Genomic DNA, 57,225 nt, shown 5'->3' with positions numbered 1-57,225 from the left:
CTCGCTGTCGGTGTACGAGCACTCGAGCATCGACCTGCGCGCGTTCGAGGCGGCCCGGCTTCGGATCGCCCAGATCAACGGCTGCATCTTCTGCCAGGACTGGCGCACCGACCGCGACGGCGTCAAGGTCGAGATCGGCTTCGACGAGGATGTCGAGAACTGGCGCACCACCGAGGCCTTCGACGACCGCACCCGCCTCGCCGCCGAGTACGCCGAGCGGTACGCCCTCGACCACCACGGACTCGACGACGAGTTCTGGGACCGGATGACTGCGCACTACACGCAGGCCGAGATCGTCGAACTGTCGATGAGCATCGGGTCGTGGCTGGCGTTCGGCCGGCTCAACCACGTCCTCGGCCTGGACACCACCTGCGTGCTGCCCGGGCACTGATCGGGAGCCGGTGCACGGAACGGCCCGTGCGCCGGCATCAGTGGTCGGCCCAGCGGCCCGACCGGTCCGCTAGGCAACCGGGGAAGGCGGCGCGGGCAGCGCGTCGAAGAAGTCGGCGCTCGGGGTGAAGAACGCGGAGCCCGTCACCGGCGTCGAAAAGTCCAGCAGCCGGTCGTAGTTGCCGCGCGGGTTGCCGAGGAACATGTTCTCCAGCATCCGCTCGGTGATGTCCGGGGTACGGCAGTAGCCGATGAAGAAGGTGCCCATCTCACCGTCGCCGACGCGGCCGTACGGCATGTTCGCGCGCAGGATCTCCATCGAGTTGCCCTCCTCGTCCTTGATCGCGTTGAGCGCGACGTGCGAGTTGGCCGGTTTGACGTCGTCGCTCATCTCGATGTCGTCGAGCTTGGTGCGGCCGATCACGTTCTCCTGCTCCGGAACCGGCAGCGCCTCCCACGCGTCCATGTCGTGCACGTACCGCTGCACGTGCACGTAGGAGCCGCCGCTGAAGGCGTGATCCTCGTCGCCGACGGTGACGGCGGCCACCGCCTCCTTCCCGCTCGGGTTCTCGGTGCCGTCCACGAACCCGATCAGGTCACGGTTCTCGAAGTACTGGAAGCCGTGCACCTCGTCGACGACGGTCGCCGCGCCCGACAGTCGCTTGATGAGGTGGTGGGCGAGCTCGAAGCAGGCGTCCATGCTCATCGCGCGGAGGTGGAACAGCAGGTCACCCGGCGTGGACGGGGCCTGATGCCTGGCGCCGCGCAGCACCGGGAACGGGTGCAACTGCGCAGGCCGGGGCCCGGTGAACAGTCGGTCCCACGCCGCGGACCCGATGCTCACGATCAGCTCCAGCCCCGCACCGGGCAGTCGCAGCCCCACCGACCGCCGCAGGCCGGCCGCGTCCGCGAGCACCTGCCGCGTCACCGACTCGCCGCCCTCGTCGATCGTCGCGACCAGGAAGATCGCCGCCGGAGTCAACGGGCTCGCCACCGTCTGGGACTCGGAAGCGGCTGCAGCGGGCAAGATTTCGGGCATTCGTTTCACTCCGTGGTCGGTCTGTGCAGGCAGTGGCTGTCCTGGGCGACAACCGTAGCGGAGCGAACCGGCGCCGGCGCACATGTCGGTGCCCGGCAGTACCGTGCCGCCATGACGATGACACTGGCGATGATCACGTTCGACAGCGCTGAGCCCGGTCCGCTGGCGACCTGGTGGGCGGAGCAGACCGGCGGCCGGGTCGAGGCGGACAACGACGGCTGGTTCTACCTGGTCGGGATCCCGGGGGCACCCTACAAGCTGGCGTTCCAGAAGGTGCCGGACCCGACGCCCGGCAAGAACCGGGTGCACCTGGACCTGTCGTCGACCGACCTCGACGCGGAGGTGGCGCGGCTGGTCGACGCCGGCGCGAGCGAGTACGAGCGGCACGACATGGACGGTTTCCGCTGGGTGACGCTGACCGACCCGGACGGCAATCGCTTCTGCGTGTCGGGGCAGCCGCACTGACGACCTGGGGCAGCACTGACGATCTGGGGCAGCACTGACGACCGGGGACAGGGCGCCTCGCACACCGACCATCAGCGGGTCCGCTCGTGGATCCTGCTGAGCTGATCCTTCAGCTCCTGAGGCCCGTGCACGACGAAGCGGCAGTCCAGAATGAGCAGCCGTAACGCCAGCCACTCCACGGTGTCCGACGCGCTGCGCCATCTGGTCGTATCGCCTTCAGCCGTGAGCTCACCGTCACCGAGGTGATCACGCAAACGCATGCGGGCGAGCGCGAGCGGGAGGTGCAGTGTCACATCCGCCCGGTGTGTCGGCGCCATCGCGAGCTCGGCGCGCTCGAGGTGCGCGAGCACTTCCTCGTCGGGCATGAGTTCCCGCGCCCGGGCTCCTGTGCCTCGCGGAACCGAGATCCGATCCGCCCGGAACCGGCGCCAATCGTCGCGATCGAGGTCGAACGCGACGAGGTACCAACGCTGATTCATGTTGACCAGCCGCTGTGGTTCGAGGTGTCGGGCGCTGAGATGGCCGCTGCGATCCTCGTACTCCAGGCGGACTCGTTCCCGATTCGCGATCGAGGCGGAGAGCACGGTGAGGACGTCCGCGTCGACGGTGTTCCCCGACGCCCGCGCCCGGGGAATGGCAGCAATGCCCAAGGTGCGCACACGCTCTCGCAGCCGGGCGGGGAGCGACTGGCTCAGCTTGGTGAGCGCGCGGACGCCGGCGTCCGCGAGCTCGGGCAGGCCGTGGACGGCGACCGTGCGCAGCCCGAGTGCGACGGCGACGGCCTCGTCGTCTTCGAGAAGCAGTGGCGGCATCGACGTGCCCGCCGCCAGGCGATAGCCGCCGTGGGCGCCGAGGTCGGCGTCGATGGGATAGCCCATCTCACGCAGCCGGTCGACATCTCGCCGCACCGTTCGTTGCGTGACCGCCAACCGTTCGGCGAGTTCGCTGCCGGACCACGTGCGCGAAGTCTGGAGCAGCGACAGCATCGTGAGCAGGCGTGAGGTGGGTCCGGCCATTCCTCGATCTTCCTCGCATCCAGGACAGAAACAGTCCTATTTCGCGTCTAGCTTGGGCAGCGACAGTGGAACGTCCTCGAAAGGAACCGAGAATGTCCGATCTGCACAACGCCAACCCGACCGGCTACACGAGCGTCGCCCCCTGGGTCGTCACCGACGACACCGGCGCGTTCCTCGACTTCGTCTCACACGTGTTCGACGGCACGGAGCTCGCGCGCGTGGCGACCGAAGACGGATCGATCGGCCACGGCGAGATCCGGGTCGGCGATACCGTCGTACTCGCCTTCGATCGACGCCCGGAGTGGCCGATCATGCCGAGCCTGCTGCGCGTATTCGTCGCGAACGCGGACGAGACCTTCGCGAAGTCGGCCGCCGCCGGTGCCGAGGTGGTCACCGAGTTGGGCGACAGCGCGTTCGGACAGCGTGGAGGGCGCATCAGGGACCCGTTCGGCAACATCTGGTGGGTGACGAGCCAGGTCGAGGACGTGCCCGAGGATGTGATGTGGCGGCGGCTTCAGGACCCCGTGTACGCCGAGCAGATGCGCGTGGCGCAGGCGACACTCGACGCCGAGCTGAGCGGGCGGGCGCAGGGACGCAGCAGCGCACCGGTGCGCTGACCTGTCCGGCTCCTGTTCGGTGAACGGCCGGCAGCACCGGGTCGGGCGGGCCTGGGAGAAATGTCGGCGCCGATGGGTCGAACCGTGGACCCTGTCGCCGCAGACGCCCTTCCGTGGTCTTCACCGTGAAAACGATCTGGAGCGTGCCGAGAATGCCCTGGAGTCGGGAAAAACCATCGTCCGCGACCGGGCGACGCGAATTGCTCCGGACGATGATCGTCTCGCCAGGTGCATCCGAGGGGGAGCGGGAGACACGCCCTAGGATTCGGTCATGGCCCCACTGACCGACGCCACCGCCCCCGGACTCTGCTCGTTCGTCGACGCCTCACCGTCACCCTTCCACGTGTGCGCGACGGTGGCCGGCGACCTGATCGCCGCCGGGTTCGTCGAACTGCGTGAGACCGACGGCTGGCCGACGGCGCCGGGGCGCTACTTCCTGGTGCGCGCCGGGTCGCTGGTCGCGTGGAGCACCGAAGGAGCGGGCCACGAGGCCGTGCCGTTCCGGATCGTCGGTGGCCACACCGACAGCCCGAACCTGCGGGTCAAGCAGCATCCCGACGTCGAGTCCGCGGGCTGGCAGATGGTCGGGCTCGAGCCCTACGGCGGTGCGTGGCTGAACTCGTGGCTCGACCGCGACCTCGGCATCTCCGGTCGGCTCAGTGTCCGGGAGGGAAACCGCCTGCGGGAGCACCTGATTCGGGTGGACCGGCCGATCCTGCGGGTGCCGCAGCTGGCGATTCACCTGTCCGACGACCGCAAGGGTGTCGCCCTCGACCCGCAGCGGCACGTGAACGCGATCTGGGGCGTGGGGACGTCGCCGCGCAGCTTCCTCGGGTTCCTCGCCGCCGAGGCCGGTGTCGACGCGGACGCGGTCCTCGGCTGGGAGCTGATGACCCACGACCTCGCGCCGAGCACCGTGGTGGGACTGCACGACGAACTGGTCTCCGCGCCGCGGCTGGACAACCAGGGCACCTGCTACGCCGGCAGCCAGGCGCTGCTCGCCGCGACCGAGAACCCGGGGGAGGCGATCCCGGTACTCGCCCTGTTCGACCACGAGGAGGTCGGGTCGATGTCCGACCGGGGCGCCTTCTCGGACCTGCTGAACTCGGTCCTGGAACGGATCGTGCTCGGCCGCGGCGGCGGTCGCGAGGACTTCCTGCGCGCGATGGCGGGATCGGTGTGCGCATCGGGCGACATGGCGCACGCCACCCACCCGAACTACCCGGACCGGCACGAGCCCGCCCACCGGATCGAGGTGAACGGGGGTCCGGTGCTCAAGGTGAACCAGAACCTGCGCTACGCCACCGACGCCGCCGGGGCGGGCGCGTTCGCGCTGGCCTGCGACCAGGCCGGGGTGCCGCTGCAGCGGTACGTGCACCGGGCCGACCTGCCGTGCGGGTCGACGATCGGGCCGATCACCGCGTCCCGGACCGGGCTGTCGACCGTCGACGTCGGGGCACCGCAGCTGGCGATGCACTCGGCGCGGGAGCTGATGGGCGCCGCGGACGTGACCTCGTACGCGGAGGCTCTCGCCGCGTTCCTGACGCCGCAGGAGTGAGGCCTGGTCGCGTCCGGGCCCTGGGTTGCCGTCGTTCGAACATCGGATGGCGGCCCCGCTCCGTCCTCGGCGAGGATGCCCGAGAACCGATTTGCTCCGAGGTAACAATTTCCTCACCAGACTCGGCAGTCACACCGTTCTCGTGGTTGTCTGGGTCGCGCCGGGCCGTCAGGGTTCGCGCCGGGGCGGGTCGTCGGGGCTCGAACCGTCAAGGGGAGGACATGCTCGTGCACGCTCGCAAGTACCCGTCCACAACCGGCCGCGCGCGGTCCGCGTTCGTCGCGGCCGGCGCGGCCGCGCTTCTGGTGGCAGCCGCCGCGGTGCCGGCCACCGCCCAGTCCTTCGGATCGTCCGGCGACGCACCCGGCGGTCCGTGCGGTCAGGCTTCCGGCAGCTCGACCGGGTCGATCGGCAAGGCGCTGCCGTGGATCACCGGATCCCCGGACGGCGGCCTGCCGCAGCTGACGGGCCGGACGAAGGCGATCGAGATGGTCACCGGTCCCGGCAGCCCGAACGACACCGTCGACCGGTTCAACGTCTCGGGCACCGACCTGGGCATCATGTGGGACAACGGCATCGCGGGCAGCGGGCACAACGTGCTGATGGCCTTCGGCGACACGGTCGGCAAGTGCGGCTCCGACGGCGACGATTGGCGCTCGAATGTGCTGTTCCGTAGCTCGGACACCGCCCTCGCCGACGGCATGCGCATCGACAGCTCACCACTGGACGCGCCGAACCACTCGAAGGAGATCGTCCCCGGCTTCGGCATCCCCGGGGAGTACACCGTCATCCCCACCGCCGGTGTCTCGGTCGGCGGCGTCCAGTACATGCGCGTCATGGGCGTCAGGTCGTGGGACTCGCCGGGCAACTGGACGACGCTGTACTCCGCGCTCGCGTCGTCGACGGACGACGGCGAGAACTGGACCCTGGACCCGCTGACGGTCCGCGCGAACGTGGCCGCGCTCGACATCCCCGGCATCCCGCAGTTCGACTCGAACAACGCGAATTTCCAGCAGAGCGCGTTCGTCGAGCGCGACGGCTATGTCTACGAGTTCGGCACCCCATCGGGGCGCAGCGGTGGTGCGCTGCTCGCGCGCGTGCCCGACGCGCAGATCGGCAACCTCGCCGCCTACGAGTACTGGAACGGGTCCGCCTGGGTGACCGATCTGTCGGCGGCCGTGCCGGTGATCGAGTCGCCGGTCAGCGAGCTGTCGGTGCAGTGGAACAGCTTCCTGAACAAGTACGTCGCGATGTACACCGACGCGACGAACTCGTTGGTGATCCGGCAGGCCGATCGGCTCGAGGGCCCGTGGAGTGGCACGCAGACCATCCTGTCGGGAGTGCTGGTGCCGTCGCTGTACGGCGGGTTCATGCACCCGTGGGCCGGCGGCCGGTACCTCGAGTTCGTGGCGACCACCTGGGATCGTTACAACGTCATCTACTTCCGCACCGATCTGGACGGGCTGCAGATGGCCGCACAGGACCAGGCGGACCGTCCGGACCCGGCGACCACCGGTGAGGCGCAGCGCATCGGTACCGAGTTCCCCGAGGGGCAGGAGCCCGCGGCAGGGGAGTGACGCCGCGGCCCGGATCGGCAGGCCGAACACCCGCGTACCGCAGGCGCGGTACGCGGGTTCACCCGGGCGGGGGACGCGGGGCATGACGCGACGGGCGAAGCTGGACGCGTGACGCGCGTCGGGTTACCTGCCATGCCGTTTCACATGGCGATGCCCTGGATCGGCCACGTCGTCGTGACGGCCGTGGTGGTGACGGGTGGCGCTCTGTCCGACGATCCCGGCGCCGGTTTCGTGTGGTCCACCGACACCGTGCTCGTCGACGCGGCGGCGGCCGCGATCCTGCTCGCCCGGCATCGGGCGCCCTTCGTGGTGTTGCCCGCGGTCGTTGCTCTTGTCGCAGTCGGAGTCTCCATCGGGGTGTTCAACCCGGGGCTCCCCGTGGCAGTGGCTGTCGCCGTGTACACGGCGGTGTTGAACACGAGCAGGCGGAAGGGCATGGCGATCGCCGCGGTTGCCGCGGCGCTCATGCTCGTCGCGGTCGCCGTCGACGGCTACAACGGGTTCCAGAGCGTACTGACCGTCCTGCTCGGCGGCACGGTCGGCGAGGCCGTCCGAACTCAGCGCGGCTATGTCGCGGCCGTTACCGAACGGGCCGAACGGGCCGAACGCACCCGCGAGGCGCTGGCCCGCCAGCGGGTCGCCGAAACGCGGCTGGCGATCGCCCGCGATCTGCACGACGTTGTCGCCCACCAGATCTCGGTGATCAACCTGCACGCCGGTGTCGCGGCGTCGGCGCTGCGCGATCGGCCGGCCGCCGCCGAGAAGTCACTGGCGATCGTCCGCCGAGCCTCGCGCACCGTGTTGGCCGAGATCGGCGATCTGATGGCGACACTGCGCGACCCCGACGCCGGCACCGGTCCGCCCGGCCTCGCCCAACTCGACGACGTCGTGCGGGCGTTCGCGAGCCATGGCATGGCAGTCACCGTCCGCATGGACGGCGACTGCCACGACCTGCCCGGGACCACGGACATCACTGCGCTGCGGATCATCCAGGAGGCGCTGACCAACGCGCACAAGCACGGAACGGGCCGCGAGGCGCACGTTCTCGTCGAGTGCAGGCCCCGTTCCCTGCGTGTCACCGTCACGAACCCGACAGCGCCCGGCGTCGGCGAGCATCTCGGCACGCGCCAGGGCCTGATCGGCATGGGCGAGCGTGTCGAGTCGGTTCGCGGCATGCTCACCTACGGGCACGACGGGACGGGAAGGTGGATACTTGTCGCCGACCTGCCGACCGAACCCGTCGACAACTCGACGACTGCGGAGGAACGTTCGTGATCAGCGTGCTCATCGTCGACGACCAGGCACTCATCCGATCGGCGATCACGGACCTCGTGACCCACTCCGACGGCCTCGAGGTCGTCGGAGAGGCCAATGACGGACAACGCGCGATCGAACTCGCCCGCAGCCTGCGACCGGACGTGGTGCTCATGGACATCCGCATGCCCGGAACCGACGGAATTGCCGCGACCCGGGCCATCTGCTCCGACCCGGATCTCGCCGGGGTGAAGATTCTGATCCTGACCACGTTCGAAGAGGACCAATACATAGTCGGCGCATTGCGTGCCGGCGCGAGCGGGTTCATCGGCAAGGGATTCGAACCCGACCAGATCATCTCGGCGATTCGGGCAGTCCACCGCGGCGACGCCCTGCTCTCGCCCACCGCGACCCGCAGCCTCATCAACCGCTACGTCCAGCCTGCGGCAGCCACCGACCGGGTGCCACCGGCACTCGAGCACCTGACGGAGCGGGAGGTCGAGGTGCTCACCCTGGTCGGCGCGGGCCGATCCAACGATGAGATCGCAACCGACCTGGTGATCTCGCCTCACACCGCCAAGACCCATGTCAATCGCATCATGACCAAGCTCCAGGCCCACGATCGGGCGCAGCTGGTCATCGCCGCCTACGAGAACGGACTGATCCGACCGCAGGTCAACTGAACTCGCCGCACCGTTCGCCACTTTCGGTTTCGGGCGCATACCGCGCCTGCGGTACGTGAAGATGCCGCCACGGCGGGACGCTCCCGGCGACGGAAAGCGCGATGCTGGATGCGTGTCACGAGTCTGACCGTCGCGCAGAACTGCCGACACAGCGCAGCCGCCGGACCCGCACGATCATGCCGAATCGGTGCGGGTTCGAGAGCTGCGCGTCGCGCTGCACTGGGACGGTTGCACAGCGCAAGAGCCGGCGATGGATTCCCAGTTGATTGCCAGGTTCATTGCTGATTCTTGTGAAGTTCATGAGCTGTACTTGAACTATTCACTGCCCGTGCAGGGGTCCCCTGCAGACAACGACGTAGCCGGGAGATCGCAGAGCAATGAGATTCTTGGACCGATTCCGGAACCAATCCACGCCTGATGATGGCTCTGGACCGGCCGTCGCCGAGTCGGCCGAAGATGTCCCGACGGATCCGGTGGGCTATCAGCAGACCGCGAGCAAACTGCACGCGTTCAACCGGTACGAGATCAAGTACCTCGTCGACGAGTTGAAGGTGCCCGAATTGCGACGGGAACTGGCCGCCCGGATGGACACCGACCCGTATTCGCCGCACGGCGGGTACCCGGTCACTTCGCTCTACTACGACACCCCCGACCTGCGGTTCTACTGGGAGAAGATCGAAGGCCTCAAGTTCCGGCGCAAGCTCCGGTTGCGCCTGTACGGACAGCCGGCCGAGTGCACCGACGACACCCCGGTGCAGATCGAGATCAAACAGCGCGTCAACCGCGTCACCCAGAAGCGGCGCACCGCCATGCCCTACGGGGTGGCTCAGCGGTGGCTCAACGGCCGCGAGGAGATCGAATGCGATCCCTCGCAGCGCCCGTTCGTGAACGAGGTGACCACCCTGATCGGGAACCTGGACCTGCGACCGATGGTCACCACCGGCTATCTGCGGGAGGCGTTCGTCGGCCGGGAGGCCGACCTCGGGTTGCGGGTGACGATCGACCACAAGGTGCACGGCCGGGACCGCGACTTCCACTTCGCGTCCGGTGCCGAGAACCGGTTCATCATCCCGCCGAAGCTCGCGATCGTCGAGCTCAAGGCGAACGAGCGGGTGCCGTACTGGGCCACGGATCTGACTGCCCGGCTGAACATGTCGGTGATCCGGGTGTCGAAGTACTGCCAGTCCGTCGAGGCGTTCGGGATGGCGCCGCGGTCCCGGCACGGTGCGCCCGAACTGGTTCTTCCCGAGGGCTACGACGACCGGGTGCCCACCGACGTGCTCGACACCTCGACCCGCGCCGCGAGCTGACGCAGGTCACCCGCCGCCTCTTTCCCCGCATTTCACGACAACCGAGACAGGACAACCATGAATTTCGACCTCCAGGACCTGAGCGGAACGTTCAGCACCTTCGACATCATCGTGTCGCTGGCACTGTCGTTCGTGCTGTCCGCGATCATCGGCTGGGTCTACCGCTACACCCACAAGAACGTCTCCTACAGCCAGTCCTACGTGCAGACCCTGGTGATGGTCGGCATGATCATCTCGCTGATCATGCTCGTCGTCGGCTCCAACATCGCCCGCGCGTTCGCGCTCGTCGGTGCCCTGTCCGTCGTCCGATTCCGCAACGCCATCAAGGAAACTCGTGACGTCGGGTTCATCTTCCTGGTGATGGCGATCGGCATGACCACCGGCACCCGGTTCTACCTGCTCGCCATCGCCGCGACCGTCGCGATCTGCCTGGTCCTGCTGATCATGAGCAAGTTCAACTGGTTCAAGCTCGACGTGCAGCGTCAGGTCGTCAAGGTGCAGGTGCCGCCGGAGCAGGAGTACGCCGCCCTCGTCGAGGACGTCCTCATCAAGCACTGCACCGAATTCGAGCTGGTGTCGACCGAAGCGGTCCGCTCCGGCGCGCTCAACGAGATGTACTACACCGCCCAGTTGAAGAAGGGCACCAAGCCCGCCGAACTCATAGCCGCGCTCAGCGCGGTCAATTCCGGACAACGCGTCACCGTCCTGACCGGATACGACCAGACGGACATCTGATGCCCGCGACGAACACCGCCGGCGCGCCGGCTCCGAAACTCAAGCTCCGGCACCGGATTCCGACATCGCTGCGTCAGCACTGGAAGTTGCTGGTGGTGTTCGTCGCCTTCGTGGCGATCATGGCGACCGTGTTCGGCAACGCCCGCATCCGCCCGTACATCACCGGTGACGCCACGGTGATCGCGTCGGAGATCACCGACAACATCACCGGCACAGTGGATCTGTTCGACGACTCGGTCTCGCACGAGGTGTCGCTGGAGATCACCGACGCCGAGTACCAGGACATGATCACCACCTTCCAGTCCACCGGTGACAAGAAGTGGATCACCGCGGACATCACCATCGACGGCACCTTCGTCAACGACGTCTCGGTCCGGTTGAAGGGCAACTCCACCCTGATGGGCGTCCGCGGCGAGAACGCCATGCCCGGCGGTGAGGGATTCGCTCCGCCCGAGGGCATGGAGTTGCCGGAGAACTTCCAGCTTCCCGAGGGCTTCGATCCGATGGCGGGGATGGCGTCGGAGGACGATCCGACGTCCTTGCCGCTGCTCATCAGCTTCGACGAAAACGAAGATGGCCGGGCATACCAGGGCATGACGGAGTTGTCGGTCCGCCCGGGCTCCCCGGTGCTGAACGAGGCGATGGCGCTGTCGCTGACCGCGGCGACCGGTCAGGCGACCCAGCGCTACGCGTACACGGTGTACTCGATCAACGACGGCGCCACCACCACCCGGTTGCTGCTCGAGCACCCCGACGACACGTACGCCAACTCGCTGTTCGACACCGACGGCTACCTGTACAAGGCGGACGCCAACTCGCGCTTCGAGTACGCCGGTGACGACCAGTCCGCCTACGCCGACCAGTTCAAGCAGATCAACGCGGTCGACAGCGGCAACCTCCAGCCGCTCATCAACTTCCTGAAGTGGATGGACAGCGCCGACGACGCGGAATTCGATGCGCACCTGGCCGACTGGGTCGACGTCGATTCGTTCGCCCGCTACCTGGCCACACAGAACTTGCTCGTCAACGGCGACGACATGAGCGGGCCGGGACAGAACTACTACCTCTGGTACGACCTCGAATCCAAGAAGATCACCGTCATCTCCTGGGATCTCAATCTGGCGATGCAGGGCGACACGACCACCGGCCCGCACGACAGCGTCGGATTGTCCATGCCGGGCGGGGGCGGGCCCGGAGCGATGGGCAACGGCGGCGAGGCCGGCGCAGGCATGACGCCGCCGGAGGGGATGACGCCGCCGGAGGGCATGACGCCGCCCGAGGGGATGACGCCGCCCGAGGGGATGACGCCACCGACGGGCGGCACCACCGGCACGGACGGGGCACAGATGCAGGGACCCGGCGGCATGGGCGGCCCACCCGGCATGGGAGGCGGCCCCGGCGGAAAGTCCAATGCCCTGAAGACCCGGTTCCTCGACTCCGAGGCGTTCACCGCCGTATACGAGGAGGCCTACTGGGACCTCTTCGACCAGATGTACCCCAGCGGACTCGCCTCCGAAACCCTCGACCGGATCGCGCAGTCCATTCCGGTCAGCGACGGACTCAGCGCAGATGATCTGCAGGCGAAGGTCGACGACATGCATACCTGGATCGACCAGCGCACCGCCGCACTGACCGAGCAGCGCAACACCTGAACAGCGCACCGACTCACCGACGGCGGCGGCATGGGGCACCCGCTCCGAGCCGCTGCCGTCGACCGTTCGGTGCCCCGGTCCCGCACCCAATCGTATTGAGAGAGCAGATGTTCGCACGCTTCAAGCCCAAGTCCGATGTCTTCTACATGCTGTTCACCTCGTCGTCCCAGTGCATCCAGTCCGGCGCCAAGACTCTGACCGAGCTCGGCCGCCCCGGTGCGGACCACGCCGCCGTCTCCGCGCGGATGGTCGAGCTCGAACACGAATGCGACCGCATCACCCACGAGATCTTCCAGACCCTGAACTCGAGCTTCGTGACCCCCTTCGACCGCTCCGACATCTACGTCCTCGGTGCCGCGCTCGACGACGTGCTCGATCACATGGAGGCAGCCACGCAGCTGATGTCCCTGTACGGGATCGTCGAGCTGCCAAGCAAACTCGCCGACGTGATCGACACACTCGAGACCTGCGCGCAGGTCACCGCGGAGGCCATGCCCCGACTGTCCTCGATGAAAGGACTGGAAAAGTACTGGATCACGATCAACGAACTCGAGAACACCGCCGACAACCTCTACCGGACGTTCCTGGCCGACCTGTTCAACGGGACCCGGGACGCGCTGACGGTGATGAAACTCAAGGACGTGGCTGACGAGCTCGAAGACGCCGCGGACGCCTTCGAGAAGGTCTCGCACGTCGTCGAGTCGATCGTTCTCAAGGAGTCGTGACCGACGGTGTTCGCGCTGGTCCTCGTCATCGCACTGGCAATGGCGTTCACGTTCACCAACGGTTTCCATGACTCGGCCAACGCGATCGCGACCTCGGTGTCGACCCGCGCGCTGACGCTGCGCGCCGCGCTCGCGATGGCCGCCGTCGGCAACCTCGTCGGATCCTTCTTCGGCGCCAAGGTCGCAACCACGGTCGGGGCCGGGATCATCGAACTCGACGTCAGTACCCACGCCCTGCTCATCGTCGGTTGCGCGCTGGTGGGGGCGATCTGCTGGAACCTGATCACCTGGTGGTTCGGGTTGCCGTCCTCCTCGTCGCACGCGCTGATCGGCGGCATGGTCGGCGCTGCACTCGCAGGCGGCATGACCGTCCTCTGGGACGGGGTGGTGGACAAGGTTCTGCTGCCGATGATCCTCTCGCCGGTCGTGGGCTTCGGTCTCGGCTATCTGGTGATGATCGCAATCATGTGGTTGTTCCGGAATTCGTCACCGTCGGTGACGGGTCGGCGATTCCGTCGAGCGCAGACCTGCTCGGCAGCAGCGATGGCCTTCGGTCACGGCATGCAGGATGCCGCCAAGACGATGGGCATCGTGGTGCTCGCGCTGGTGGTCTCCGGGCATCAAGACGACTACTCGATCCCGTGGTGGTGTTTCCTGCTGACCGCCGCTGTTCTCGCGCTCGGCACCGCGACCGGTGGGATGCGCATCATGCGTACTCTCGGACGCAAGATCATCGAGTTGGACCCACCCCACGGATTCGCGGCGGAATCCACCGCCGCCTCCGTCCTCTACGTCGCCTCGATGGGCTTCGGTGCGCCGGTATCGACGACTCACGTCATCTCCTCCGCGATCATGGGAGTCGGCACCACCAAACGGCTGACCGCGGTGCGCTGGGGAGTCGCGGGCAACATGGTCGTGGCCTGGGTCACCACCTTCCCAGCCGCCGCGGTCATGGCTGCGGTCGCGCTCCTTGGCGCAGGTCTGTTCACGTGATCCGCACTCGGGACTGCCTCCCGGCAGCGGGCAGGTCGGCGTCACCCGTCGTGCGCCTCGTCCCGACTCGGAGCGATCTCCCCGGTGCGTCAGGCGACAACCATGAGACGCGGCCGCCCGGGAACCGGGTAACCGTCGACGGTCACCTGATCGGTCGGGCGGACGAGCTGACCCGGGTGCCGAGCGGGCCTGCCGTTCACCAGGACGAGTCCCTCCATGGCCAGCGCCACCGCCTGTGCGCGAGTGAGATGCGGGTTCTGTTCGACGAGCGTGTCGCAGACCGGCCTGCAGTCGAATTCGTCGTTCATGGTCGCAGCGTGCGTGGCCTGGATGAACGGCCCGGCAACCGCGCCGGGCACGCTGCGTACACCTACGTGAACAGAGTGTGTGACGGGTCCAGCCGTCGCGTGATGCGACCTCTGTCGGGTCGCACCTGCCCGTGCGGGGCGGCGACTGCCAGTCTATTGCCAGGCCTACCCGGGCTTGTTGACAGAATTCGTTGCGACACTGATGAAGTCGGCCGGAGCCGAGGGTTGTGGCCCCGACCTGGAGCGGGTGGAACCCGCTCGCTTCGTCGCGGGCCCGGTGTGAGCAGCCGGCCGACGTCCGCCGCCCGGGCAGTCGCGTCGCCCGGGCGGCGCGAGCGCGTACGGTGCCGTCCCCGACGAAAGGGATCCCGGTGACGCTCGGTAGATGCGTGCTTGTTGCCGCCGCGATCTGCGTCGCGACGGCGGGGTCCGCTGCCGCCGCGACGGCAGCCGACCTCCGCGGGGAGTCGCTGGCCCTGTCCGTCCACTGCACACCGACCGACACGGCTCTCGAGGAGTTGTCCGGCCTGGCCTGGTCCGGTGACGGCGGCTATGCGATCGCCGACAGTGGCAGTGACGATCGACTGGCGGTGCTCGACTCCCGATGCCGAGTCGTCCGCTGGATCGAAATCGATTTTCCCACCACCGATGTGGAGGATCTGGCCCTCGCGGGGGATGGCACCGTCTGGCTGGCGGACACCGGCGACAACGACGTCGACCGGGAGTCGATCGCGCTGATCGGTGTGGACCCGTCGACCGGACGGCAGGAACGGATACCGCTGACGTTCGCTGACGGCGCCCACGACGTCGAAGCCCTGCTGATCGCCGGGACCGGGACGCCCGTCCTCGTCACCAAGGTCAAAGGTGAGGCGGCGACCGTCTACACCACGTCCGGCGGGGAGAGCGTCCACACCATGTCCGCCGACACCCCTACCGTTCTCGTCGCCGCCGGAACGGTGCCGGCGCGGGGCCACGACGGCGAGGTGAGGCCGATCACCGGTGCGGCACTGTCGGCCGACGGCTCGACCGCCGCACTGCGCACCAAGAAGGACGTCTTCCTCTACCGGGTCCGGGACGCGGACATCGTCGCCGCGCTCACCGCGGCGCCGGCGGTCGTGCTCGAATCGCCGGACCAGCCGCAGGGCGAGGCCGCCGCCTTCACCGACACCGGCGATCTGCTGCTCGCCTCCGAGGCGAGCGGCGAGCCGATGCCGCCCATTCACGAAGTCGCGAGAGCGGTCGAGCTCGCCCGGACGGCAGACGATCCTTCGTCGAGCTTCCACGTGCCCATGCCCCTCCTCGTCGCGGGTTTCGTCGTGAGCGGAGTTGCTGCGGCGTTGTGGATTCGCCGACACAACCGGTCGGGTTCTGCGGCCGGACCCCCTCGCTGATCGCGCCCACCCGAATCGACGGTGACCCGCTGCGTTGGCGTGACAATTCGGAAGCCGTGCGTGACCGAGCGCACCCGCCGCCGACCAGTGCGGCCCCGGCGCAGCCGCCCGGTTAGACTTTGCGCTGGCAGTACCCCACGGGGCTGCCCATTCGATTCCTCCAGGGAAGGGACCCGACTCCTCGTGTCATCGCAGGTCGATACCGTCACCCACGCCACCGCGACCCCCGATGTTGCCCAGCCCTACCGGGAGCTGGGACTCAAGGACGACGAGTACGCCCGCATCCGGGAGATCCTCGGCCGCCGTCCCACGGATGCCGAGCTGGCGATGTACTCGGTGATGTGGTCCGAGCACTGCTCCTACAAGTCCTCCAAGGTGCACCTGAAGTACTTCGGCGAGACCACCACCGACGAGATGCGGTCGTCGATGCTCGCCGGTATCGGCGAGAACGCCGGAGTCGTGGACATCGGCGACGGCTGGGCGGTCACCTTCAAGGTCGAGTCCCACAACCACCCGTCGTACATCGAGCCGTACCAGGGCGCCGCGACCGGCGTCGGCGGCATCGTCCGCGACATCATGGCGATGGGCGCCCGCCCGATCGCGGTGATGGACCAGCTGCGGTTCGGCGCGGCCGACCACCCCGACACCCGTCGCGTCGTCGACGGCGTGGTCCGCGGCGTCGGTGGCTACGGCAACTCCCTCGGCCTGCCCAACGTCGGCGGCGAGACCGTCTTCGACGCCTCGTACCAGGGCAACCCGCTGGTCAACGCGCTGTGCGCGGGTGCGATGCGGGTCGAGGACCTGCACCTGGCGTTCGCGTCCGGTGCCGGCAACAACATCATCCTGTTCGGTGCGCGCACCGGCCTCGACGGCATCGGCGGCGTGTCCGTCCTCGCCTCCGAGACCTTCGACGAGAGCGCAGGCGGCCGGCCGAAGAAGCTGCCCAGCGTCCAGGTCGGCGACCCGTTCACCGAGAAGGTGCTCATCGAGTGCTGTCTCGACCTGTACCGCGACCGACTGGTCGTCGGCATCCAGGACCTCGGCGGCGCCGGGCTGTCCTGCGCGACGTCGGAGCTTGCCGCGGCCGGTGACGGCGGCATGCACATCAACCTCGACCGCGTCCCGACCCGCGCCAAGGGCATGACCGCCGCGGAGGTGCTCTCCAGCGAGTCCCAGGAGCGCATGTGCGCCGTGGTGACCCCGGAGAACGTCGACGCGTTCATGGCCGTCTGCAAGAAGTGGGACGTCCTGGCCACCGTCATCGGTGAGGTCACCGACGGCGAGCACCTCGTCATCGACTGGCACGGCGAGACCGTCGTCGACGCCCCGGCTCGCACCATCGCCCACGAGGGCCCGGTCTACGAGCGTCCCGTCCAGCGTCCGGACAGCCAGGACGCGCTGGTCGCGAACACCACCGCCGGCCTGAAGCGCCCGGAGTCCGACGCCGAACTCGAGGCCACCCTGCTCAAGATGGTCGGCTCCCCGCAGCTGGCCAGCCGCAAGTGGATCACCGAGCAGTACGACCGCTACGTGCGCGGCAACACCGTGCTCGCCGAGAACGCCGACGGCGGCGTGATCCGCGTCGACGAGAAGACCGGCCGCGGCATCGCCCTGGCCACCGACGCGTCCGGCCGCTACACCGCCCTCGACCCGTACGCGGGCGCGCAGCTGGCCCTCGCCGAGGCGTACCGCAACGTCGCCGTCACCGGCTCCACCCCGAAGGCCGTCTCCAACTGCCTGAACTTCGGTTCCCCCGAGGACCCGGGCGTGATGTGGCAGTTCCAGCAGGCCGTGCGCGGCCTCGCGGACGGCTGCGCGCAGCTGGGCATCCCGGTCACCGGCGGCAACGTCAGCTTCTACAACCAGACGGGCGCCACCGCGATCCTGCCGACCCCGGTCGTCGCCGTGCTCGGTGTGATCGACGACGTGCACCGCCGGATCCCGACCGGGCTGGGCCTCGAGCCCGGCGAGACCCTGATCCTGCTCGGCGACACCCGCGACGAGTTCGACGGCTCGATCTGGGCGCAGGTCGAGCACGACCACCTCGGCGGCGTCCCGCCGAAGGTCGACCTCGAGCGTGAACGCCTGCTCGCCGACATCCTGCTCGCCGGCTCCCGGGACGGGCTGATCTCCGCCGCGCACGACCTGTCCGAGGGTGGCCTCGCGCAGGCCGTCGTCGAGGCCGCGCTGGCAGGGGAGACCGGCTGCCGGATCCTGCTGCCGGAGGGCGCCGACCCGTTCGTGACGCTGTTCTCCGAGTCCGCGGGGCGCGTGCTGGTCGCGGTGCCGCGCACCGAGGAGACCCGCTTCACCGGCATGTGCACCGCCCGCAACCTGCCGTGGGTGCGGATCGGCGTCGTCGACGAGGGCTCCGACTCCGTCGAGGTCCAGGGCCACTTCTCCGTCACCCTCGACACGCTGCGCGAGACGTCCGAAGGAACGCTGCCCGCGCTGTTTGGATAGCCATGTGACCGACACGGCAGCGACCCCGGAACCCGGGACGGATCAGGCACCCGCCGGACCGTCCCGGGTTTCCGCGCGTCCGGGGGTCGGCGCGTCCGGCCGCTGGGTCGACCGACTGCGGGAGTGGAGCGCCCCCTGGTCCACCGAACGACTCGCCGACAAGCACCCGTTCGTGGCGTGGGCGTGGGGTCTGCTCAAACTCGACTTCACCGGCATCGCGTTCGGTGCGTTGTTCTTCTGCTGGTCGCTGACACCGTCGCTGCTGCCGCGCGACTGGCTCTTTCAAGGGCTGATCGGGGGTATCACCGCCGCGTTCGGCTACGCGGTCGGCTGCGCCCTCGGCTGGGCCGCGCACCGGTACTGGCTGTCGAAGCTGTCCTGGTGGCCGCCGCCGGCGCGCGTGACCACCCCGATCAAGGTGGCGGTGCCGGTCCTGTCGGTCGTCGCGGCGCTGGTGATGCTGGTGTACTCGGCGGGCTGGCAGCGCGAGCTGGCGGCGCTGATGGGCGCCGAGGGCACCACCACGACCGGCTACCTGCGCACCCTGCTGCTGAGCATGGCCGTCGCGGCGCTGCTCATCTCGATCTGGCGGGTGCTGCGGGATCTGGTGCGGCTGATCGCCCGGTACCTGATCAAGTGGCTGCGGGTGCCGCGGTCCGCGGCCGCGCCGATCGGGTTCGTGGTGGTCGCGTTCCTGAGCTACACCCTCGTCACCGACGTGCTCTTCAACGGCGTGTACTCGTTCGTGAACTCGGCCTTCAGCCTGCAGAACGACGAGACCCGGGCCGGTGTCGTGCGGCCGATCCGACCGGAACGCTCGGGCAGTCCGGAGTCGTACGCGCCGTGGGAGACCCTCGGGTACGAGGGCCGCGAGTTCGTCTACCGCGGCCTGCACGCCGACCAGCTCGCCGGGTACAACGGCGCGACCGCTCGGGAACCGATCCGCGTGTACGCCGGGCTGGGGACCGCCGAGGACACCAACGCCCGCCTCGACGTGGTGATCCGGGAGCTCGAACGCACCGGCGCGTTCCAGCGCAAGGCGCTCGTCGTGATCCCGACGACCGGCACCGGCTGGGTCAACCCGACCGCGGCCGACGCCGTCGAGTTGATGTTCAACGGTGACACCGCACTGGTCGCCAGCCAGTACTCGTACCTGCCGAGCTGGCTCTCCTTCCTCGCCGACCGTGAGAAGGCGGCCGAGGCGGGCCGGGCCCTGGTGCACCGGGTGCACGAGCGATGGTTGCAGGAGCCGGCGGAGACCCGGCCCAAGCTGCTGGTCTACGGCGAATCGCTGGGCACCCAGGCGGGGGAGGCCGCGTTCGACGGGCTCTCCGACATCCGCGAGATGGTCGACGGGGTGCTGTGGGTGGGCCCGCCCAACGCGAACCCGTTGTGGAGCACCCTCGTCGCGCGCCGTGATCCCGGCAGCCCCGAGGTCCAGCCCGAATACTCGGACGGCCTGGTTGTCCGATTCGCGGACACCGCCGCCGCGATCGACGCGCAGCCGGGCCCCTGGCTGTACCCGCGGGTGCTCTACATCCAGCACCCGTCCGACCCGGTGGTGTGGTGGAACCCGGACCTGATCTTCAACCGCCCCGACTGGCTGTCCGAGCCGCCCGGCTACGACCGGCTGCCGTCGATGCGCTGGTTCCCCTTCGTCACGTTCTGGCAGGTGGCCGCCGACCTGGCGAACGCGGCGGGGGTGCCGGACGGCCACGGACACAACTACGGCACCAGCGTGCTGGACGGCTGGGTCGCGGTCGCCGCCCCCGACGGCTGGACGACCGCCGACACCGAACGGGTGCGGGGTGTGCTGGACGCGATCGCAGGCACCCAGGGTCCCGAGAAGTGACCTCGCCGGTCCGTTCGGTCGATGCGCGGCGGGTGGTGGACGGCGCCGTCGCGGTGGGGTGCGCGGCGGCACTCGTCGGCTGGAACAACCTGGTGCTGCCGCGGCTCGGGCTCGGCGCCCGGGGACGGGCGGCGGCGAACGCGGCGGCGGCGACGGGGCTGGCGGCGGCGGTCCGTGCCGCCGGTGTCCCGGCCACCGAACTGGGCTGGCGGGCGCCGGGGGCCGGGCTGCGGTGGGGGCTGGCGGCGTCCGCGCTGCCTGCGGTCGCGTATCCGACGATGCTCGCGATCCCGTGGGTGCGGGCGCGGATGGCGTCCGGTGCCCGGCGCGCCGACCACACGGAGTGGGTGTTCGTGCACATCCCGTTCGGGACGGTGCTCGCCGAGGAACTGGCGTTTCGGTCGGTGCTGTACGCGCTGGCGCGGCGCGCGTCGACCCGTTGGGCGCCGGTGCTCGGCGCCGTCACGTTCGGCCTGTGGCACGTGGCGCCCGCGCGGCACGCTGGGGACTCGGTGCCCGGCACCGTCGCGCTGACGGCGACCGCGTCCCTGTTGTTCGACCTGCTCCGGGACCGCAGCGGCAGCGTGCTCGCGCCTGCGGTGCTGCATCTGGCCGTCAATGCCGGTGGGGCGGTGGCCGCCGAGGCCGCGGCCGACCGCTAGTGGTGCCGTCGCGCGTTGATAGGTTGGCGCGGTGCCCCAACGCCGAAGGATCGACCCCGCCGAGATGCGGGCCGCGGTCGTGGCGGTGCGGGACTGGCTCGCCGACGAGGACGCTCCGGCGCCCGCTCGTCCGGTCGTCGCGGCCGCTGTGCGGCTGAGCGCCCGCACCCTGGAGGACGTCGCGCCCGGTTCGTCGGTGGAGGTTCGGGTGCCCCCGTTCGTGGCGGTGCAGTGCGTCGAGGGTCCCCGGCACACCCGCGGCACGCCGCCGAATGTCGTCGAGACCGATCCGCGCACCTGGCTGCGACTGGTGACCGGCCGGACCACCTTCGCCGACGCGGTGGCGGCGGGAACCGCGACGGCATCCGGCACGCGGGCCGCGGAAATCGGGCACTGGCTGCCGCTGCTCCGGACGTGACGCCTCTGCGTCGCTCCGGGTGGCGACACGTCCGTGTGACCGCCGCGACAGCCGTGAGCCCCGTGGTGGGAGCACCCCCTCGGTGGCCGTAGACTGAGCGTGCCCCCCGCACCCACCCCCAAAGGGAGCAACCCCGGTGACTTCAGCCGATTTGTCGGTCAACAGCCCGAATCTTCTCGCACCCGCAGACCTGTCCGATCAGGACGAGCAGCCGCCCCGCGAGGAGTGTGGCGTCTTCGGCGTCTGGGCTCCGGGCGAGGATGTGGCCAAGCTCACCTACTACGGTCTCTACGCGCTGCAGCACCGCGGCCAGGAGGCGGCAGGCATCGCCGTCGCCGACGGCTCGCAGGTCCTGGTGTTCAAGGACCTCGGCCTGGTCAGCCAGGTGTTCGACGAGCAGACCCTCGGCGCGATGCCGGGGCACGTCGCCGTGGGGCACTGCCGCTACTCGACCACCGGCTCCACCACCTGGGAGAACGCCCAGCCGATCTTCCGCACCACCACCGCGGGCACCGGCATCGCGCTCGGGCACAACGGCAACCTCGTCAACACCGCCGAGCTCGCCGAGCGGGCCCGGGCCGCGGGCCTGATGAACAGCAAGCGGCCCGGTGGCGCCACCTCGGACTCCGACATCGTCGGCGCCCTGCTCGCCCACGCGGCCGGCGACACCACCATCGAGCAGGCCGCGATGGAACTGCTGCCGACGTTGCGCGGCGCGTTCTGCCTGACCTTCATGGACGAGCACACCCTCTACGCCGCCCGCGACCCGCACGGGGTGCGGCCGCTGGTGCTCGGCCGGCTCGACCGCGGCTGGGTCGTCGCCTCCGAGACCGCCGCCCTCGACATCGTCGGCGCGTCGTTCGTCCGGGAGATCGAACCCGGTGAGCTGCTCGCGATCGACGCGGACGGGGTGCGTTCGTCCCGGTTCGCGGCACCCACCCCGAAGGGTTGCGTGTTCGAGTACGTGTACCTGGCGCGGCCCGACACCGCGATCGCCGGCCGGTCCGTGCACGCCACCCGCGTCGACATCGGACGCCGGCTCGCGAAGGAGCACCCCGTCGAGGGTGATCTGGTGATCCCGGTTCCCGAGTCCGGCACGCCTGCGGCCGTCGGCTACGCGCAGGGTTCGGGCATCCCGTACGGCCAGGGGCTGATGAAGAACGCCTACGTGGGGCGCACCTTCATCCAGCCGTCGCAGACCATCCGCCAGCTCGGCATCCGGCTCAAGCTCAACCCGCTCCGGGACGTGATCCGCGGCAAGCGCCTGATCGTCGTCGACGACTCCATCGTTCGTGGCAACACCCAGCGCGCGCTGATCCGGATGTTGCGTGAGGCCGGTGCGCTCGAGATCCACGTGCGGATCGCGTCGCCGCCGGTGAAGTGGCCGTGCTTCTACGGCATCGACTTCGCGTCGCCCGCGGAGCTGATCGCCAACGGGGCCGGCGGCACCAGCCACGAGGCCGGCAGCGTCGAGGAGATGGTCGAGGGGGTGCGCCGCTCGATCGGGGCCGACTCGCTCGGCTACATCTCGATCGAGGGCATGGTCGCGGCGACCGAGCAGCCCGCGTCCCGGCTGTGCATGGCGTGCTTCGACGGCGACTACCCGATCGCGCTGCCGACCGAGTCGTCGATCGGCAAGAACGTGCTCGAAGGCATGCTCGACAACACCGCGGGCGCGGCGCCCAGGGCCGACAACGACAACGCGAGTGCGTTGAGTCGCCCCTGAGTGGCCACCGAGGCCGCATACTTGCGCCGGTGTAACCGACATCACGTAGAACCCAGACAGTGCCAGGTGCACTGGCGAGATCACAGCTGGAGCTGAAAACCCGATGACCGACGACCAGAACCCTCGCCCCGCCGGCGCCTCCTACGCTGCGGCGGGGGTGGACATCGCCGCAGGTGACCGGGCGGTGGAGCTGTTCGCCCCGCTCGCGAAGAAGGCCAGCCGCCCCGAGGTGCTCGGTGGCCTCGGCGGGTTCGCCGGCCTGTTCGCCCTCAAGGGTGGCTACAAGGAGCCGCTGCTCGCGGCGTCCACGGACGGCGTCGGGACCAAGCTCGCGATCGCGCAGGCGCTGGACAAGCACGACACCGTCGGCCTCGACCTGGTCGCGATGGTCGTCGACGACCTCGTGGTGTGCGGTGCCGAGCCGCTGTTCCTGCAGGACTACATCGCGGTCGGCAAGGTCGTCCCGGAGCGGGTCGCGGAGATCGTCGGCGGTATCGCGCAGGGCTGCATCCAGGCCGGCTGCGCGCTGCTCGGCGGCGAGACCGCCGAGCACCCCGGTGTGATGGCGGACGGCGACTACGACCTGTCGGCCACCGGTGTCGGTGTCGTCGAGGCGGACGCGGTGCTCGGCCCGGACCGGGTGCGCCCTGGTGACGTGGTCATCGGCATGGGGTCGTCGGGTCTGCACTCGAACGGCTACTCGCTGGCCCGCAAGGTGCTGCTCGACATCGACCGGATGTCGCTGACCGGGCACGTCGAGGAGTTCGGCCGCACCCTCGGCGAGGAACTGCTCGAGCCGACCAAGATCTACGCCAAGGACTGCCTCGCGCTGATCGCCGAGACGGACGTGCGGACCTTCTGTCACGTCACCGGCGGCGGACTGGCGAACAACCTGGCCCGCGTGATGCCGAAGGGTCTGGTCGCCGAACTGGACCGTGGAACGTGGAGCCCCGCGCCGGTGTTCGCGATGATCGCGCAGCGTGGCCGCGTCGAGCGCGCCGAGATGGAGGCGACCTTCAACATGGGTGTCGGCATGGTCGCGATCGTCGCGCCCGAGGACGTCGACCGCGCGCTCGCCGTGCTCACCGCCCGGCACATCGACTGCTGGACCCTCGGTACCGTCGCCAAGGCGTCGGACAAGCAGGAGGGCGAGCTGGTTCGCCTCGTCGGCGATCACCCGCGTTTCTGAGCCCGACAGAACAGACCAACGAACCGCCCGGGTCCGCAAGGACCCGGGCGGTTCGTTCGTGTCGAACCCGAACTCGGCGCCGCCGTCGTGAACCCTTCCGGGTGCACATGCTGAAATGAGGGGGAGCCCCGGGGCTCCCCCTCATTTCATTGCTCAGCTGTGTCAGCGGCGCCAGTCGTCGGTGTCCTCGTCGTCCCAGCGCGAAGCGCTGTCCTCGGAACTCTGGTCGGAGAAGGACCCGTTCCGGTGGGAGGTCGACGAGCCACCCGACAGTTCTCGTTGGAGGCTGTCGAAGTTCGTGGTGGGCGAACTGTACTTGAGCTCGCGTGCAACCTTGGTCTGCTTTGCCTTAGCCCGGCCGCGGCCCATGGCCAACCCCCTCGCGCTTTAAGCGGGGCGGCCTGGGAATTTTTGGCGGCCCCGTTTGAGTGTTTATGTCTTCCTGACAGACACTCTAGCGTGCGAACGCATCTCGCGCTCCTTCCCCTGCACAGGAGGGGTGTCTGATTCATCTCAGCGCGCCGGGAACGGCGCGAACCGTGCCGACCCGAAGGTCCCCGCCGAGCACGGGCTGCGACGCGAGTTCGGCGAGTTCCTCGGTCCACTCGACCCCGATCCGGTGCAGCAACGCCGCGGTCAGCGGCAGCCGTGCCCGTTCGTGACCGTCGTCGATCTTGAGGGCGAAGGCAGTCCCGTCCGGGAGTGCGCCGGCGTGCACCCCGTCCGCACCCGCCTTGCACAGCAGGCCGGGAACCGCGGACATCAGCAGCTCGTCGTCCTTCCCGGTGCCCGAGAGCAGCCAGGGATGCTCGCGGACCGCGTCGGCGACCGTCCGCTCCGGACTGTCCGGGGCGGCCGCGACGAGCGCGGAGAACGACCGGGCGAGGGCGGTGAGCGACAGCGGCACGATCGGCAGGCCGCACCCGTCGATGCCGACCTCGTACTCGTCCTCCCCGGACAGGTCCGCGATCGTCGCCAGGACCTCCTGCTGCAGCGGATGCGTGGGGTCGAGGTAGGTGTCCGCGGGCCAGCCGCGGGCCGCGCACACGGCGAGCATCGCGGCGTGTTTGCCGGAACAGTTCATGAAGACCCGGCGCGGCCGCCCGGCGGCCGCCAGTACGCGTGCGCGGGCGCCCTCGTTCGCGGGCAGGTCCGCCGGGCACAGCAGCTGCCGCTCGGACAGCCCGACACGGGCGAGGAGGCCCAGCACCACGGCGACGTGTTCCGGTTCGCCCTCGTGGGAGGCGGCGGCGATGGCGACCTCGCGCCCGTCGGCCGGGGCGAACCCGTTGCGCAGCATCGCCACGACCTGGAGCGGCTTGTTCGCCGAGCGGGGGTAGATCGGGGTGTTCACCTCGCCGAGCGCGAGGCGGGTCTCACCGGCCGGGTCCAGGACGACCAGGGAACCGCGGTGCACACACTCGCGGAAGCCCGAGCGGACCACCTCGACCAGTTCGACGCTCAATACTCCACCTGCACCTTCAGCCCGGCGATCCGCCTGCGTGCCTTGTCTTCGACACTAGGCGACAGATCCGGCTGGCGCGCGAGCAACTCGGCCAGACCGGTGGGGTTGCGCCCGGTGAACAGGTCCCGCACCGTGACGCCGTGGTCGGGCAGGTGGACGACGGTGATCGGGTCGCCCGCGGACACCGGCCCGGGACGGGTCACCTTCAGGTAGGCGCCGGTGTCGCCGCGCTGCGCGAACCGTTTCACCCAGCCCGGCTCGCCCGACCACACCCCGAAGGTGCCGCACGGGGTCCGCGGCCCGGTGACCTCGAGTTCGAGGGTGTCGCCGATGCGCCACCGGGCGCCGATCACGGCGTCGCTCGTCTCGACGCCGTGCACCCGCAGGTTCTCGCCGAACCACCCGGCGGGCAGGTCGCGTCCGAGTTCGTCCGCCCAGCGCCGCGCCTCGTCCTCCTGATACGCGTACACCGCCTTGAACACCCCGCCGTGGTGCTCGGTGTCGCAGACGTGGTCGCCGGTCAGGCCGTGCACGCCGACGGCCACCTGGCCGGTGACGGCCCGCTTGTCGATCGCGGTCCGCGGCACCCGCCGGGTGCCGCTGTCGCGCTCGGCGTGGACGACGCAGACGGCGGTGACGCCGGCGGTCACCGGCCGCGCAACCGATCGACCGCGGCCCGGCCGGCCTGGTACTCGTCGTGGCGGGGCACGGAGTCGGGATCGATCGCGGCGGCGGTGCCGCCTGCCGCCAGCGGGGTGTCGGCGGGGACCGTCCGTTTCACCAGCGCCAGGGCGATCGGCCCGAGCTCGTGGTGATCGATCACGGTGCCGAGATGTCCGACGGCGCGGCCCTCGGCGGTGACGGTGTCGCCCGGTTCGGGGCGGGTGTCGGCGGACCCGTCGAGGTGCAGCAGCACCAGGTGTCGCGGCGGCTTGCCCAGGTTGTGCACCCGCGCGACGGTCTCCTGCCCGCGGTAGCAGCCCTTGTCCAGGTGCACCGCACCGTGCTCGGTGACCCCGCCGATCCAGCGGACCTCGTGCGGGATGGTGCGTTCGTCGGTGTCCAGCCCGAGGCGCGGGCGCAGCGCCGCGACCCGCAGCGCCTCGAACGCCCAGGTGCCCGCCGGTGTGGCACCGGCCTCCGTCAACGCCTGCCACCAGTGGGTCAGGCGGTCGCGGGGGACGACCAGGTCCCAGGCGTGCTCGCCGGGCCACGGCATGGTGCGCAGGAACCCGCCGCCGGGCAGCGCGACCGCGCCGTACACCGGGGGCAGTTCCGGAACGCCCAGCGCGGCCAGCAGCTTCGGACGGCGCACGTCAGGGCCGAGGAGGCTGAGCACGGCCATGTCGGGTGCGGCCTTCGGCTCGGCCTTCGCCCAGAACACCATCTTCTGCAGAAACGCGAGCAGGTCGGGGCCGTAGGGCGCCTCGGTGTCCACCCAGGTGACCTCGCCGAGGTCGGTCAGGACGAAGTGGTGCTCCACCCGGCCGTTGACGTCGAGGCTGAGGTTCTCCGCGCTGCCGCCGTCCGGGAGGTTCGCGACGTGCTGGCTGGAGATGGTGTGCAGCCAGGTCAGTCGTTCGGCGCCGGCGATGGAGAGCACGAAGCGGTGCGAGCGGTCCACGACGGCGGCGGTGCGTTCGGCGTTGCGTTGCTCGCGCAGCGGGTCGCCGTAGTGCCAGGCGACGCCGGCGTCGGGGGAGTCGTCCGGATTGGGAACGGCCCCGGGGGCGGTGAGCAGCGGACTCGGGTTGATGCGCACGGACTCGGACACGCTTCCAGTGTAGGAGTCGCGCGCGTGGTGCCCGGCTGTCGCGGTCCGCCGCCGTACTGTGGAGGCATGGCTGATCAGGTGCTGGTGACCTTGGACGGCGTGGTGCACGACCCGGAGGTTCCGCTCCTGCACGCCGACGACCTGGCCGCGGTGCGCGGCGATGGCGTCTTCGAGACGGTACTGGTTCGGGACGGTGTCGCCCGCACGGTCGAGCTGCACCTGGCGCGGCTCGCCAATTCGGCGGCGGCACTGGACCTGGCGCGGCCCGACCTCGATGCCTGGCGATCGGCGATCGCGGTGGCCGTCGCCGAGTGGGACGCCGAGCGTGAGGGTGCGATGCGGTTGGTGCTCAGCCGCGGCCGTGAGTCCGGCGGCGAGCCGACCGCGTACCTGACCATCGGACCGCTCGCGGATCGGGTGGAGTCCGCACGCCGTGACGGGATTTCGGTGTGCACGCTGGAGCGGGGATTTTCGGCGGATGTCGCCGCGGTGGCGCCGTGGCTGCTGCTCGGTGCGAAGACGCTGTCCTACGCGACGAACATGGCGGCCCTGCGGCACGCCCACTCCACCGGTTTCGACGACGTGATCTTCACCAGCAGTGAGGGTCTGGTGCTCGAGGGGCCGCGTTCCACGGTCCTGATCTCCCGGGGGCGCACGCTGATCACCCCGCCGGTCGAGCACGGCATTCTGCCGGGCACCACGCAGCAGGCGCTCTTCGAAGTGGCGGGCTCGCGCCGGTTCCGGTGCGAGACGGCGGCGCTGCGGCCGGTCGATCTGATTGCCGCGGACGGTATCTGGTTGCTGTCGAGCGTGACGCTCGCGGCGCGGGTGCACACGCTCGACGGGCTCACGCTCCCGGAGCCGGAGATCGCCGAGGAGCTGGCCGGGCTGGTCGATCTCGCTGTGGACACGGTCGGCGTCGAGGAGGACGCGGCGTGACGTCGTTGTGAGTCGCGGCACGGTTGCTACCGGAGAGTAGGCGAACGGGAGATTGTTTACTACTGTCCGTCGTAGACGAAGGGCTGCGGTCTGGTGCCGCGGGGGTTACCTTCTGAACCGGGACTTCTGGCGTCAGCCCACGTCCGAAATCCCGGCAAGCGAAGTCCCACGGGCCCTGTACCGGGAGTAGCCATGGACGCACTGGATGTCTCGCGATGGCAGTTCGGCATCACGACGGTCTACCACTTCATTCTCGTTCCGCTGACCATCGGTCTCGCACCGCTGATCGCGATCATGCAGACGATGTGGGTGGTCACGAAGAAGGACCACTGGTACCGGCTGACGAAATTCTTCGGGAAGCTCTTCCTGATCAACTTCGCCCTCGGCGTCGCGACCGGCATCGTGCAGGAGTTCCAGTTCGGCATGAACTGGAGCGAGTACTCCCGCTTCGTCGGTGACGTCTTCGGCGCCCCGCTCGCGCTCGAGGGCCTGGTGGCGTTCTTCCTGGAGTCCACCTTCCTCGGCCTCTGGATCTTCGGCTGGGGCCGCCTGCCGAAACTCGTTCACCTGGCCACCATCTGGCTGGTCGCGATCGGCGTGAACGCCTCCGCGTACTTCATCATCTCGGCCAACTCCTTCATGCAGCACCCGGTCGGGGCGATCTACAACGAGGAGACCGGCCGCGCCGAGCTGACCAGCATCTGGACGTTGCTCACCAACAACACTGCACTGGCAGCGTTCCCGCACGTCGTCGCCGGCGCGCTACTGACCGCGGCCACCTTCGTCGCCGGTATCGCGGGCTGGTGGATGGTCCGGAACATGCGCCGCAGCAAGACGGCCGCCCCGGCCGAAGCCGAGCGGATGGAGTCCGAGGCGCGCACCATGTTCCGGCCCGCCGCCCGGCTCGGCATGCTGGTCATGATCATCTCCGGCATCGGGCTGTTCATCACCGGCGACATCCAGGCCAAACTGATGTTCGAGCAGCAGCCGATGAAGATGGCATCCGCGGAATCGTTGTGCCATACCGAGACCGACCCGAAGTTCTCGATCCTCACCGTGGGCACCCACAACAACTGTGACGGCGTCACCCGTGTCCTCGAGGTGCCCTACGTCCTGCCGTTCCTCGCGGAGGGACAGTTCACCGGCGTCACCCTGCAGGGGGTCGAGGACCTGCAGGTGCAGTACGAGGAGCAGTTCGGTCCCGGCAACTACCGGCCCAACCTGTTCGTCACCTACTGGTCGTTCCGCGCGATGATCGGTCTCGCCGCCGGTTCCGCCGCCCTGGCGCTGGCCGGACTGTGGGTCACCCGCGGAGGCCGTGTCCCGGACCAGAAGTGGTACTCGTGGCTGAGCCTGATCGCGATCCCGACCCCGTTCCTCGCGAACAGTGCGGGCTGGATCTTCACCGAGATGGGCCGTCAGCCGTGGGTGGTGCACCCGAACCCCACCGGCGTCGACATGATTAGGCTGACCGTCGACCAGGGCGTCTCCAACCACGCACCGGCCACGGTGTGGACCTCGCTGATCGTGTTCACGCTCCTCTACGCGTCGCTCGGCGTGGTGTGGTTCTGGCTGATCCGCCGCTACACGATCGAGGGGCCGCTGCCGCACGACGCGCACCCACCGGGCGAAGGCCCCGAGCCGGATGACACCGGCAAGCCCGAGCAACTGTCGTTCGCGTACTAGGGAGAGCCGACATGGGACTTCAGGAACTCTGGTTCATCCTCATCGCGGTGCTGTTCGTCGGCTACTTCGTGCTGGAGGGTTTCGACTTCGGCGTCGGCATGCTGATGCCGGTCCTCGGCCGCAGCAAGAACGGGTCCGCCGACAACGACACCCGACGCCGTGTCGTGCTCAACACGATCGGCCCCGTCTGGGACGGCAACGAGGTGTGGCTGCTCACCGCCGGCGGCGCCCTGTTCGCCGCGTTCCCCGAGTGGTACGCGACGTTGTTCTCCGGCTTCTACCTGCCGCTGCTGCTGATCCTCGTGGCACTGATCGTGCGCGTCTGCGCGATCGAGTACCGCGGCAAGATCGACGACGCGACGTGGCGGTCGAGGTGGGACTGGGGCATCATCCTCGGCTCCTGGGTGCCGGCGATCCTGTGGGGCGTCGCGTTCGCGAACATCGTCCGCGGCGTCGCGATCGACGAGAACCGTCAGGTGGTCTCCGGGTTCTTCGACCTGCTCAACCCCTACGCACTGCTCGGCGGCGTCACCACCGCACTGGTCTTCGCGCTGCACGGCGCGGTGTTCATCGCACTCAAGACCGCGGACGAGGTCCGCGAGGACGCGGTGAAACTGGCGGCCCGGCTGTCGATCCCGGCGGTCGTCGTCGCCGGCGCGTTCGTGCTCTGGACCCAGCTGGCCTACGGCAAGGGCTGGACCTGGATCCTGGTCGGCATCGCGGCAGCCGCCCTGCTCGGGGTCGTGGGCCTGACCGCGGTCGCCCGCGAGGGCTGGGCGTTCGCGCTGACCTGCATCGCGGTGATCGCCACGGTGGCACTGCTGTTCGCCAGCCTGTACCCGAACGTGATGCCGTCGACGATCTCCGACGCGTACAGCCTCACCATCCACAACGCCTCGTCGAGCCCCTACACGCTCAAGGTGATGACCTGGGCGGCCGCGATCGTCACGCCGGTGGTGCTGATCTACCAGGGCTGGACGTACTGGGTGTTCCGGCAGCGGATCTCGACCAAGCACATCCCGCCGTCCATCGGGCTGCCGATCAGAACTCGCTAGATGACGATCGACACACCGGCCGCGCCTGCACCGACTTCCCCGTCTGGACCGGACACTCGCAGGCGCGGTCCGGTGGATCCACGGCTGTGGCGTTACTCGCGGTCCGCGCGCGGGTATCTGCTTCTGACGGTGGCACTGTCGCTGGTGATCGCCGCGGCGGTGATCGTCTCTGCGGTCATGATCGGCACCGTGCTGGCCGGGGTGATCACCGATCCCGGTGCCCGCACCGTCGGTCACTGGTCCGGGGAACTCGCCGTCCTCGCAGGCGCGGTGGTGGTGCGCACCCTGGCCACGTGGGTGCAGGCGCGCTACGCACACCGGTCCGCGTCCCGGGTGATCGGGGAGCTGCGGGGCGAGGTGCTCGCCGCGGCGACCGCACGCCCGCCGCGCGAGCTGGACCCTCTGCGGAACGAGACGGCGACCGTCCTCACCCGAGGCATCGAGGGCCTGCGCGCCTATCTGACCGGCTATCTGCCTGCGTTGCTGCTCGCGGTCACCGTCACCCCGCTGACACTGCTTGTCATCCTGTTCACCGACCTGACCTCGGCGGTGATCGTGGTGATCACCCTGCCGCTGATCCCGGTCTTCATGATCCTGATCGGCCTGCTCACCAAGGGCAAGGCGGCCGCATCGCTGCGGACCATGACCACACTGTCGGCGCAGCTGCTCGACCTGATCGCGGGACTGCCGACGCTGCGGGCCCTGGGACGCGAACGCGGACCGGCGGCTCGGGTACGCGAGCTTGGCGACGAGCACCGTCGCACCGCGATGGCCTCGCTGCGAATCGCTTTCCTGTCCTCGATGGTTCTCGAGCTCCTGGCGACGCTGTCGGTGGCGTTGATCGCCGTCAGCATCGGCCTGCGGCTGGTGTTCGGCGAGATGGGCCTGCGTGCCGGAGTGATCGCACTCGTGCTCGCGCCGGAGGTGTACCTGCCGCTGCGTACCGTCGGTGCGCAGTTCCACGCCGCCGAGGACGGAATGGCCGCCGCGGACAAGGCATTCGGTGTGCTGGACGACCGGGCGGATTCGACGGTGACGGGTGGAACGGCGGTACCGGCAGGCCCGGTCACGCTGCACGGTGTCGGAATGCGCAGCCGGGTCGGCTGGGCCCCGCGCGGTGTGGACCTGTCCGTCGAACCCGGGCGGGTGACCGCACTGACCGGGCCGAACGGAGCCGGGAAGTCGACCGTGCTGCAGGCGATCCTCGGGCTGGCCGACCCCGACGAGGGGCGGGTGCTGGTCGGCGGCACCGACGTCCGCGACCTCGACCTGCGTCGCTGGTGGCGGTCGGTGGCGTGGCTGCCGCAGCATCCCGTGCTGATCCCGGGCACCCTCCGCGAGAACCTGGACCTCACCGGGCCCGTCACCGTGGATCCTCAGGACCTCGAGAAGGCCTGCACCGCAACCGGATTCGACGAGGTGTTGCGCGAGCTCCCCGCCGGCTGGGAGACGGCGGTCGGGGTCGGCGGGACCGGGCTCTCGCTCGGCCAGCGGCAGCGCCTCGCGCTGACCCGGGTGCTGCTGACCGACAGCCCGCTCGTCCTGCTGGACGAACCGACCGCACACCTGGACCCGGAGACCGAACAGCGGGTCCTCGCGGCGATCCGCGGCCTGGCCGCGTCCGGGCGGGGCGTGCTGCTCATCGGGCACCGGGCGCCGGTCCTGGCGGCCGCGGACATCGTGGTCACGGTCGGGGCGTCGAAGTGAGCAGAGGTGTCGAAGTGAGTGGCGTCGAAGTGAGTGGCGCCGGGGTGGGCCGGGATCCGTTGCGGCGTGCGCTGCCCCTGCTTGAGCTGAGCCCGCGGCGGGTGGTGCTGGCGGTCGCGGCCGGTGTCGCGACCCTGGGCAGTGCGCTGGCCCTCGCCGCCCTGTCGGCCTGGTTGATCACCCGCGCCTGGCAGATGCCGCCGGTCCTCGACCTGACGGTGGCCGTTGTCGCCGTTCGGGCCCTGGGAATCTCGCGCGGGTTGTTCCGGTACCTGGAGCGCCTCGCCACCCACGACGCCGCGCTGCGCGGCACCGTGTCCGCACGGGAGAACCTCTACCGCCGGCTCGCCACCGGTGATCCGGCCGCGCCGGCCGGGTTGCGGCGCGGGGACCTGCTCGCCCGCACCGGCGCCGACGTCGATGCCCTCGGTGACGTGGTGATCCGCGCGCTCGTGCCGATGGCCGTTGCTCTGGTGCTGTCGGTGGCGGCGGTCGTCGGGTTGGCGCTGATCTCGCCCGCGGCGGCAATGGTGCTCGCGATCGCCCTCGTCGTTGCCGGGGTGCTGGCCCCGATGTTGTCGGCGCGGGCCGCCCGGATGGCCGAGACGGCCGGATCCGAGGCGACGGCGCGCTACTCGGAGACGGCGGTGCTCGCCCTCGACCACGCCGCCGAACTCCGAGTTGCGGGCCGCCTCGACGAGGTGGTCCGGCGGGCAGACGGATACGACGACGAGGCCGTGCGGGCCACCGACCGGGCCGCGGCGCCGTCCGCGTTCGCGGCCGCGGCGACGCCGCTCGCGGTCGGCGCGAGCGTGCTCGGTGCGCTCCTCATCGGCATCACCCTGTACGGGCCCGACGGTGGCACCGGGGGAGCGATGACCCCGATGGCCCTCGGCATCTTGGTGCTGCTGCCGTTGTCGGCGTTCGAGGCCACCGCGGCGCTGCCTACTGCCGCCGTGGCCCTGACCCGCGGCCGGGTGGCGTCCGCCCGGATCATGGACCTGCTGGACCGGTCCGGGGACGAAGCGGCGGCAGGCACAGCCGAGGTCCGGCCCCCGGTGCGGCTGCGGGCCTCCGGGTTGCGCTCCGGCTGGCCCGGTTCGGCGGGGTCGGACCGCCCGGTCGACCTGGATCTGCAGCCGGGATCGCGGACCGTGGTCGTCGGGCCGTCCGGGGCGGGGAAGACCACCCTGCTGATGACCCTGGCCGGGTTGCTGCCGCCGGTTGCAGGCACGGTGACGGTGAACGGCACCCCGATCGCCGACACGGACCCGCAGTTGCTGCGCCGGGAGGTCGGATTCTTCGCCGAGGACGCGCACCTGTTCGACACGTCGCTGCTGGAGAACCTGCGGGTGGCCCGCGGCGACCTCGACGAACAGCGGGCACTGGAGGTGCTCGACGCGGTCGGCCTGGGGGAGTGGGTGGCGACGCTGCCGGACGGTGTCCACACCGCACTGGAGGCGGGAGGTCGGTCCGTCTCGGGTGGTCAGCGCCGCCGGATCCTCCTGGCCCGGGCTCTGATCTCGCCTGCCCGGGTGCTGCTCCTCGACGAGCCGACCGAGCACCTCGACGCCGCCGCCGGGGCGGACGTCCTCCGTCGCCTGCTGGACCGCTCCGGTGGTCTGGTCGACCCGGGCCGCACCGTGGTCGTGGTGACCCACCACCTGCCCGCCGGCACCCGGGAGGACCGGGTCCTCGTGGTCGGGACGGGGCGTGATCGATTCGATACCGAATCAGAGGAGGTCGAAACCAACCGGTGACATGAATTGCGCCGAGAGGTCACGGCGGCCTGGCATAGTGGGCCGTCGCGTTGCTCGGTCACACGTCCATACGACTCTGGGAGTTGTTGATGGGTACGATGATTCGCAAGCTTGTCGCCGGCGCCGGGGTCACCCTCCTCGCGGTCGCCGTCTCGATCACGGGGGCCGCGGCCGTGTCCGCCCTCCCGGTGTACCCGGCCTCCGATCCCGACCCGTTCTTCAGCGCGCCACCGGATGTCGCCGAACACCAGCCCGGCGACGTCCTCAAGATCCGTCAGATGCCACCCAACCTGTACTTTCCGGGCAGTCAGGTGTGGGAATTGCTCTTCCGCACAACGGATTCCGAAGGCAAGCCGATCGCGGCGAACACGACGTTCCTGATGCCGCCGAACCACGTGCCGGACAGTCCGCTGGTGTCGTACCAGCACATCATCAACGCGCTCGGACACAAGTGCAAGATCGCGACCGAGCTGTACACCACCGACCCGCTCACCCAGATCCGAGAGGCGCCGGGCCTGAACATCGCGCTCGCCCGGGGCTGGGCGGTGGCGCTGCCCGACCACCTGGGGCCCCGAATGGCCTACGGGGCAGCGAAACTCGGTGGCCAGGTCACCCTCGACGGGATCCGTGCCGTCAAGAAGATCCCCGAACTGCAGGTGACGAACAGTCCCGTCGGGCTCGGCGGCTACTCCGGCGGCGGAATGGCGACATCGTGGGCGGCGGCGCTGGCCCCGACCTACGCCCCGGAGTTGAAGATCGTCGGCGCGGCCGAGGGTGGGGCGCCGATGAACATCGCGAAGATGGCGACCGCACTGGGCACGAACCCGCATCCGGCGTTCGGTCTGGCGATGGCCGCGGCACTCGGGCTCGAACGCGAGTACCCGGACCGGATGAACGTCACCGACCAGCTCAACGACAACGGCCGCTGGCTGCTGTCGATGATCAAGAACGGCTGCACCAACGAAATCATGTTCTGGGGAATCGGCCGCGCCGCCAGCCAGATGACCGACAACGTCAACTTCATGGACGACCCGTCCGCGTGGAAGGTGATGGAGGAGAACAGCCTCGAGCTGTACCCGGGCATTCCGACCGTTCCGATCTTCGAGTGGCACAGCCCGACCGACACCCTCGTGCCCGTCGACGCGATCGAGAACACAATGCGCCGGTACTGCGGGGCCGGAGTTCCGGTGCAGACGCTGCTGACCCCGAGCCCCGATCACCTGTCCGCCGCGGTGCTCGGCCTGCCGCAGGCGCTGGACTGGCTCGACGCCCGGTTCCGCGGCGACCCGGCCCCCTCGACCTGCTGAGTTCGCCACCCCAATAATCCGTTGCTCATGTTTCGGGACGGGCGTACGTTCGGCGGTACACGAGGAAGGAGGTGGTCTGAAGTTGAAGAACTACAGGACGCGTGAGGTGGCTGTCCGCTAGCCGACGATGCTGAAGGGTTTCACCAACCGCATCCGCGGCCGGCGAATCCCAGCAGTCACCCGGCCCCCGAGTCCCCGACCCAGTCCGGTCGGGATCCCACGACGACAAGCGTCCATCGTGGGACATGGCTCGGGGGTCGTTCTGCGTGTGGTGTCAGCCGATGTAGCGGGACAGGCGCGCGGAGAGGTGGGGCTTGAGGTCACCGTCGGCGAGGACGCGTTCCTCGACGTAGGCGAGGTCGCCGCCTTCGACGATGCCGTACAGCCGCTTCGCGCCGCCGACCACGGCGCCGTGCTTGCTGCGGATCACGACGTCGGTGGCGAGTTCCCAGCTCGACTGGGTCAGCGCGGTGCCGTAGTACAACTCCACGACGCCGGATGCGTGGGTGAGCAGCAGTTCGACGGTTTCCTCGTCGACGCTGCCGGGGATGCCGTCGCCACCGACCCGCCAGTATCCGCTCTCGCGCAGACCCGGCCGGACGTAGTTGCCGTCGGCGTCGAGCACCCACGACTGGGACTCCCAGTGCAGGTAGTTGCCGCCGTCGTGGGACACGACGATCTGCTGACCGAAGGGGTAGTCGCCGGTCTCGGGATCGTGCCCCTCGCCCTCACCGCGCCACACGCCGACCAGCGGCAGCACCGCGAGCAGCTCCGGGTTCAGTTCCGGGCCGAGTCGCAGGTTCGCGGTGTCCTCGGGCAGCGGCAGTCCGGGCAGGACCGGGATGTTCAGTCCGGCGGTGTCCTTGGCGCGTTCGATCGCGTCGGCCACGGCACGATCGCCGCTGCCTCGATTGATCGACGGAGCGGGGGACTCGTCCTGGGGGCCGGCGGTGTCGTCGGCACCGTCGCCGGGCTGGTTCACGACTTGTCGGTGACCAGTCGGTACACGACGTAGAGCGAGAACCAGGCAATGAGAATGGCTGCGAGAACCAGCAGCACCTCGAAGAAGATGACCACGAGGACAGTGTAGACGGAGGCCTCGGCGCCGGTGACGGCGGGATGCCGTCGCGCCGGACCGCCCAGCGGACGACGGCGGCCCCGCACCTACGTGAGGTGCGGGGCCGCGATGTGCAGTGGCGGCGGTGCCACTGGTGGCCGACGCCAGGTGTGCCTACTTGCTGACGGTGATGTCCACGTTGTGGATGCCGTTGGCCTCGGGGCTGATGGTGCTGTCGCCGTTGCCGGTGCTCGACAGGGCCCGCACGGTCCACGTGCCGGGCGCGGCGAAGAACCGGAAGTCGCCGGTGCCGGACGCCACGACCTCGGCGGTGAACTCACCGGTGCCGTCGAGCAGGCGGACGAACGCGCCGCCGACCGGCTGACCGTCCGCGGCCAGCACGCGGCCGGTGATCACGGTCTCCTTCGACGCGTCGACGCCGGCGGGCAGGGTCTGACCCTGAACAGGTGCTCCACACATGATTCTTACGCTCCCAGTTCGATCGGTGCACCGACGAGCGAGCCGTACTCGACCCAGCTGCCGTCGTAGTTCTTGACGTTCTGCTTGCCGAGGATCTCCTGCAGCACGAACCAGGTGTGGCTCGACCGCTCGCCGATGCGGCAGTACGCGATGGTCTCGCGGCTGTCGTCGAAGCCCTTGTCGGCGTACAGCTTGGTGAGGTCCTCGTCGGACTTGAAGGTGCCGTCCTCGTTGGCGGTGGTGCTCCACGGGATGTTGATGGCACCGGGGACGTGGCCGCGCTGCTGCGCCTGCTCCTGCGGCAGGTGCGCCGGGGCGAGGATCTTGCCGGCGAACTCGTCGGGGGAGCGGACGTCGACCAGGTTCTTCGACCCGATCGCGCCGATGACCTCGTCGCGGAAGGCGCGGATCGAGGTGTCGGCCTCCTCGGCCTTGTAGTCGGTGGCCGGGCGGACGACCTCGGCGGCCGACAGCGGGCGGCCGTCGAGCTCCCACTTCTTGCGGCCACCGTCGATGAGCTTGACGTCCTTGTGGCCGTAGATCTTGAAGTACCAGTACGCGTAGGCGGCGAACCAGTTGTTGTTGCCGCCGTACAGGATCACGGTGTCGTCGTTGGCGACACCCTTCGCGGACAGCAGCGCCGAGAACTGCTCCCGGTCGAGGAAGTCGCGACGGACCCCGTCCTGGAGGTCCTTGCGCCAGTCGAGGCGGATGGCGCCCTCGATGTGGCCGATGTCGTACGCCGAGGTGTCTTCGTCGACCTCGATGAACACCGTCTTCGGCGCATCGAGGTTCTGCTCGGCCCAGTCGACAGAGACCAGAACGTCGGAGCGTGCCATGGGTTTCCTTTCGGTACTTGAACTGTGTGGAACAGGTGGGGTGCGGCTAGGCCGCGATCGGGGTCGACCTGCGGAAGCGGGCCACGAGCGGGTAGATCTGGCAGCCGAGGCAGAAGCCGACGGCGGCGTTGAGCAGGGCCGCGAACAGCGCGAACCCGGTGGCGACGGTGCCGAGCAGGGTGAGCCCGGTGAGGAAGCCGACGACGCCGACGGTCGCGAAGATGCCGCCGACGAGCTGGGCGAACTTCAGCGGCGCGACCGGCTCGCGTTCGGTGACCGGCCCCAGTCGCGGGGCGACGACTCGTGCGAACAGGCGGCCGTACGGGCTGCGGCGCGGCCCTAGGGCGGCGCCGATCGCGAACACGACGGCCTGCACGGCGAGCAGCAGTCCGGCGGCGACCGGGGAGAAGGTGGACACCAGCAGTACGAGGATCAGTACCGCGGTGGTGATCCAGGCCGCGAACCGGGGTCCGCGGACGTCGACCTGCAGGTCGGGGGCGACACCGGCCGAGACGGGTGTCGTGGTGTGACTGGACATGACGTGGTGCTCCTGCGTTCATGCGCCGTGGACAGCTGGAATCCAGGGCAAGGAGATGTCGGATCGATCACGGGCTCGAACCGGTCAGGCCGGGGTGAGCCGAGGGAGCGTGAGGATCAACAGCAGGGACAGCAACAACCGCCGAGGCGGCACAGATCTACTGCGCGGCGTCGGGTGAGCAGCAGCTCCTGGGCGGTGTGCACGTCGGCGAGCTTACCGGTTTTCGCTGGGATTTGAACCCTTCGGTTCGCACAGCGGGACCAGCGCGGTCTCGAGGTCTGCCGTGGTCGGCACCCCCGACACCCGGAAGCGCTGTTCGCCGTCACGGTCGAAGATGAACGTCGTCGGCAGCGACAGCACGCCGAGTTCGCGTGCCAGGACGGGGTTTTCGTCGATGTCGAGTTCGAGGTCGAGCGGCCGCGGCGTGCCGGGCTCGAGCCGGCCGTCGAGGGCGGTGAGGGTCTGCGCGACCACTCGGCGCACCGCCGCGCAGGGTCCGCACCAGTCGGCGGAGAAGTGCACGACTGTCGGACCTGCACCGGGCACCCCGACCTCGGCGAGCAGCGCCCGCCGGGTGTCGGTGGGCGCCGCGGACGTCCCGGTGGCCCGCACCTTCCCGGACCGCGCGTTCAGGGCGACTGCCGCGACACCCGCCGCGACCAGCACCACCACGAGCACCACGATCCCGGTCACGGCGCCATCATCTCGTCGAGGTTGATCACCACGTTTTCTCCCGACCCTTCGATCGCGACCTGCGACCCCTCCGCGTACACCTTCGTCGGCCGCACCCCGAACGGCAGCTGCCGGACGTCGACCTGCCTGCTGAACAGGCCGAGCACCACCGGTTTCAGCGGCCCGGGCACGGTGAAGTCGGCGTTGCCCTCCGGCCCGAAGTACAGGTCCGTGGCGACGATCGTGACGTTGTCGCCGTCGAGGCGGAGGTCTGCGGTCACGCTGACCGTCGCGCGCACCGGCCCGACCGGCACGGTGCCGGTGAGCACGATGCCGCCGCCGGTGCTCATCCCGGAACCGCCCGTGCCGCCGGTCCCGTCGGAGCGGTCGGCGGGGGGAGCCGACACCTGGAGGTCGGGGATGCCCAGGTAGGCGCCGAGGCTGGTGGCCTCGATCTTCACCCGTCCGTCGAGGTGCTCGACGGGGATGGTGCGGACGGAACCGCCGAACAGGTCGGACGCCTCGACCTGCACGCCGTGCAGGTCCGCCTCGACGGAGACGTCACCGAGTTCGGCGCTCGGCACCCCCCGGGCCCGGATCTCGACGTGCTGGTAGCGGCCGGCCGCCACCTGCGTCAGGAACGGGAACCCGGTGATCGTGACGTCGGGGTCGGCGGTGAGGCCGGCGCCCTCGCGCAGGCTCCGGGAGACCCGGAACTCCGAATACGCTGCGGCTCCGAAGTCGACGACCACGACCAGGGCCAGCAGGCACGCCACGGCGAGAATCAGTTTGCGCACCCACACATTGTGACGGACCGGGATCCTCCGACCGTGCCCGTGGGGGCTGGCGGCGGCGACGTCGGCACGGGGCACGCTAGTCTGTACTGCGTACTTGGCGACATTGTCGGCCGTGCTCAGGCACCTGAGCGGCAAGAAGGGGAGGCTGTGTGGAGCTGCTCCTGCTGACCTCCGACCCGAATCCGGAGTCGGTCATGCCATCCCTCGCGCTGCTCGCGCACACCGTGCGCCCCGCGCCGACCGAGGTGTCCTCGCTGCTCGACGCCGGTTCCGCGGACGTCGCGCTGGTCGACGCCCGTACGGATCTGGCCGCGGCGCGTGGACTGTGCCGGCTGCTGGGCAGCACCGGATCCGCGATCCCGGTCGTCGCGGTGCTCACCGAGGGTGGTCTCGTCGCAGTGAACTCCGACTGGGGACTGGACGACATCCTGCTGCCGGGCACGGGCCCCGCCGAACTCGATGCGCGGCTGCGGCTGCTCGTCGGCCGAAGCGGAGGCATCGCGAGCCCGGAGTCGACCGGCAAGATCACGCTCGGCGAGCTGATGATCGACGAAGGCACCTACACGGCGCGGCTGCGCGGTCGTCCCCTCGACCTGACGTACAAGGAATTCGAGCTGCTCAAGTACCTCGCGCAGCACGCGGGCCGGGTCTTCACCCGCGCGCAGTTGCTGCAGGAGGTGTGGGGCTACGACTTCTTCGGCGGCACCCGGACCGTGGACGTGCACGTGCGGCGGCTGCGCGCCAAGCTCGGCCCGGAGTACGAGTCGCTGATCGGCACCGTCCGCAACGTCGGCTACAAGGCGGTCCGGCCCAGCCGCAAGACCGGCGCCGGACAGGCACGGCCCGACGGTGAGGACGACCTCGGCGACGACCCCGACGACACCGCGCTCACCACCACCAACGGTTCGGCCCGGTAGATGACCGACGTGGGGCCCCGCGGGTCAGCGCTGCTGAGTGAGGAACAGGAACTCCAGATCCGTGCCCTGCTGACGCGGGCGACCGCGGCCGACGGGACCGAGCCGGTCTCGGAGCAGGCGGTGCACCGGCTGTCCGGGCGGTCCGACTCCGAACACCTGCTGTGGACGGTCGACGGCACCGTCGTCGGATATGCCGGCCTGGAGCCCGCGCACGGCGAGCACCCGGCGATGGTCGAGGCCGCCGTCCACCCCGAGCATCGCGGCCGCGGCATCGGCCGCGAACTGGTGTCGGCGGCGTTGCGCCGCGGCGGTCCCGGCACCCGCGTCTGGGCCCACGGAGACCTACCCGCCGCGCGCGCCGTGGCGGCCCGGCTGGGACTGACCCCGGCGCGGGAGCTGCTGCAGCTGCGCCGCCGTCTCGACGCTCCCGCGCTGCCCGAGGTGCCGGTGCCGGACGGCGTCACCCTGCGCACCTACGCCGGCGCGAGCGACGACCCCGAACTGCTGCGCGTCAACGCGGCCGCGTTCGACTGGCATCCCGAGCAGGGCTCGTGGACGCAGCGGGAGATCGACGAGCGGGTGGCCGAGTCCTGGTTCGATCCGGCGGGCCTGTTCGTGGCCGAGGACACCGCGACCGGTGAGATGCTCGGATTCCACTGGACGAAGGTGCACGCGGAGACGGACACCGACCCGGCGATCGGCGAGGTGTACGTCGTCGCGATCGCGCCTGCCGCACAGGGTCGAGGACTGGGCCGGCTGCTGACGGTCGCCGGACTGCGCTACCTGCGGGACCGCGGGCTCGGCGCGGTGCTGCTGTACACCGAGGCGGACAACAAGTCCGCGCTGCACACCTACGACCGTCTCGCGTTCGAGCGGTATCACGTCGACGTCGCATACGCGGGGGGCGAAGGGTAAGAATGTTCTACTGGCTGCTGAAGTACGTGTTCGTCGGGCCTTTCATCCGCTTCTACAACCGCCCGAAGGTCGAAGGGGTGGAGAACATCCCGGCGTCCGGGCCGGCGATCCTCGCGGGCAATCACCTGTCGATCGCGGACTGGCTGTTCACGCCGCTGATGTCCCCGCGGCGCATCACCTACCTCGCCAAGAGCGAGTACTTCACCACTCCGGGTTTCAAGGGCGCGCTGCAGAAGGCGTTCTACGCCGGGGCCGGCCAGGTGCCGATCGACCGGAGCGGGGCGGACGCCGCGAACGCGGCGCTCACCACGGCGCGCCGGCTTCTCGACGAGGGCAAGCTGGTCGGGCTGTTCCCGGAGGGCACCCGCTCGCCCGACGGCCGGCTGTACAAGGGCAAGACCGGCGCGGCGCGGCTGGCACTGACCACCGGGATCCCGGTGATTCCGGTCGCGGTGATCGGCACCGACGAGATCTGCCCGCCCGGCCCGTTCCGGTGGCGTCGCCGCCGGGTGCAGGTCAAGTTCGGCAAGCCGCTGGACTTCTCCCGGTTCGAGGACATGGCAGGCAACCGGTGGGTGGAGCGGACCGTCACCGACGAGATCATGTACGAGCTGATGCAGATGTCCGGGCAGGAGTACGTGGACGTCTACGCCGCAACGCTGAAGAACGCGCCCGCCGACGCGGACATCGTCCGCGCCTTCCGGGAACCGGAGTCGAAGGCCGGATAGGTGTCACCGTGCCTGGTCCTCACCCCTCCGGTGGTGAAGATCACGCACGGGCGACGAAGCCGCGCGTGCCTGTTCATCTTCCGTTCACCCTCATGGGACCGGCTGTCCATTCCTCGCCCCTACCTTTCACGGCAGGGCGGCGCGGTGCTGCCCGGACTTGAGAGTCTCCCGGAGGGAACAGCGTGAACTTCAAGCGCAATGCTGCCGTGCTCGGTGTGGTGGCGGTCGGTGCCGTGACCCTGGCCGCCTGCGGCAGCGACGACAACTCCTCGTCGTCCGGCACCACCGTCAACAGCGCCGCGTCGAGCGCGACCTGTGAGGGCAAGGAGTCGCTGTCCGCGGCGGGCTCCTCCGCGCAGAAGAACGCGATGGACAACTTCATCGCCACCTACATCGCGGTGTGCAAGGACAAGGGCAAGGACGTCAAGATCGCGTACAACCCGACGGGTTCCGGTGACGGCCGCACCCAGTTCATCGCCAAGCAGATCGACTTCGCCGGTTCGGACTCGGCGATCAAGGGTGATCAGGCCGCCGCCGCGAATCAGCGGTGCGCCGCCAACGACGCGTGGAACCTGCCGCTGGTGTTCGGGCCGGTTGCGATCGCCTACAACCTCGACGGCGTCGAGGGCCTGACCCTGAACGGCGAGGTGCTGGCGAAGATCTTCACCGGCGCGGTCACCAACTGGAACGACCCGGCGATCGCTGCGCTCAACCCCGGCGTCACCCTGCCGGACCAGAAGATCACCCCGGTGGTGCGCTCGGACTCCTCCGGCACCACCGACAACTTCCAGCAGTACCTGACCGCCGCTTCGAAGGGCGTGTGGACCAAGGGCGCCGGCTCCGACTTCGTCGGTGGCGTGGGCGAGGGCGCGAAGGGGTCGGCGGGCGTCTCGCAGGCCGTCGCAGGCGCGCCCGGCTCGATCACGTACGTCGAGAAGTCGTTCGCCGACCAGAACAAGCTGTCCGTCGCGAAGATCGACTCCGGCGCCGGTGCCGTCGAGCTGACCGAGGCGACCGCGGGCAAGGCCATCGAGGGCGCGAAGTTCAAGACCGAGGGCGTCGGCGACCTGACGCTCGACCTGAACTCGATCTTCGGCACCTCCGAAGCCGGCGCGTACCCGATCGTGCTGGCGACCTACTCCATCGTCTGCTCCAAGGGCTACGACGCGGACACCTCCGCCGCGGTGAAGTCGTTCCTGACCAGCGCCGCGAACGAGGGTCAGGCCGGACTCTCCGAGCAGGGCTACGTGACGCTGCCGGGCACGGTGCAGGACAAGCTGAACGCCTCGATCGCCGCGATCGGCTGAGTGCGGTCCACCGCGGCACCGCTCTATATTCGGACCTAGCAGAATGCGAGCGCAGATGAGCGACGCGCCAACCCAGTCGGCGCCTTCCGCACCCGGCTCCGGTGAACCCGGGGCCGGGACGGGTGGTCCGCTCGGAGCACCGGAGGCACCGATTCGCACCCAGTCCGCCACCCCCGGCAAGGCGGTGGTCCGTCCAGGCGACCGGATCTTCACCACCCTGGCGAAGGGTTCGGCGGTCTTCATCTCGGTGCTGATCGGCGCGATCGGGATCTTCCTGATCTGGCGGGCGGTCCCCGCGCTCTCCCGCAACGAGGTCAACTTCCTCACCAGCCGCTCGTGGGTGACGACGGACATCAACCACCTGGCATTCGGTGTCCTGGACCTGCTCCAGGTCACCGTGCTGGTGTCGCTGTTCGCCCTGGTGCTCGCAATGCCGGTCGCGCTGGGTATCGCCATCTTCCTCACCCAGTACGCACCGCCGCGGCTGGCGCGGCCGCTCGCGTACGTGATCGACCTGCTGGCCGCGGTGCCGTCGATCGTCTACGGCCTGTGGGGTCTGCTGATCTTCGCGCCGGCGATCCGGCCGCTGGCGATGTGGCTGAACGAGCACCTCGCGTGGATCCCGCTGTTCGGCGACGGGTCGGGGTCCATCCAGGGTGGCGGCACGATCTTCACCGCGGGCATCGTGCTCGCGGTGATGATCCTGCCGATGATCACCGCCGTCACCCGGGAGGTGTTCAACCAGACGCCGGTCTCGCACGTCGAGGCGGCCCTGGCCCTCGGCGCCACCAAGTGGGAGGTCGTCAAGACGGCGGTCCTGCCGTTCGGCAAGTCCGGATACATCAGCGGCTCGATGCTCGGCCTCGGCCGGGCGCTCGGCGAGACGATGGCGCTGTACATGATCTTGCGCACCACCTCCGCCGCCGCCACGTGGTCGCTGTTCGACGGCGGGGCGACGATCGCCTCGAAGATCGCCCTCGGGTACGCCGAGTTCAACAACGACATCCAGGCGGGCGCCTACATCGCCGCCGGTCTGGTGCTGTTCGTGCTGACCTTCGTGGTCAACGCCGCGGCCCGCGCCGCGGTCGCCGGGAAGAAGGACTGACATGACGACCACCATGGACCGGCCGGTCAAGGCCCCGACATTCCAGGGCGTCAGCGCGCGCCGCCGCACCAGCGACCTCGTCGCGCGGGTGCTCGTGACCGGGTCGGTGCTGCTGGCCCTGGTGCCGCTGGTGTGGGTGCTGTTCACCGTCATCCAGAAGGGCTTCGCGGCGATCACCAGCCCGACCTGGTTCACCAACTCGCTCAACGGATTGTCCGCGTCGTCACCGGGCGGCGGCATCTATCACGCGCTGATCGGCACCATCCTGCAGGGACTGGTGTGCGCGGTCATCTCCATCCCGCTGGGCCTGTTCGTCGCCATCTACCTCGTCGAGTATGCGGGGCGGTCGAAGCTCGGCAAGGTCACCACCTTCATGGTCGACATCCTGTCCGGTGTGCCGTCGATCGTTGCGGCCCTGTTCATCTTCGCGCTGTGGATCGCGACCTTCGGCTTCCCGAAGTCGGCGTTCGCGGTCTCGCTCGCGCTGGTGCTGCTGATGGTGCCGGTCGTGATCCGCAGCACCGAGGAGATGCTGCGGATCGTGCCGCAGGACCTGCGCGAGGCGTCCTACGCGCTGGGCGTGCCGAAGTGGAAGACGATCATGCGGATCGTCGTCCCGACCGCCCTGCCCGGCATCATCACCGGTGTCATGCTGGCCCTGGCCCGCGTGCTCGGTGAGACGGCGCCGCTGCTGATCCTGGTCGGCTACGCGTCCTTCATCAACTTCGACCTGTTCAACGGCGAGATGGGCTCGCTGCCCGGCGTGATGGTCGCGGAGATGAACAACCCCACCGAGGCCGGCGCCAACCGGATCTGGGGCGCCGCCCTCACCCTGATCCTGCTCGTCGCGGTGCTCAACATCGTCGCGAAGCTGATCGGCCACCTGTCGCGGGTCCGCAAGTGACCCCGCAGATTCCAGACATTCGAGTCACCACCACGCAAGGGAGCCACCATGGCCAAGCGTCTTGATCTCAAGGACGTCAACATCTACTACGGCAAGTTCCACGCCGTCGCGGACGTCGGCCTGTCGGTGCACCCGCGCAGCGTGACCGCGTTCATCGGCCCGTCCGGCTGTGGCAAGTCGACGGTGCTGCGGTCCATCAACCGCATGCACGAGGTGACGCCCGGCGCCCGCGTCGAGGGCGCGATCCTGCTCGACGGCGAGGACATCTACGGTTCCCAGGTCGACCCGGTCGGCGTCCGCAAGACCATCGGCATGGTGTTCCAGCGTCCGAACCCGTTCCCCACCATGTCCATTCGCGACAACGTGGTCGCCGGCCTGAAGTTGCAGGGCGTGCGGAACAAGAAGGAGCTCGACGAGGTCGCCGAGAAGTCGCTGCGCGGCGCGAACCTGTGGAACGAGGTCAAGGACCGGCTCGACAAGCCCGGCGGTGGGCTGTCCGGCGGTCAGCAGCAGCGACTGTGCATCGCCCGCGCCATTGCGGTCTCGCCCGACGTGTTGCTGATGGACGAGCCCTGCTCGGCCCTGGACCCGATCTCCACACTGGCGATCGAGGACCTGATCACCGAACTGAAGCAGGACTTCACCATTGTGATCGTCACGCACAACATGCAGCAGGCCGCGCGGGTCAGCGACCAGACCGCCTTCTTCAACCTCGAGGCCACCGGCAAGCCGGGACGGCTCATCGAGATCGACGACACCGAGAAGATCTTCTCCAACCCGTCCCAGAAGGCCACCGAGGACTACATCTCGGGCCGCTTCGGATAGCCGCACACTCGACGGCGCCCCGTCCACACAGCGTGTGGACGGGGCGCCGTTTCGTTCGCGGGAAGAGGGTGCGTCCCGAGTTCCGTGGAGCTCGGGTCGTGGAGTGTCGACGCGCGGGTTGGGCTCGCGTGTGGTCGACTGGCGCGAGCCACCACGCCGTCACCCGCCACCAGTCGATCGAGGTGCCATGAGTTCTCGATTCCGGATCGTGCCCGCGCTCACCGCGGCACTCGCCATTTCCCTTGCCGCGAGCGGATGCTCGTCGTCGAGCGAGTCGGCGGTCTCCACGACCTCGACAGCGACCTTCGCCGCCGCGACGACGACGACGTTCCAGCAGGTCCTCGACGAGACCCGGGCACAAGCCGGATTCCCCGGCGTCATCGCCCAGGTCAGCTCGCCCGACGGCACCTGGACCGGCACCTCCGGGACCGTCGGCGCCGGGAAGACCGGCGGCCTGACACCCTCGGACAAGACGCGGATCGGTTCCCTGACCAAGACGATGACCGCGACGGTGCTGCTGCAACTGATGGAGGAGGGCAAGCTCTCCCTCGACGACCCGATCGGCAAGTACGTTCCGGGGATGCCGAACGGGGATGTCGCGACACTGCGCCAACTCGCCGACATGACCAGCGGCATCCCCAACTACACGGAATCGAAGCCGGTGGTCGAGAAGTTCTTCGCCGACCCGCAGTACGCCTGGCCGCCCGGTGAACTCACCGACGCCGTCAAGCCGATGCCCGCGGATTTCGCGCCCGGCCAGGGGTGGGAGTACTCGAACACCAACTACGTCCTGCTCGGCATGGTGATCGAGCAGATCCTCGGCCGGCCGATCGGCGAGGTGTTCGAGGATCGGCTGTTCGAACCGCTCGGGATGTCCGACACCTCGTTCCCCGGGGGATCGACCGACATCGGTGACCCGCACCTGGACGGACTCACCAATCAGAATCAGGCCCCCGGCCAGACGGTCGACTCGACGCACTGGAACCCGTCGTTCGCGTTCACCGCCGGTGCCGTCATCTCCACGCTCGCCGACCTGGAGAAGTGGGGCCACGCGCTGTTCACCGGCGACGGGATCCTGGACCCGGCGACCCAGCAACTGCGGCGGGACTCGATCATCCACGACATCCCGCCGAACACGGCGAGCACCGGGTACGGCATCGGCATCGGCGACCGCAACGGATGGTGGGGCCACGACGGCGACATCCCCGGATACAACAGCGTCCTGTTCCACAACTACGACTCCGACACCACGATCATCGTGCTCACGAACAGCGATGACACGTACGAGGTCGACGGCAAGCAGGTGTACCCCGCCCCGGGAGTGTTCGCGGGACTGCAGGCCGCGCTGCCGTGACACGCGGCGTGCCCAGTGGTTCGCCGCAGCGAAGTTCAGCGGCTCGCCGCAGCAGCGTCGACCAGAGCGATGTCGGCGATCAGTCCGTGGTGGTCGGAGCCGGGGAGATCGACCCGTTCGAGGTGCGTCACGGTCGCGCCCTTCGTGACGATCCGGTCGATGCCGGTGACCGCCGGATACCACCGGTGTGCCGGCATCGTGGGCAGCAGTCCGGCGCCCACCTGGTCGGCGGCGTCGGCGAAGCCGTCGGTGAGCAGGTCCCGGTACTGGCGCTGGCTGTAGCTCGCGTTGTAGTCGCCGCTCACGACGACGTTGTCCCGTCCCGCGGCGGCCGCGAACTCGGCACCGAGGCCGCGCAACTCGGCCGCCCACATCCGTGCCGGGAACAGGTACGCGGGTGCGGGATGAACGGCGAACAGCGCCACGGGTTCTCGTAGACCGACATCCAGGTCCGCAGCGAGGTTCGCCGACAGGTACCCGTCGAGGATCCGCGTGTTCGACAGCGGGAAGCGGCTGTAGATTCCACCGCCGAGCCCGTTCGGCCCGTAGGAGATCACGAACCGGTGGGGCAGCAGGTCGTCGAGGCCGGCCGCGTGCAGTCCGGTGATGCCCTCGTCGGTCAGTTCCTGCACGGTCACCACGTCCACGTCACGCTCCCGGACCAGGTCCGCCACATGAACCGGATCAGCCTGTCCCAGTTTGACATTGGCCTGCAGAACTCGCAGTGACGGCCCGGTCGCGCTGTCTCCGGAGTCGTCGCCGACGTAGAGCGGGGCGAGCAGCCACACCCCGAGCGCGCAGACAACCAGGCAGCCGATCTGGACGAGCCATTGCCGCGCGAGGGCGGCGACCGTCGCGCCGACGATTGCCACGATCAGCATCACCGGCAGCCACCCGGCGAGCAGTACCAGGAACCGGTTCTCCACCCGAAGCACGGCCGCCGCCAGCGCCGCGGCGCCGTACAGGCCGCAGACCGCGGCGAACACTCCGGCGGTCCGGCGATGGTTCACGACACGATCATGCCGGAACGCGAAAGGGCGGTTGCCGGCGCCGACGCTCGAGAGCGGGGCCCGGCAACCGCCCGTGTTCGGGGGTCGGTGGGATCAGGACAGTTCGCCGGTGTCCTCGGGCTCGGAGGGCATCTTGCCGGTGACGAGGAAGATGACCCGGCGCGCTACCTCGACGGCGTGGTCGGCGAAGCGTTCGTAGAACCGGCCGAGGAGGGTGACGTCGACGGCGGCGGCGACCCCGTGCTGCCATTCGCGGTCCATCAGAACGCTGAACAGGTGCCGGTGCAGGTCGTCCATCGCGTCGTCCTCCTCCTGGAGTTTGGCGGCGCGTTCGGGATCGTGCGTCTCGAGCACCTCCTTGGCGGCGGCGCCGAGCGCGACCGCGAGCCGCCCCATCTCCGCGAAGTACCCGTTGACCTCCTCCGGGAGGACGTGGTTCGGATGGCGGCGGCGCGCGATCTTCGCGACGTGCAGCGCGAGAGCGCCCATCCGATCGATGTCCGCGACGATCTGGATTCCGCTGACCACCTGCCGCAGGTCACCGGCCACCGGCGCCTGCAGCGCGAGCAGGGCGAACGCCCGCTCCTCGCAGACGACGCTCAGTTCGGTGATCTGGTCGTGGTCACTGATGACCTCCTCGGCGAGCGACAGGTCGGCCTGCAGCAGCGACCGGGTCGCCTTCTCCATCGCCGTCCCCGCGAGACCCGCCATCTCGCCGAGCAGGTCGGCAAGTTCGGTCATCTGTTCGTTGTAAGCCACGCGCATGAGGTCACAGCCTAGTTCCCGTAGAGGTCCAAGTCACGAGCGGACGGTGAACGTGCGATGAACGACGGCGCACGTCAGAGGCGGGAAAGGGCGGAGCGAGTCAGGCGCAGGACGTGTCGCCGGCGTTGGTGTACGCCAGGTCGGCGGGCAGCTCCTCGATCGTGGTCCCGGAGATGACCGTCGACTTCGGCGCGATCTTCGGGTGCAGCGCCGTGCCGACCGCGGGCGGGGCGGTGACGGTGCCCGAGAAGTCGGAGCCGAGGACCACGTCGACGATGCCGCCGTAGAGGTCGTCGCTCTCGAGCAGTTGCGCGCCGGGGATGGAGGCGGCGACGGTCGCGGCCTGTTCCTCGTTTCCGGCCGCGAACCGGACCAGCGTCGACGAGCTGGTGCCGCTGTAGTTCCCGACGCTGTAGATGGGGAAGCCGTGCGCGCCGAGGGTTTCCGCGGCCTCGGCGGCCACGCCGGTCACCCCGGACGCGTTCGACACCTGCACCGACACCATCGACGGATCCACCGCGAGTACTCCGGCGGCCGGCGCCGGCGTGACCGCGGTCGCCGGGGGAGCGGCCGCCGCGCTCGTCGCTGCCGCGTCGTGCGTGCGCTCCTCACCGGGCAGCGGCTCGTCGTCGATGATCGCCTGGAAGATCGCCTTGATGTCGTCGAGCCGGGGGATCTCGTTGCCCAGCTCGTTCGTGCCCCCGGTCGGTACCGTCAGGAAGGTCACCGCGCCTGCGTCCACCTTCTGCAGCGACCGGCCGAGCGTCACCAGCGACTTGGTGTCGACGTTCTGGACGAAGGTCTCCCTGGTGAACGCGTTGATGAATCCGTTGAGCTTGCCGGGGTCGAACAGCACCTTGTTCGACATCGCGGACCGCAGCAGCGACGACAGGAACACCTGCTGGCGCTTGATCCGGCCGTAGTCGCCGTTGCCCTCGGCGTCGACCTTCCGCGCCCGCACGTAGTTCAGCGCGGTCGCACCGTCGAGCGTCTGCTTGCCGGGGTTGGCGAGAACGGTGCCGAGTTCGCCGTCGATCAGTGGGGCGGTGGTGCACACCTCGACGCCACCGACCTCGTTGACCATCGACTCGAATCCGGAGAAGTCCATGCCGATGAAGTGCCCGATCTTCATGCCGGACAGCTTCTGGATCACCTTGACCAGGCATTTCGGTCCGCCGTACGCGTAGGCGGAGTTCAGCTTGTCGTTGTCGGCGCCGTAGTTGGTCTCGCTGGTGTACTTGCCTGCGTCGTTGTCCCATGCCTGGCAGTCCGGCCGGACGATGTCGAGGTCGCGGGGGAACGACACCGCGACCACCCGGCTGCGGTCGGCGGGAACGTTGACGAGGATGACGGTGTCCGCGCGGGCGCCCTCGGCGTCTTCGACCGAGCCGGCGCCGAGGCCACCGTTGGTGCCTGCCCGGGTGTCGGTGCCGACGATCAGGTAGGTCTCGTCACCGTACTGACCGCCGGGGTCGACGACATCGCTGCTCTCCGGGTCGAGAGCTGCGACCTGACTGAACCCGTTGTCGGTCGCACGCAGATACCCCCACACGACGCCGGTCATGGCCAGCACGATCACCGCGACGAGTGCGGTGCCGACGCGGCCGATGGCGCGCAGTCGGCGCTGTTTGCGCCGCTTGCTCGCCACCAGGCGGGTCGTCGAGGACGGTCCGACCTGGGCGGGCACGTCCGGGGTGACGGCCGTCGGCGCGGCGCGATACATCCAGCTGGTGCTCGGCCGCGACGGCTCCGGCGCCGGTTCGGCGGGGGTCGGGTCCGGGGTCGGCTCGTCGTCACGGCCGACCCGCTGCATCAGTTCCGCGACCGTGAGCCGGTCGCTCGGCTCACCGCCTCGGATCCGGCCGCTGTCGCCCGGCGGAGGGGGCTCCGGTGGGGGAGGCGGTGTCGCCGGGCGCTCGGGGTCGGGACGATGACGGTGAATGGGACGGCTTAGGTGGGAAATAGGTCTCTCCCATGGAGCGCGACCATCGGGCGCAGCGCCCGGATCCTGATCGTCGCCCAACTGGAGTCCTCACCTCTCGTGCACTTCACTACATGCGTCGTCGCCGCCGGCCCGCGGCGGTGCACACATGATACTGATCGAAGCTGTGCGTTCCAGCGCAGACGCACCGGCGCAGGTCAGCCGCCGGAGTGCATGAGATCGGCGCCCGCAGGGACGAGGCAGTCGTCGGGATCGTCGAGCCATCCCTCGGGGAGTGCGACGGTGCCCGGCGAGCCCTGCCGGCCCCGCGGACCCTCGGCGTCCTTCGGGAACGGGACGTCCGGCGGCAACTGGGCGAGCAGGCCGTCCAGTTCGTCGAGCGTCGACACCATCGCCATCGACACGCGCATGTCGGAACCGGCGGGGAAACCGCGCAGGTACCACGCGACGTGCTTGCGGAGTTCGCGCATGCCCTTGCCCTCGCCGTGGTGGTCGGCGAGCAGCTCGGCGTGCCTGCGGATGATGGCCGCGACCTCGCCGAGCGTGGGGGGCGTGGGCATCGCGGTGCCGTTGAGGGCGGCGCTCAGCTCGGCGAACAGCCACGGCCGCCCGAGGCAGCCCCGGCCGACGACGACACCGTCGCAGCCGGTCTCGGCCATCATCCGCTGTGCATCCTCGGCGGCGAAGATGTCGCCGTTGCCGAGGACGGGGACATCGGTGACGTGCTCCTTGAGCCGGGCGATCTCGCTCCAGTCGGCGGTGCCGGAGTAGCGCTGCGCGGCGGTGCGGGCGTGCAACGCGACCGCGGCGGCGCCCTCGCCGGCGGCAATCCGGCCCGCGTCGAGGTGGGTGTGGTGCTCGGCGTCGATCCCGACGCGCATCTTCACCGTGACGGGGATGTCGGTGCCCTCGGTCGCCTTCACCGCGGCCGCGACGATCTGCCCGAACAGGCGGCGCTTGTACGGAAGCGCCGATCCGCCGCCCTTGCGGGTGACCTTGGGCACCGGGCAGCCGAAGTTCATGTCGATGTGGTCGGCCATGTTCTCGTCGACGATCATCTTCGCCGCCGCGTATGTGGTGTCCGGGTCGACCGTGTACAGCTGCAGCGACCGCGGCGTCTCCTTCGGGCCGAAGGTGGTCATGTGCAGCGTCGCAGGCTGACGTTCGACCAGCGCCCGGGCGGTGACCATTTCGCACACGTACAGGCCGGAGGTGCTGCCCGCCCGTTCGAGTTCGAGTTCGCGGCAGAGGGTGCGGAAGGCCACATTCGTGATGCCCGCCATGGGGGCGAGAACGACGGGACTGCGCAGCTCGAGCGAGCCGATTCGCAGATGCTGGTCAGCGGAAGACATCGATTACCTCGAAAAAAGTGTGCCCGGCACCGAGGTTCGGTGCCGGGCACAGGATAGCCGCTCAGTCGGAGCGGACCTGGAACCGCTCGGGTCAGGAAGCCTGCTCTTCCATCTCGCGCTTGCGGGCTTCGCGGGCGAGCGCGCGGTCGCGCTGCTCCTCGAACTTGCTCGCCTGCACGCCGAGGTCGTCCAGGAACGTGGACAGCTGCTCGCGGGCGGCCTCGCCGACGCCGGTGAAGTCGGTGCGCTCGAAGATCTTCCACTTGCGCAGCACCGGCATGACGACCTCGTCGAGGTGCTGGCGCAGGTCGTAGATGCCGTGCTTGGCCATCAGGACGCCGTTGCGCCGGAAGTTGGGCATGCCGGCACCGGGCATCTGGAACTTCTGCAGGATGTCGGCGATCGCGACGACCGCCTGGTCCGGGGCGACGTCGAGGGCCGCCTCGCAGATGTTGCGGTAGAAGATCATGTGCAGGTTCTCGTCCGCCGCGATCCGGGAGAGCATGCGGTCGGCGACGTCGTCGTTGCACGCCTTGCCAGTGTTGCGGTGCGAGACGCGGGTGGCCAGTTCCTGGAACGTGACGTACGCGACCGAGTGCAGCAGGCCGTCGGTGTCGCTGGGGGAGGCGTAGCCGTTGGTCATGTGGATCATCCGGGCCTCTTCGAGGGCGACCGGGTCCACGCCGCGGGTCACGACCAGGTAGTCGCGCATCACGATGCCGTGACGGTTCTCCTCGGCGGTCCAGCGTCCGACCCAGGTGCCCCAGGCACCGTCCCGGGAGAAGTTCTCCGCGATCTCCCGGTGGTAGGACGGCAGGTTGTCCTCGGTGAGCAGGTTCGTGATCATCGCGGCCTTCGCGACGGGGTCGAGCCGGGACTGCTCCTCTTCCCAGTCGTCACCGCCCATCGCGGCGAAGTTTCGGCCCTCGTCCCACGGGACGTAGTCGTGCGGATGCCAGTCCTTGGCCATGGACAGGTGGCGGTTCAGGTTGGCCTCGGCCACCGGCTCCAGTTCCTGCAGCAACTCGAGCTGGGTCAACACTCTGGCCATCACTTGCCTCCATTGGTCGCGGAATCGGCTCAACCTAGCCTACGGGACCGTAACCATGCCCGAGATCGGATCGATTCGGTTACGACACGGACAGGTCACGTCGAGCCGCCCTGACCATCGTGGTGGCGGTGACGGGTGTTACAAGGGCGGCACCCGGAAACCGGGTGCCGCCCCTGCGTCGAAAATCGGTGGTGTCGACTACTTACGACCGCCGCCGAGCAGTCCGCCGAGCAGGTCACCGATGCCGCCGCCCGCGTTGCCGCCGAGCAGTCCGCCGAGCACGTTGCCCAGGCCGCCACCGTTGGAGGCGCCGCCGCCGAGCAGCCCACCGAGGAGGTCGCCGAGGCCGCCGCCGGACCCGGCGGACGCCGCCTGGGTCTGGCCCGCGCCGCCGCCGCCGAACTGCTTGGCAACGAAGGTGAGCACCAGCGGGGCGAGGATCGGGAGCAGCTTGCTCATCAGGGAGCTGCCGCCGGCACCGCCGACGTTACCGAGCGTGCTGACGACCTGGTTCGCGTTGTCGCCGAAGACGTGTCCGACGATCTTCTCGCCGTCGGCCTCGTCGATCTGGTTGATGTCGACGCCGCCGTCGAGCAGTCCGCTGGCCTGGTGCTGGGCGAGCGCAGCCTCGAGGGAGGCGGCGCCGCCCGAGTCCTGGGCGTTGGCCTCGAGGCCGCCGAGCAGGGTCGGGATCGCGGACTTCACGGCGGTGGCCGCGGTGTTCTCGTCGATCCCGAGCTTTTCGGCGATCTGAGCGATCGGGATCTGGGAGATGAGCTCGTCGAGGGAGGCCATGGTGCTCACTTTCTCTTGGGGTCCACTGCGGACCACCCGGCATTTCGCACAGTATTGGACGAATCCGGCATCGGCGTGGACCTGCGCGTCGCGTGGCGCGTGTCGGGTCAGCACGCCAGGATGCAGACATGACCACGAACGACACCTCGACCGCCCCGCCCACCGGAACGCCGTCCTGGGTGAAGTGGACGGCCTGGGGTCTGATCCTGGTTGTCTTCCTCGTCGTCTCCTACTTCGTCCTGGCCGCGTTCCTGCCCCGCTGGTGGGCGCAGCAGGCAGGGTCGCTGGCGGCAGCGAGCATGACCCGCGGAATCCTGTGGGGGCTGACCTTCGGGTTCGTCTGCACCCTGGTGCCGTTGTCGCTGTTCACCGTGGCCTGGCGGTCGCGGCGGTGGCGCTTTGCGAAGGTGTCGGTGATCGCGGCCCTGGTGGCAGGGCTGCTGGTGGCGGCGCCGAACCTGTTGACCCTGTCGGTCGTGGCCGGAAACGGCACCGCCGCAATCGCCGGCGCACGGATCCTCGACGTCGACGCACCCGGCTTCCGCGGCGCGACGCTGGTCGGAGTGATCGCGGGCGCGCTGATCTTCGTGGCCGCGGCCTGGCTGTCGTTCCGGTACCGCAGGCGCGGCGACCAACTGTCCAGGCTGCGTGACGACGCCCGGGAGCGTGACGAGCGCGAGCGCGCCGAACGGGAGCGCATCGAGTTGGAGCGCGCCGAGTTCGAGCGCACGCAGCCCCCGGCCTGACCCGCGTCACTTCCGGGCGGCCACGAATTCCCGGAACCGGCGCGCGGGGGCGGTGAGTGGCCGACCCAGCGCCCAGATCATCCCGACGTCGCGGGCGGCGTCGGAGCCGCGGATCGGTACGGTCACCACTCCGGGCGGCCAGGGTGCGGACTCGCGCATCGGTACCAGCGCAACCCCGAGGCCGGCCGATACCAGTCCGGTGGCGGTGGGCAGTTCGCTGGACTCGAACACGATCCGGGGTGCGAATCCGGCGCGCTCGGCGGCCTCGTCGAGCAGCCGTCGCATGCCGTAGTTCGGGTGCATCGCGATGAACGGTTCGCCTGCGGCTTCGCGGAGGTCGATCTCGGTCCGGTCGGCGAGCCGGTGTCCGGTCGGGACGGCGAGCGCGAGTTGCTGGTGGTCGAGCAGCAGCCAGGCCAGTCCGTCGGCGCGGGGGCGGGGTGACACGACCGCCAGATCGCTGTGGCCGGCGAGTACCCGCTGGGCGAGGTGGCCGGACGCGTCCTGATGCAGCGCGAACCGCACGAGGGGCGCGGTGACGCGGAACTCCCGGATCAGTGCCGGCACCAGCCACGGCCCGAGGGAGTGCAGGAAGTCGAGGCGCACGGTGCCCTCCGACTCGCTGGTCAGTTCCGCGATCCGGGACTCGGCGGCGGTGAGCTCGTCGAGTGCGCGCCGGGCGTGCTCGTACAGCAGCCGGCCGTGCACGCCCAGCGTCAGCCGACGGCCGTGCCGGTCGAACAGATCGACGCACATGCGCTGTTCGAGGGCCGCGAGACGCCGGGACAGCGTTGGCTGGGCGACGCCGAGTACGGCCGCCGCCGCGGTCACCTGTCCCTCCTCGGCGAGGGTGACGAACCAGCGAAGCTCGGAACTGAGCATATGCAATTCAAGCATGAACGAGCCGCAGTTCTCGCATTTTACTGATAAGGGTTCCCGGTTCAGGATGGTCCGCGGAGGACCCATGACACTCGACACGCTCACCGCGCTCGACTCGCGGACCGAGCCCTACCGGCGCGGCACGCCCGGTTACACCCGGATCACCCTGGCTCTGTTCGCAGCCGGATTGACGGCGTTCGTCTCCATGTACTCGGCGCAGGCGATGCTGCCGGCCATCGCCGGGGACTTCGCGGTCGGACCCGGGACCGCCGCGCTCGTCGTGTCCGCGACGACGGGCGTGCTGGCGTTGGTGATCGTGCCCGCCAGTGCACTGTCCGAGCGCTATGGCCGCACCCGGGTGATGGTGGCGTCGGCGTTCACCTCCTGTGCCATCGGACTGCTGTTGCCGTTGAGTCCGTCGATCGAGGTCCTGCTCGCGGGCCGGGTCCTGCAGGGTGCCGCGGTCGCGGGCATCCCGGCCGTCGCGATGGCCTACCTGGCGGAGGAGGTGTACAGCGGCGATCTCGGTGC

At 69.5% G+C, this 57,225-nt stretch carries 55 protein-coding genes (2 of these 55 running past the window's edge); 35 read left to right on the top strand and 20 right to left on the bottom strand.

Annotated features, from left to right (window positions below):
- Positions 1–391, top strand: the 3' portion of a protein-coding gene (locus ACWDUM_RS04780) for a carboxymuconolactone decarboxylase family protein (RefSeq protein WP_450115370.1). It extends 89 nt beyond the left edge of the window; the window shows 391 of its 480 coding nt (coding positions 90–480); its start codon lies off the left edge, out of view; its stop codon occupies positions 389–391.
- 69 nt (positions 392–460) lie between these two features.
- Here ACWDUM_RS04780 and ACWDUM_RS04775 read toward each other — a convergent pair whose 3' ends face one another.
- The gene (locus ACWDUM_RS04775) at positions 461–1,429 is read right to left on the bottom strand and encodes a Dyp-type peroxidase (protein ID WP_450133073.1); all 969 of its coding nucleotides are present in this window, start codon (positions 1,427–1,429) and stop codon (positions 461–463) included.
- Positions 1,430–1,540: 111 nt separating this feature from the next.
- Between ACWDUM_RS04775 and ACWDUM_RS04770 the strand changes: the two genes are divergently transcribed.
- On the top strand, positions 1,541–1,894 hold the full coding sequence (locus ACWDUM_RS04770; protein ID WP_450133072.1) for a VOC family protein: 354 nt from the start codon (positions 1,541–1,543) through the stop codon (positions 1,892–1,894).
- 71 nt (positions 1,895–1,965) lie between these two features.
- Here ACWDUM_RS04770 and ACWDUM_RS04765 read toward each other — a convergent pair whose 3' ends face one another.
- Positions 1,966–2,910, bottom strand: a complete 945-nt coding sequence (locus ACWDUM_RS04765) for a helix-turn-helix transcriptional regulator (protein WP_450133071.1) — start codon at positions 2,908–2,910, stop codon at positions 1,966–1,968.
- Between the two features lie 92 nt (positions 2,911–3,002).
- On the opposite strand from ACWDUM_RS04765, the gene ACWDUM_RS04760 reads away from it, so the two are divergent.
- The 10 genes from ACWDUM_RS04760 to ACWDUM_RS04715 all read left to right on the top strand — a co-directional run bounded on the left by ACWDUM_RS04760 (position 3,003) and on the right by ACWDUM_RS04715 (position 14,014).
- On the top strand, positions 3,003–3,527 hold the full coding sequence (locus ACWDUM_RS04760) for a VOC family protein (protein ID WP_450133070.1): 525 nt from the start codon (positions 3,003–3,005) through the stop codon (positions 3,525–3,527).
- A 271-nt stretch (positions 3,528–3,798) separates the two neighbouring features.
- Positions 3,799–5,085: a M18 family aminopeptidase gene (locus tag ACWDUM_RS04755; protein WP_450133069.1), complete on the top strand. Its 1,287-nt coding sequence runs from the start codon at positions 3,799–3,801 to the stop codon at positions 5,083–5,085.
- A gap of 221 nt (positions 5,086–5,306) precedes the next feature.
- Positions 5,307–6,662, top strand: coding sequence for a DUF4185 domain-containing protein (locus ACWDUM_RS04750; RefSeq protein WP_450133068.1), 1,356 nt, complete (start codon positions 5,307–5,309; stop codon positions 6,660–6,662).
- A 132-nt stretch (positions 6,663–6,794) separates the two neighbouring features.
- Positions 6,795–7,937, top strand: a complete 1,143-nt coding sequence (locus ACWDUM_RS04745) for a sensor histidine kinase (protein WP_450133067.1) — start codon at positions 6,795–6,797, stop codon at positions 7,935–7,937.
- The gene (locus ACWDUM_RS04740) at positions 7,934–8,599 is read left to right on the top strand and encodes a response regulator transcription factor (RefSeq protein ID WP_450133066.1); all 666 of its coding nucleotides are present in this window, start codon (positions 7,934–7,936) and stop codon (positions 8,597–8,599) included. Before ACWDUM_RS04745 ends, ACWDUM_RS04740 begins: the two co-directional genes overlap by 4 nt.
- A 377-nt stretch (positions 8,600–8,976) precedes the next feature.
- Complete coding sequence (locus ACWDUM_RS04735; RefSeq protein ID WP_450133065.1) at positions 8,977–9,909, top strand: VTC domain-containing protein; 933 nt, start codon at positions 8,977–8,979, stop codon at positions 9,907–9,909.
- A 57-nt stretch (positions 9,910–9,966) separates the two neighbouring features.
- Positions 9,967–10,644: a DUF4956 domain-containing protein gene (locus tag ACWDUM_RS04730; protein ID WP_450133064.1), complete on the top strand. Its 678-nt coding sequence runs from the start codon at positions 9,967–9,969 to the stop codon at positions 10,642–10,644.
- Complete coding sequence (locus tag ACWDUM_RS04725) at positions 10,644–12,296, top strand: CotH kinase family protein (RefSeq protein ID WP_450133063.1); 1,653 nt, start codon at positions 10,644–10,646, stop codon at positions 12,294–12,296. Before ACWDUM_RS04730 ends, ACWDUM_RS04725 begins: the two co-directional genes overlap by 1 nt.
- Before the next feature lie 107 nt (positions 12,297–12,403).
- Positions 12,404–13,021, top strand: a complete 618-nt coding sequence (locus tag ACWDUM_RS04720) for a DUF47 domain-containing protein (protein ID WP_450133062.1) — start codon at positions 12,404–12,406, stop codon at positions 13,019–13,021.
- Positions 13,022–13,027: 6 nt separating this feature from the next.
- Positions 13,028–14,014, top strand: coding sequence for an anion permease (locus tag ACWDUM_RS04715; protein ID WP_450133061.1), 987 nt, complete (start codon positions 13,028–13,030; stop codon positions 14,012–14,014).
- Between the two features lie 89 nt (positions 14,015–14,103).
- On the opposite strand, the gene ACWDUM_RS04710 is transcribed toward ACWDUM_RS04715, so the two are convergent.
- Positions 14,104–14,322: a S4 domain-containing protein gene (locus ACWDUM_RS04710; RefSeq protein ID WP_450133060.1), complete on the bottom strand. Its 219-nt coding sequence runs from the start codon at positions 14,320–14,322 to the stop codon at positions 14,104–14,106.
- A gap of 371 nt (positions 14,323–14,693) precedes the next feature.
- On the opposite strand from ACWDUM_RS04710, the gene ACWDUM_RS04705 reads away from it, so the two are divergent.
- The 7 genes from ACWDUM_RS04705 to purM all read left to right on the top strand — a co-directional run bounded on the left by ACWDUM_RS04705 (position 14,694) and on the right by purM (position 24,023).
- A complete protein-coding gene (locus ACWDUM_RS04705; protein WP_450133059.1) occupies positions 14,694–15,713 on the top strand; it encodes a hypothetical protein in 1,020 nt (339 codons plus the stop codon).
- A 183-nt stretch (positions 15,714–15,896) separates the two neighbouring features.
- Positions 15,897–18,176: a phosphoribosylformylglycinamidine synthase subunit PurL gene (gene purL, locus ACWDUM_RS04700; protein WP_450133058.1), complete on the top strand. Its 2,280-nt coding sequence runs from the start codon at positions 15,897–15,899 to the stop codon at positions 18,174–18,176.
- Positions 18,177–18,291: 115 nt separating this feature from the next.
- The gene (locus ACWDUM_RS04695) at positions 18,292–20,028 is read left to right on the top strand and encodes an alpha/beta hydrolase (RefSeq protein ID WP_450133329.1); all 1,737 of its coding nucleotides are present in this window, start codon (positions 18,292–18,294) and stop codon (positions 20,026–20,028) included.
- Positions 20,025–20,690: a CPBP family intramembrane glutamic endopeptidase gene (locus tag ACWDUM_RS04690; RefSeq protein ID WP_450133057.1), complete on the top strand. Its 666-nt coding sequence runs from the start codon at positions 20,025–20,027 to the stop codon at positions 20,688–20,690. The genes ACWDUM_RS04695 and ACWDUM_RS04690 overlap by 4 nt, the downstream gene beginning before the upstream one ends.
- 31 nt (positions 20,691–20,721) lie before the next feature.
- Positions 20,722–21,108, top strand: coding sequence for a sterol carrier family protein (locus ACWDUM_RS04685; RefSeq protein WP_450115357.1), 387 nt, complete (start codon positions 20,722–20,724; stop codon positions 21,106–21,108).
- Between the two features lie 136 nt (positions 21,109–21,244).
- Positions 21,245–22,834, top strand: a complete 1,590-nt coding sequence (gene purF / locus ACWDUM_RS04680) for an amidophosphoribosyltransferase (protein WP_450133056.1) — start codon at positions 21,245–21,247, stop codon at positions 22,832–22,834.
- A 103-nt stretch (positions 22,835–22,937) separates the two neighbouring features.
- Entirely contained in the window at positions 22,938–24,023 is a 1,086-nt protein-coding gene (gene purM, locus ACWDUM_RS04675) for a phosphoribosylformylglycinamidine cyclo-ligase (RefSeq protein WP_450115355.1), read from the top strand.
- Positions 24,024–24,185: 162 nt separating this feature from the next.
- Here the strand turns inward: purM and ACWDUM_RS04670 are convergent, their stop codons facing one another.
- From ACWDUM_RS04670 to ygfZ, 4 genes are all read right to left on the bottom strand, one after another.
- Positions 24,186–24,392 (bottom strand): DUF3073 domain-containing protein, encoded by a 207-nt coding sequence (locus ACWDUM_RS04670; protein WP_450115354.1) that lies wholly within the window; start codon positions 24,390–24,392, stop codon positions 24,186–24,188.
- Positions 24,393–24,531: 139 nt separating this feature from the next.
- Positions 24,532–25,488, bottom strand: coding sequence for an asparaginase (locus tag ACWDUM_RS04665; protein WP_450133055.1), 957 nt, complete (start codon positions 25,486–25,488; stop codon positions 24,532–24,534).
- Positions 25,485–26,138, bottom strand: a complete 654-nt coding sequence (locus tag ACWDUM_RS04660) for an MOSC domain-containing protein (protein ID WP_450133054.1) — start codon at positions 26,136–26,138, stop codon at positions 25,485–25,487. Before ACWDUM_RS04660 ends, ACWDUM_RS04665 begins: the two co-directional genes overlap by 4 nt.
- Positions 26,135–27,262 carry a CAF17-like 4Fe-4S cluster assembly/insertion protein YgfZ gene (gene ygfZ, locus ACWDUM_RS04655; protein ID WP_450133053.1) on the bottom strand — a complete coding sequence of 376 codons (1,128 nt, stop codon included), beginning with the start codon at positions 27,260–27,262 and terminating at the stop codon, positions 26,135–26,137. Before ygfZ ends, ACWDUM_RS04660 begins: the two co-directional genes overlap by 4 nt.
- Positions 27,263–27,328: 66 nt before the next feature.
- On the opposite strand from ygfZ, the gene ACWDUM_RS04650 reads away from it, so the two are divergent.
- The 6 genes from ACWDUM_RS04650 to ACWDUM_RS04625 all read left to right on the top strand — a co-directional run bounded on the left by ACWDUM_RS04650 (position 27,329) and on the right by ACWDUM_RS04625 (position 35,716).
- A complete protein-coding gene (locus ACWDUM_RS04650; protein WP_450115350.1) occupies positions 27,329–28,201 on the top strand; it encodes an aminodeoxychorismate lyase in 873 nt (290 codons plus the stop codon).
- A gap of 192 nt (positions 28,202–28,393) precedes the next feature.
- Complete coding sequence (locus tag ACWDUM_RS04645; protein ID WP_450133052.1) at positions 28,394–29,887, top strand: cytochrome ubiquinol oxidase subunit I; 1,494 nt, start codon at positions 28,394–28,396, stop codon at positions 29,885–29,887.
- 11 nt (positions 29,888–29,898) lie between these two features.
- Positions 29,899–30,942 (top strand): cytochrome d ubiquinol oxidase subunit II, encoded by a 1,044-nt coding sequence (cydB, locus tag ACWDUM_RS04640; RefSeq protein WP_450133051.1) that lies wholly within the window; start codon positions 29,899–29,901, stop codon positions 30,940–30,942.
- Positions 30,943–32,649 carry a thiol reductant ABC exporter subunit CydD gene (gene cydD, locus ACWDUM_RS04635; protein ID WP_450133050.1) on the top strand — a complete coding sequence of 569 codons (1,707 nt, stop codon included), beginning with the start codon at positions 30,943–30,945 and terminating at the stop codon, positions 32,647–32,649.
- Positions 32,650–32,693: 44 nt separating this feature from the next.
- A complete protein-coding gene (gene cydC, locus ACWDUM_RS04630; protein ID WP_450133328.1) occupies positions 32,694–34,409 on the top strand; it encodes a thiol reductant ABC exporter subunit CydC in 1,716 nt (571 codons plus the stop codon).
- An 89-nt stretch (positions 34,410–34,498) separates the two neighbouring features.
- Positions 34,499–35,716 carry a lipase family protein gene (locus ACWDUM_RS04625; protein ID WP_450133049.1) on the top strand — a complete coding sequence of 406 codons (1,218 nt, stop codon included), beginning with the start codon at positions 34,499–34,501 and terminating at the stop codon, positions 35,714–35,716.
- Positions 35,717–35,990: 274 nt separating this feature from the next.
- On the opposite strand, the gene ACWDUM_RS04620 is transcribed toward ACWDUM_RS04625, so the two are convergent.
- The 6 genes from ACWDUM_RS04620 to ACWDUM_RS04595 all read right to left on the bottom strand — a co-directional run bounded on the left by ACWDUM_RS04620 (position 35,991) and on the right by ACWDUM_RS04595 (position 40,099).
- Positions 35,991–36,632, bottom strand: coding sequence for an FABP family protein (locus ACWDUM_RS04620; RefSeq protein ID WP_450115404.1), 642 nt, complete (start codon positions 36,630–36,632; stop codon positions 35,991–35,993).
- A gap of 315 nt (positions 36,633–36,947) precedes the next feature.
- Entirely contained in the window at positions 36,948–37,253 is a 306-nt protein-coding gene (locus tag ACWDUM_RS04615) for a DUF1416 domain-containing protein (RefSeq protein ID WP_050066476.1), read from the bottom strand.
- Between the two features lie 5 nt (positions 37,254–37,258).
- Positions 37,259–38,092, bottom strand: coding sequence for a sulfurtransferase (locus tag ACWDUM_RS04610; protein ID WP_450115344.1), 834 nt, complete (start codon positions 38,090–38,092; stop codon positions 37,259–37,261).
- A 46-nt stretch (positions 38,093–38,138) separates the two neighbouring features.
- Positions 38,139–38,630 carry a DUF4395 domain-containing protein gene (locus tag ACWDUM_RS04605; protein WP_450133048.1) on the bottom strand — a complete coding sequence of 164 codons (492 nt, stop codon included), beginning with the start codon at positions 38,628–38,630 and terminating at the stop codon, positions 38,139–38,141.
- Between the two features lie 213 nt (positions 38,631–38,843).
- Entirely contained in the window at positions 38,844–39,323 is a 480-nt protein-coding gene (locus ACWDUM_RS04600) for a thioredoxin family protein (RefSeq protein WP_450115342.1), read from the bottom strand.
- On the bottom strand, positions 39,320–40,099 hold the full coding sequence (locus ACWDUM_RS04595; RefSeq protein WP_450133047.1) for an LmeA family phospholipid-binding protein: 780 nt from the start codon (positions 40,097–40,099) through the stop codon (positions 39,320–39,322). The genes ACWDUM_RS04600 and ACWDUM_RS04595 overlap by 4 nt, the downstream gene beginning before the upstream one ends.
- Positions 40,100–40,248: 149 nt before the next feature.
- On the opposite strand from ACWDUM_RS04595, the gene ACWDUM_RS04590 reads away from it, so the two are divergent.
- The 8 genes from ACWDUM_RS04590 (at position 40,249) to ACWDUM_RS04555 (ending at position 48,154) form a co-directional block, all read left to right on the top strand.
- Positions 40,249–41,016 carry a winged helix-turn-helix transcriptional regulator gene (locus ACWDUM_RS04590; RefSeq protein WP_450133046.1) on the top strand — a complete coding sequence of 256 codons (768 nt, stop codon included), beginning with the start codon at positions 40,249–40,251 and terminating at the stop codon, positions 41,014–41,016.
- Complete coding sequence (mshD, locus tag ACWDUM_RS04585; RefSeq protein WP_450133045.1) at positions 41,017–41,931, top strand: mycothiol synthase; 915 nt, start codon at positions 41,017–41,019, stop codon at positions 41,929–41,931.
- A gap of 2 nt (positions 41,932–41,933) precedes the next feature.
- Positions 41,934–42,659, top strand: coding sequence for a lysophospholipid acyltransferase family protein (locus tag ACWDUM_RS04580; RefSeq protein WP_450133044.1), 726 nt, complete (start codon positions 41,934–41,936; stop codon positions 42,657–42,659).
- Positions 42,660–42,841: 182 nt separating this feature from the next.
- A complete protein-coding gene (gene pstS / locus ACWDUM_RS04575) occupies positions 42,842–43,966 on the top strand; it encodes a phosphate ABC transporter substrate-binding protein PstS (RefSeq protein WP_450133043.1) in 1,125 nt (374 codons plus the stop codon).
- A gap of 55 nt (positions 43,967–44,021) precedes the next feature.
- On the top strand, positions 44,022–45,071 hold the full coding sequence (gene pstC, locus ACWDUM_RS04570; protein ID WP_450115336.1) for a phosphate ABC transporter permease subunit PstC: 1,050 nt from the start codon (positions 44,022–44,024) through the stop codon (positions 45,069–45,071).
- A 1-nt stretch (position 45,072) separates the two neighbouring features.
- Complete coding sequence (gene pstA, locus ACWDUM_RS04565; RefSeq protein ID WP_450133042.1) at positions 45,073–45,975, top strand: phosphate ABC transporter permease PstA; 903 nt, start codon at positions 45,073–45,075, stop codon at positions 45,973–45,975.
- 48 nt (positions 45,976–46,023) lie between these two features.
- Positions 46,024–46,800, top strand: coding sequence for a phosphate ABC transporter ATP-binding protein PstB (gene pstB / locus ACWDUM_RS04560; RefSeq protein ID WP_450115334.1), 777 nt, complete (start codon positions 46,024–46,026; stop codon positions 46,798–46,800).
- 187 nt (positions 46,801–46,987) lie between these two features.
- On the top strand, positions 46,988–48,154 hold the full coding sequence (locus ACWDUM_RS04555) for a serine hydrolase domain-containing protein (protein ID WP_450133041.1): 1,167 nt from the start codon (positions 46,988–46,990) through the stop codon (positions 48,152–48,154).
- A gap of 35 nt (positions 48,155–48,189) precedes the next feature.
- Here ACWDUM_RS04555 and ACWDUM_RS04550 read toward each other — a convergent pair whose 3' ends face one another.
- The 6 genes from ACWDUM_RS04550 to ACWDUM_RS04525 all read right to left on the bottom strand — a co-directional run bounded on the left by ACWDUM_RS04550 (position 48,190) and on the right by ACWDUM_RS04525 (position 55,069).
- Positions 48,190–49,164, bottom strand: a complete 975-nt coding sequence (locus ACWDUM_RS04550) for an endonuclease/exonuclease/phosphatase family protein (RefSeq protein ID WP_450133040.1) — start codon at positions 49,162–49,164, stop codon at positions 48,190–48,192.
- Positions 49,165–49,257: 93 nt separating this feature from the next.
- A complete protein-coding gene (phoU, locus tag ACWDUM_RS04545; RefSeq protein ID WP_450133039.1) occupies positions 49,258–49,929 on the bottom strand; it encodes a phosphate signaling complex protein PhoU in 672 nt (223 codons plus the stop codon).
- Between the two features lie 100 nt (positions 49,930–50,029).
- The gene (locus ACWDUM_RS04540; RefSeq protein ID WP_450133038.1) at positions 50,030–51,952 is read right to left on the bottom strand and encodes an LCP family protein; all 1,923 of its coding nucleotides are present in this window, start codon (positions 51,950–51,952) and stop codon (positions 50,030–50,032) included.
- Positions 51,953–52,068: 116 nt separating this feature from the next.
- On the bottom strand, positions 52,069–53,223 hold the full coding sequence (gene dusB, locus ACWDUM_RS04535) for a tRNA dihydrouridine synthase DusB (protein ID WP_450115163.1): 1,155 nt from the start codon (positions 53,221–53,223) through the stop codon (positions 52,069–52,071).
- A 91-nt stretch (positions 53,224–53,314) separates the two neighbouring features.
- A complete protein-coding gene (locus ACWDUM_RS04530) occupies positions 53,315–54,274 on the bottom strand; it encodes an acyl-ACP desaturase (RefSeq protein ID WP_450115162.1) in 960 nt (319 codons plus the stop codon).
- A 198-nt stretch (positions 54,275–54,472) separates the two neighbouring features.
- A complete protein-coding gene (locus tag ACWDUM_RS04525; protein ID WP_450133037.1) occupies positions 54,473–55,069 on the bottom strand; it encodes a DUF937 domain-containing protein in 597 nt (198 codons plus the stop codon).
- Between the two features lie 128 nt (positions 55,070–55,197).
- On the opposite strand from ACWDUM_RS04525, the gene ACWDUM_RS04520 reads away from it, so the two are divergent.
- The gene (locus ACWDUM_RS04520) at positions 55,198–55,815 is read left to right on the top strand and encodes a hypothetical protein (RefSeq protein WP_450133036.1); all 618 of its coding nucleotides are present in this window, start codon (positions 55,198–55,200) and stop codon (positions 55,813–55,815) included.
- A gap of 6 nt (positions 55,816–55,821) precedes the next feature.
- Here ACWDUM_RS04520 and ACWDUM_RS04515 read toward each other — a convergent pair whose 3' ends face one another.
- Positions 55,822–56,712, bottom strand: coding sequence for a LysR family transcriptional regulator (locus ACWDUM_RS04515; RefSeq protein WP_450133035.1), 891 nt, complete (start codon positions 56,710–56,712; stop codon positions 55,822–55,824).
- Positions 56,713–56,779: 67 nt separating this feature from the next.
- Here ACWDUM_RS04515 and ACWDUM_RS04510 point away from each other — a divergent pair, with 67 nt between their 5' ends.
- Positions 56,780–57,225, top strand: the beginning of a protein-coding gene (locus ACWDUM_RS04510) for an MFS transporter (RefSeq protein ID WP_450133034.1). It continues 799 nt past the right edge of the window; 446 of the gene's 1,245 nt are visible here — the first part of the coding sequence; its start codon is at positions 56,780–56,782; its stop codon lies off the right edge, out of view.

It is taken from the genome of Rhodococcus sp. NPDC003322 (assembly GCF_053589555.1).
The sequence above is the reverse complement of the archived record's forward strand: the minus strand, read 5'-3'. Positions and strand labels throughout refer to the sequence as shown.

Excerpts from the sequence above, each read along its gene's own strand:
- ACWDUM_RS04775 (WP_450133073.1), bottom strand. The coding sequence starts at position 1,429 with ATGCCCGAAATCTTGCCCGCTGCAGCCGCTTCCGAGTCCCAGACGGTG.
- ACWDUM_RS04770 (WP_450133072.1), top strand. The coding sequence starts at position 1,541 with ATGACGATGACACTGGCGATGATCACGTTCGACAGCGCTGAGCCCGGT.
- ACWDUM_RS04765 (WP_450133071.1), bottom strand. The coding sequence starts at position 2,910 with ATGGCCGGACCCACCTCACGCCTGCTCACGATGCTGTCGCTGCTCCAG.
- ACWDUM_RS04760 (WP_450133070.1), top strand. The coding sequence starts at position 3,003 with ATGTCCGATCTGCACAACGCCAACCCGACCGGCTACACGAGCGTCGCC.
- ACWDUM_RS04755 (WP_450133069.1), top strand. The coding sequence starts at position 3,799 with ATGGCCCCACTGACCGACGCCACCGCCCCCGGACTCTGCTCGTTCGTC.
- ACWDUM_RS04750 (WP_450133068.1), top strand. The coding sequence starts at position 5,307 with ATGCTCGTGCACGCTCGCAAGTACCCGTCCACAACCGGCCGCGCGCGG.
- ACWDUM_RS04745 (WP_450133067.1), top strand. The coding sequence starts at position 6,795 with ATGCCGTTTCACATGGCGATGCCCTGGATCGGCCACGTCGTCGTGACG.
- ACWDUM_RS04735 (WP_450133065.1), top strand. The coding sequence starts at position 8,977 with ATGAGATTCTTGGACCGATTCCGGAACCAATCCACGCCTGATGATGGC.
- ACWDUM_RS04730 (WP_450133064.1), top strand. The coding sequence starts at position 9,967 with ATGAATTTCGACCTCCAGGACCTGAGCGGAACGTTCAGCACCTTCGAC.
- ACWDUM_RS04725 (WP_450133063.1), top strand. The coding sequence starts at position 10,644 with ATGCCCGCGACGAACACCGCCGGCGCGCCGGCTCCGAAACTCAAGCTC.
- ACWDUM_RS04720 (WP_450133062.1), top strand. The coding sequence starts at position 12,404 with ATGTTCGCACGCTTCAAGCCCAAGTCCGATGTCTTCTACATGCTGTTC.
- ACWDUM_RS04710 (WP_450133060.1), bottom strand. The coding sequence starts at position 14,322 with ATGAACGACGAATTCGACTGCAGGCCGGTCTGCGACACGCTCGTCGAA.
- purM (WP_450115355.1), top strand. The coding sequence starts at position 22,938 with ATGACCGACGACCAGAACCCTCGCCCCGCCGGCGCCTCCTACGCTGCG.
- ACWDUM_RS04670 (WP_450115354.1), bottom strand. The coding sequence starts at position 24,392 with ATGGGCCGCGGCCGGGCTAAGGCAAAGCAGACCAAGGTTGCACGCGAG.
- ACWDUM_RS04650 (WP_450115350.1), top strand. The coding sequence starts at position 27,329 with ATGGCTGATCAGGTGCTGGTGACCTTGGACGGCGTGGTGCACGACCCG.
- ACWDUM_RS04645 (WP_450133052.1), top strand. The coding sequence starts at position 28,394 with ATGGACGCACTGGATGTCTCGCGATGGCAGTTCGGCATCACGACGGTC.
- cydB (WP_450133051.1), top strand. The coding sequence starts at position 29,899 with ATGGGACTTCAGGAACTCTGGTTCATCCTCATCGCGGTGCTGTTCGTC.
- cydD (WP_450133050.1), top strand. The coding sequence starts at position 30,943 with ATGACGATCGACACACCGGCCGCGCCTGCACCGACTTCCCCGTCTGGA.
- ACWDUM_RS04625 (WP_450133049.1), top strand. The coding sequence starts at position 34,499 with ATGGGTACGATGATTCGCAAGCTTGTCGCCGGCGCCGGGGTCACCCTC.
- ACWDUM_RS04615 (WP_050066476.1), bottom strand. The coding sequence starts at position 37,253 with ATGTGTGGAGCACCTGTTCAGGGTCAGACCCTGCCCGCCGGCGTCGAC.
- ACWDUM_RS04610 (WP_450115344.1), bottom strand. The coding sequence starts at position 38,092 with ATGGCACGCTCCGACGTTCTGGTCTCTGTCGACTGGGCCGAGCAGAAC.
- ACWDUM_RS04605 (WP_450133048.1), bottom strand. The coding sequence starts at position 38,630 with ATGTCCAGTCACACCACGACACCCGTCTCGGCCGGTGTCGCCCCCGAC.
- mshD (WP_450133045.1), top strand. The coding sequence starts at position 41,017 with ATGACCGACGTGGGGCCCCGCGGGTCAGCGCTGCTGAGTGAGGAACAG.
- ACWDUM_RS04580 (WP_450133044.1), top strand. The coding sequence starts at position 41,934 with ATGTTCTACTGGCTGCTGAAGTACGTGTTCGTCGGGCCTTTCATCCGC.
- pstC (WP_450115336.1), top strand. The coding sequence starts at position 44,022 with ATGAGCGACGCGCCAACCCAGTCGGCGCCTTCCGCACCCGGCTCCGGT.
- pstA (WP_450133042.1), top strand. The coding sequence starts at position 45,073 with ATGACGACCACCATGGACCGGCCGGTCAAGGCCCCGACATTCCAGGGC.
- pstB (WP_450115334.1), top strand. The coding sequence starts at position 46,024 with ATGGCCAAGCGTCTTGATCTCAAGGACGTCAACATCTACTACGGCAAG.
- ACWDUM_RS04555 (WP_450133041.1), top strand. The coding sequence starts at position 46,988 with ATGAGTTCTCGATTCCGGATCGTGCCCGCGCTCACCGCGGCACTCGCC.
- phoU (WP_450133039.1), bottom strand. The coding sequence starts at position 49,929 with ATGCGCGTGGCTTACAACGAACAGATGACCGAACTTGCCGACCTGCTC.
- dusB (WP_450115163.1), bottom strand. The coding sequence starts at position 53,223 with ATGTCTTCCGCTGACCAGCATCTGCGAATCGGCTCGCTCGAGCTGCGC.
- ACWDUM_RS04530 (WP_450115162.1), bottom strand. The coding sequence starts at position 54,274 with ATGGCCAGAGTGTTGACCCAGCTCGAGTTGCTGCAGGAACTGGAGCCG.
- ACWDUM_RS04525 (WP_450133037.1), bottom strand. The coding sequence starts at position 55,069 with ATGGCCTCCCTCGACGAGCTCATCTCCCAGATCCCGATCGCTCAGATC.
- ACWDUM_RS04520 (WP_450133036.1), top strand. The coding sequence starts at position 55,198 with ATGACCACGAACGACACCTCGACCGCCCCGCCCACCGGAACGCCGTCC.
- ACWDUM_RS04515 (WP_450133035.1), bottom strand. The coding sequence starts at position 56,712 with ATGCTTGAATTGCATATGCTCAGTTCCGAGCTTCGCTGGTTCGTCACC.